Origin of the sequence: uncultured Victivallis sp. (assembly GCF_944391105.1) — a bacterium.
Classification (GTDB): Bacteria; Verrucomicrobiota; Lentisphaeria; order Victivallales; family Victivallaceae; genus Victivallis.
The window spans coordinates 1-57,671 of sequence record NZ_CALXSK010000015.1 but is presented as its reverse complement, the minus strand read 5'-3'; the positions used below and the strand labels follow the sequence as shown (position 1 = coordinate 57,671).

Below are 57,671 nucleotides of genomic sequence, written 5' to 3'. Positions count from 1 at the left end.
GTAGGCGTAGGCCGGCAGCGCGATGCGGAACGGTTTTCCGAGCTGCCGGGCCCGGCGGATCGCCGTCCGGGAGATTGTTTCATCGATCAGCGCATACGGTTCGTCGATCCGCCCGGGCACATTGAGTCCGTGCAGTTGAAGAACGTAGTAGTCGGTCTCCGCTGCGACTGCGGCGAATCCGGCGCGCCCGAGGTGGCAGGGCAGAGCGGTTACGGAAAATTCCTCGACATGCGGAGAGAGTTTGCTCCTCAACGTCCGGAGGAGCGCCGCATATTCGGCGAGCCTCCGCTCAGGGACATCGGCGTCGATCTGAATCCGGCTGCAGCCGTTCCGGGAGATTTCGGCGGCGAGACGCGTAAATCCCGGAAGGTTCAAGGCGTCGACGCGGAGCCGGAAAACGGCTGTGACATTCTGCCGCTTCCAGAGTTCCGCCGGAGCCTCGGAGCGTTCGATTCCGGCCGCGGAGAGCTCCGCCGCAAAAATCTGCAGCGCGGAATCGTTCCGTTCCAACGCGCGCGCGACGTCCGGTGTCCAGCGTCTCTGCCAGAGGTAGAACTCCGTGGCGGGTGTCGCCGCGGCCGCGGCCAGGAGCCGGAACAGAAGAAGTGTCAGGATAAACTGTTTCAAAAAACACCCCAGCTGATGATACGGCGTAATTTACCGGAGCAGAAGGATTTTGCAAGTCGTTTTCAGAAAAAATCCTCCCTTTTTTTCACGCCGGGACAATAATCCCGGAAGAAACCACGTTATTTTCCATAATATGACTTGAAAAATCGAAAATGACGGTTATATTCTTCGGATAACCTAAGATTGTGATGGGAAAAGATTTCCCGATACCGTTTAGACAGAGATTGGGGGGGAATGAGAAGTATGGAGTTGAAACACGTGTTCAGATTCGGTGCGTTCGGTCTCCTGCTGGCTGCGGTCGGCGGATGTTACGAGTACACGCCGCCGCCGTCCGCGACGATGAGCGAGTCCTACACACAGCGCAAACAGGACGGGGCGGATCGGCTTCTGGATGACATCACCGATCTGACGCTTGCCGATGCGCAGCGGATCGCGATCAAGAACAACCCGACCTACATCGCCGCCTATCACTCGGTTAACGCCGCGCGGATGCGTTATCTGCAGGCGTGGGGAGCGTATTCCCCGACGGTTGGGGCGAGTTTCTCCATCGGAGACAATCAGAGCTGGACGCGGCGTCCGCACAACACTTCCGGCACGCCGTCCCGGACGGAGAGCATCACGACCAATACGGGTCTGAATGTGAACTGGCTGCTGTTCGACGGTCTGGCCCGTGAATTTTCCGTGCTGATCTACAAGCACAACTTCAATTACCAGAAACTGCTCGAGGATGATGAAGCCCGCACGATGATGCAGGCGGTCGCCTACGCCTACAACACCGTTCTGCTCGCGATCGAAAACAAGCGGATCGCCGAGGAGGACCGCAAATTCCAGGAGTCGAGCCTGCGCGACACGCGGCTGAAATATCAGGCCGGCGCGGTTCCGCTTTCGGATGTGCTGAACTTTGAAATCGCCGTGAACTCCGCTGAGACCGACCTCATCAGTGCCGACTATCAGTATGAAACCGCGATTTACGCGCTGGCGGTTCTGATGGGATATCCGGAAGGGACGTTCCCGAAAGAGCTGAAGTTCCCCTCCGACTTCAAGACCAATTTTACCGATCTCCCGTCGGTCGACGTCTATCTCGACACGGCTCTTGCGAACCGCCCGGACCTGAAGGGCTATCGTGAACAGCTTGAAGTCGCGAAATATCAGATGTATCAGACCTGGAGCGCCTACTCCCCGACGGTCAACGCCTATTTCAACATGGGTTACGGCACGAATTTCAGCCGCAGCAAAGGTTGGGAGGGCGCCAGCCACAATGGGGACAGCACTTACAGCGAGTCGCCGTCGATCGGTTACGGTTTGACCGCCGACTGGACGATCTTCGACGGTTTGATCCGTGAGAACAAGATTCGCGAGTACAAGGCGAATCTGGCTGTGGCGGAATTTTCGGTTTCGGCCAAGTGGCTGGAGGTTGTCGGAGAAGTCCGTACGGCTTATGCGAATTATGTGCAGAGTGTGAAGCAGACCCGCATCTTCGAAAAGACCCGTGACCTTTCCGCCCAGCAGCGCGATCTGGTCGACGAAGGTTACAAGGCCGGCAATACCGAGCTGACCCGTTTGAACGAGGCGCAGCGCGACCTGGTCGAGGCCGAGACGAATCTTGCGAGCAGCTACATCAATATTCAGAATGCGAAGGCGCAGCTCGACGCTGCGGTCGCGGCGAATTCGGCCGCCTATTACGGCGATCCGGAACATGTTGCTCCGGGGGAGATCAAAAATACTCCGTCCGCCGAGGAATCCGTTGCAGCGGAGAAGCCCGAGCCGATGGTCGAATCCGGTCTGAAGGCCCCCGCGGATCAGAGCAAGATCCCTCCGGCCGGCAGCGAAACCGCTGTGGTCGAAGAGCCTTCGGTGAAGGCTCCGGAGATTCCGGCGGATCCGACCAGAGTGCCGGAAAAGAAGTGATTGATTCGGCATTTTCTGCAACCGTCGGGCAACACCGACGGTTTTTGCGTATCTTGATTCCGGGCTGTCCGACGCGGTTCGGATGCGGTTGCGGAGAAGCCATTTGAGAAAGAGAGAACAGGAGAGAGGATGCTTTTCAGAAATAAGAAACGTTACGTCGTGCATACGATGGGGGATCCGGTGCTGCGTGCCGTTGCACAGCCTGTTGGCGCCGTAACACCGGAGCTCCGGCAGTTGGCGGAGAAGATGATCGAAGTTGTGCAGGCGTTTGAAGGTGTCGGGTTGGCTGCGCCGCAGGTGGGAGAGTCGATCCGGATGGTCGCCTTCAATCTGCCGCAGGAGTCGATGAGCGATGTTCCGAGCGTCGGGGAGGAGAAACTCCTGCCGAAGATGCCGTTCGTGGTCATCAATCCGGAAATCATCTCGGTTTCGCCTGATACGGAGATGCGGGACGAGGGATGTCTCTCTCTGCCGGATGTGTGGGCTCCGGTGGAGCGTCCGGCGCGGGTTTTTTTCCGTGCGGCGACGATTGACGGAGAACTGATTGAATGCGAGTGCGGCGGTCTGCTCGGCCGGTGTATTCAGCATGAACTGGATCATCTTGACGGCAAACTGTTTGTCGATCGTGTCGAGCCGGCGGAGCTCGCAAAGGTGGAACGCGAAATGCGGCAGATGCAGCGGTACGGAGAGAAGCACCATTTTCACCGGATCAAAGTAAAGTAAGGTTATGAGTCGACAAGTCGGATTTTTCAGAGCGTTGCAGGGAAGCTGCTGCGGCACGGCGATATTCAGCGAACTGCGCTGCAACAGTGTGTGGCGGACGGTTCTGCATTTGATTCTGCTCTCACTTCTCTGCGCCGCGGCGATCACCTTTGCGCAGGGGATGCGGATTGTTCCGGAGATTCGGACGGTTGTTGACGGTTTTTTCAACACCTTCGGCGGAGTTCGCGGAAACGAGGGGAGCCTGATTCCCGTGTCGGATCCCGGGCGGGCGCGGACGTTTGATTTTTCTCCGGACGGGGGGCGGATCTTTTATTTTCCTTCCACGCCGGACGGCATCGTGATTTCGGACCAGGAGCTGCAGCTGTTGAAGCTCGGCGTAATCTGGCTGCCGCGGCAGGTGGTCTATCTGTTTCACGATGCAGGCAGTGACTTCTGGCGGACGATGGCGCAGAAACGGTCGGGAGTTCTGGAATTCGGGCGTTATACGACGGCGGAACTCAAGATGTTTCTGGCAGATCTGAAAGAGCCTGCCGTCTCCGCGGATTCCGATGGAGAGGCCATGGTTGAACTTACGCGCAATGGAGGGCTTCGGACGATGGAAGTCATGTTTGCGCTGGTGGTGTTTGTGTGGAATTTTCTTGCGGTGTTCTGGGTTGCGGTGCTTTACACGACCCTGTTCGCTCTGGTGTTCCGGTTTACGGGCGGGGGGCGGCTTCAGTCGCTGACGTTCGGGGAATTCTGGAAGATCGGGATTTACGCCGGATTTCCGGTGATGTTGTTCGCCGGTTGTTTCCCGGCGTTTGATCTGCCGTTTTTCAGGTACAGTACGGTATTTATGGTCGGGTTGATGATCTACTGGCTGTTGATTGTCGGCCGGATCGAACGGGCCGGAGCCGGGCCCGGGAGAGGAGAATCCAATGAGTGATAAAAATGATTTCCTGAGAATGCAGAACTGGTATCCGGTGCTGGCCGGGCATACGTTTCTGACCTCGTTCGTCAAAATGCGTTCGGATGTGATCGCCGCGCTCGCCGCGGGCGAGACGGGAGAGAAGGGAAAGGGGGCGGCCGTGCGCTCGATCATTGAGGATCTGCGTCAGCCGCTGGCGGCGATTCCGGGCAATGCGTTTGTCTGCGTCGACTGCTGTGCTCCGACGGATACGGAACGGTTCGCCTTGAAGCGCGGTGCCGTCTACTCTCCCGAGAGTGCCTGGAAGTATCTGGCGTTGAGCGAAAAGGTTCGGAACGCAGCCGCTGCCGGCAAAGCGGAGTACATCTGTCTCAAGCCGTTCCGGCGCATGAACCGCACCCGGGAATTCCGGCTGTTCATTTATGACGGCAAACTCAATGCGATGAGCCAGTATCATCTGATTCGCCATTTCCGCCGGCTGGAAGGTGTGAGGAATCAGTACTGGACGCAGGCGGCCGACTTCGTGGACAAGATCGTCTGGCTGCTGCCGGTGAAAACGCTTGTGATGGACATCTACTTCACCAGCAGCGGGAAGATTCTGATCATCGACCTGAACCGCTGGGGAGAGCCGACCGATCCGCTGCTTGTTCGTGACTGGAACCGGGATTGGAGTTCTCCTGCCGGCATGTTGCTGATGGAACCCCCGACGCAGATCCACGGGGATGTCAACGTCTCGTTTTAAGCGTTGAGCGGGAGGAATTTCATGGGGATGTTGTTGTCCGACCCGGTCGACTCTTATGTCGCACCGGTCGGTTGCTTCGCCTCTTCCAATGCGGGGATTGTGACGATCGGGAATCGGAGATTCTCCCGCAGCTGGCGGATCACCGAGCGGGGATTGCTTCCGGTTTCGATTCTGCTGGACGGGCAGGAGTTGCTGGCGGTTCGCAATGAGACGGTGCAGGAGGAGATCGGTTCCCGTTTTCAGGTGTTCGGCGCGCCTCTGACGCTGACCGGGGCTCCGGCGTTGCATGCACTGCTTGAACTGGAGCTGCCGACCGGGCTCATGCGTTACCACTTTGCGGTGACGGCCGCGGTTCCGGCGGTGGTGGTTGAACGCACCGCTCCGGAATCGAGGGAGCCGGCTTGCCGGAAGGAGGGTGCGGAGGGGGCGACCGGATTGGAGGTCGATCCTGCCGACTCGGAATCCGTTGAAGGGAAGCCGCTCACCTGCTGTGAAAGTTTCCGGGCGGCGTCGTTTCACTTGAAACTGCGGGAATTTCTGTTTGCAGATCAGACAGACCGGCACGACAATCTTTTAAGGATCAACGAATACCGCCTTTGCTCCGTGGAAAGGATCGCATTGCGAGGCTCTCTGTTCGCGGTGGAGGATCCGCTCACCGGGCGGGGCATTGTTCTGCTGAAGTTCGCGCCGCTGCCCGAGCGCCGTCCGATATCGGACCCGATCGATTTTGAATGGGACGCCGAGACTTTTGCGTTGCATGGGGATCGTTATCCCTGGGCGGTGATCGGATATGACGGCGGCCGGATGGGACTGAATCGTGCGCTCCATTTGTTCCAGCAGGAACTGCGTTGTGTGGTGTCCGGACGGGACGGGCTGGCGCTTTCGAACACCTGGGGGGACCGCAATCGCGATCAGGCGTTGAACGAAAATTTCATGCTCAACGAAATCGACATCGCTTCTTCGCTCGGCATCGACGTCTGTCAGATCGATGACGGCTGGCAGAGCGGAGTGACGGTCAATTCCGTGAAGGCGCAGGAGCGGGGCGGCGTCTGGGAAGGCTATTATGCGGCGGATTCGAAGTTCTGGGATGTTCATCCGGAGCGGTTTCCGAACGGGTTTTTCCCGCTCGTCGCGCGGGCGGCGGAGAAACAGGTTGGACTCGGGCTCTGGTTTTCTCCCGACTCCTCGAACGATTTCGCGCACTGGCGGCGCGATGTCGAAACGGTCTGCCGGCTGCAGAAGAAGTTCGGAGTCAACTGGATCAAGATCGACGGCGTCAAATCGCGCACCCGGCTGGGGGAGGCGAATCTGCGCTGTTTTTTCCGCGAGGCGCTTGAGCGCTCCGCGGGCAGACTCACGTTCGATTTGGATGTGACTGCCGAGATCCGGCCCGGTTATTTCGGGATGCCGGAATTCGGGACGCTTTTCGTGGAGAACCGTTACAGTGACTGGCGGCGGTGGTGGCCTTATGCGACGTTCCGGAATCTGTGGGTGCTTGCGCAGGCGATTCCGCCGGTGAGGCTGCGTTTCGAGTGTCTGAATCCTGAGCGCAACCGGGAGAAGTACGCGAACGATCCGCTCGCGCCTCACCATTACCGGATGGATTGGATTTTCGCGTCGGTCATGGTCTCTTCGCCGCTTTTGTGGTGCGAGCTGAGCGGATTGTCGGAAAAATCCCGTACGGAGTTGAAGGGAATCCTTTCGTTGTGGAAGGAGTTCCGGGAAGAGCTTCATGCGGGAGTCGTCTATCCGGTCGGGCCATGTCCGGACGGAACGACAACTTCCGGATTCTTTACCACGACTGCGGATGAGTCGATCTGCCACCTGATTCTGCTGCGCGATCTCGATCGCGAGGAGACGCGTGAAATCGACGTGCCGGTCAGACTGACCGAGTATTCCATCGCGACGATTGCGGGCGCGGGAAGTTTCGACGTGACCGGGAAGCGTCGCATCTGCTGCACGCTGCCTGGGCAGCGGAGCTACCTGTGGCTGCGTTTTTCACGCTGAACTCATGATGCAAAAACACCCCGGAAACGGCAGCGGCCGTATTCCGGGGCGTTTGTATGCGTTCGTTCAGGGACGGACGCCGGAATCGAGAAGAATCTGCTGAATTTCATGCGCATCGACCTCCCTGGCCGGGATGTGCTTGCGGGCGGCGAGGGCGGCTGCGACGCCGACTCCCTGGCCGATGTTCAGGCAGATCGGCATGACGCGGAAGTTCGAATGCGCCTTGTGGCTGCCGTCGATGTTGCGTCCCGAGAGCAGCAGGCCGTCAAGTTTTTCCGGGATGCAGCAACGGTACGGAATCGAGTATTTCCCCTTCGACTTGAAGTGTTTCTGGGCGCCGTGCTCGTCAAGTCCGGGGCCTTTCAGGCTGTGGATGTCGAAGTTGAACGAATTGCGGGTGGCGATCCAGTCGTCGAAGAGTTTCGCCTCGACGATGTCGAACTCCGTGAGCTGATAGAGCGCTTTGAAGTGGCGGGTTTCGCGCACGCCGACGTTCGAGGCGCTCGTGACGGCGTAGCAGTTCTCGTATCCGGGAACGTATTCGCGCAGGAAGAGGATGATCTTCTCCATCTGGTCGCGGCAGATGAGTTCCGCTTTCGTGAGGTCACGGACATCGGTTCCGTCGATGTGGATGACGTTCGTCATATTCACGCAGACTTCGCCCGGAAGCGGCGCTTCGTAGAGCAGTACGTGGCCGGCGGGGAAGGGGAGGTGTTCGTGCCCCAGCGCCTGGATTTCGCCTTTCGGCAGGTCGATGAGGGTTTCGAAGCTGCCGGGATAAACGGCGTGTTCGCGATCGACGCCGCCGATGCGGAACATCAGCGTGACCGGCTGACAGACATTGTCCTCGGGGCGGCCGAGCACGAATTCCGCGCCCGCTGCCGCGGCGACGTCGCCGTCGCCGGTCGCGTCGATCACGGTGTGGGCGAGAATGACTTCGCGCCCCGATTTGCTCTCGGTGATGACCCCTTTGACACAATTGTTTTCGACGACGGCTCCGGCGACGCGGGTGTGATACTGCACCGTGACGCCCGCTTCGCGCAGAAGGTTCTGCAGGACGCTTTTCTGCACTTCATGCGCATTGGCCCAGTGGGAGTGCGGCAGATTGGAAACCACCGGCAGCAGCGGAGAACGTTCCGCTTGCCGGAAGATCTCGTCGAGCAGCGGGGATTCTGTGCCGCCGCTCCAGTGGGACATCATGCCGGATGTGGCCATGCCGCCGAGGCAGTTCGCACTTTCGATCAGCATGGTTTTCGCGCCGGCCCTGGCTGCGCCGAGGGCTGCTCCGATTCCGGCGGGGCCGCCGCCGGCCACGAGGACTTCGGTTTCCGCTGCGATCGGCAGCTGTTTCGCGGGTTCCTGATAAAATTTCATCGTTTTCTCCTTTTGCTGGAAAAAGTTCGGGTATCGAATCCTGCCGCGATTTGGCGGGAAATGCTCCCGCCATCGCATCTGTTTTCTTATAATTTAACGGATTTTTTCACTGAAACCTTGAAAAATCAGGGATCAAATCTTAAATTATTACAGAAATGGAGTTTTCGGCATGAATTTGCAGAATGCGATTCGACATCTGGAATTGAAACTGGGAACCGTGATCGATCTGGAGGTTTTGCATCCGGCGTTCGCGGAGATGCCGGAGCTTCAGCTTGCGCCCGACCAGTATCACCATCACGGTGACTTCTGCCGCTGGGCCAAAAAACAGCCCGGCGGGCTTGCCGTCTGCACCGCGAACAAGGCGCGCAGCCGGAAAATCGCCGTGCGCGGTCGTCCGTTCTGGGGATTCTGCCCGAAAGGGGTGTGGGATTATGCGTACCCGGTGATTTTTGAGGAGAAACTTGCGGCGATCATCTATCTCGGCTATCTGCTTCCTCCCGGGCAGGAGTTCGTTGCGGGCTGGAACGGCCGCCGTCCCGGGGAGCTTTCGCGCGAGCGCCGGAGCGAAATCGCCCGCTATGCGGCATTTCTCGGCGAGTATGTGATTCTCGAACTGGAGTCCTACCGCGAATCCCGGGGGGGATGCGGTAAAAAACACGGCGATGATTTCTACATGGAGCAGTGTCGCCACTTCATCGAACGCTCGTATCACCAGAATCCGGCGCTGAGCGATCTGGCGGAGATTCTGCACGTGAACGTAAACTACCTCGGAGGTGTGATCCGCCGGGCGGGCGGGAAGGGGTTCCGCGAGCTGCTTTCCGAACGGCGGATGCAGGAGGCGGAACATCTGCTGCGCCATTATCACCGGAAATATTCGGTCGGAGAGATCGGGCGGCGCTGCGGTTTTTCCGACAGCAACTACTTCTGCACGGTCTTCAAGAGCCGGACCGGCATGTCACCGCGGGAGTTTATCCGGCGCAGCGAGGCGGAGGACGCGGAGAATGCTCCGGAAATTCCCGGCGGTGCTGAAATGCGGAAGACGCCGTGATTCGCGGCGTCTTTGCGGTGGAACGATTTTATTTCACGAGTTCTCCGACGAGGAAAAGCTGCCCCGCATAACCGTTCAGCGGCGCATATTTATCCGGATTTTTGTCGAAGTCGGCGCGGTTGCGTTCGAACAGGATTTCGCGCCGGTCGATTTTTTTCGGCAGAACCGTGATTTTTACCGTATGAACCGCGTCGGGCAGTTTGTCCGCGAGACCGCAGAGCGCGAGGCGATGATAGGTGCAGTAGCCGTCGAACCGACGCATTTCGCGCGCTTTCCCGTCGATTTCGACCTCATAATAAGGGGTGTCCGGTCCGTAGAGATCGTACAGCATCGCCTTGGTTCCTCTGAACTTGAATTCGATGGTGGAACCGGGTTCGAGTTTCCAGATCTTCGGCATGCGTCCGGCGAAGCTGCGGGCGATCGAATTGGTGCCCGGGAGCTGTTTTGCGGGGCCGGAGAGTTTGATCCCGGGGGCGTCGAGTGAGACGGAAGTGGTGTTTTCCCAGTTGGTTGCGAGCATCGGGGCAGGGAGTTTCGCCGCACCGGCCGTCCCGGTTTTCAGCAGTACCGGCAGGGCTCTGGCGAGCATCGCGGTGTAGATTCTGTGGCCGGTGTCGGGATAGGGATGAACGCCGTCGCCGGAGAACACGATTTTCCCCTCGGCGTTTTTCGGGAGATCGGAGTTCGTATTGAGTTCGTCGCCGGAGACGCGGGTCATGCCGCCGGGAGTCCCGGCCATGATGAGTTTGCCCTCCTTTTCGAGTTGGGCGACTTCGTAGGAGATGTTGACGGTCGGAATCCGGTAATATTCCGCGATCTCCTCCATGACGGCGGCCGAAGGTGGAAGTTTCCCCGCCTGATACGATTTGAGATTGGCGGTTGTGATCGTGTAGACGAAACAGATGTCGCACTCCGGATACGCCTTGCGGATCTGGCGGACGATTCCTTCGATCGCATTGCGGATGCGTTCGGCCCGCGCGCCGTGGTCGTTCACCGCGAATTCGACGAACACGAGATCGGGCTTGTGCCGCAGCACATCGTAATTGAGCCGGAATGCACCGAGATCAGAGCCCGTTCCGCCGATCGCGGCATTGACCGTCTTGATCTGCGCTTTCGGCAGAAGACGTTTGAGCAGATCCGCAGACTGGAGTCGCCAGCCGTTCTGTTCCGTGATGCTGCCGCCGAAATAGACGACCGTAACCGGTTCCCCGGCGTTCGCTTTCGCCGCGAAATTCGGCAGCCCCCCGCGCGCTGTGAACGGCACGGAGTCGCGAACGGGATAACTGTCGGGGTCGACGGCCGTGGCACAGAGTGCCGCGCACGCCGCGAGAAGGAAGAGAATCATTTTTTTCATCAGTCGAACTCCAGTTTGAATGGGATCGTCAAATCGAAACACATCGACCGGCAATCTCCTGTTTTCATTTGGATCTCCGGATTTAACATACAGCTGTTTCAGGGGGATGCAAGTTCCGGCATGGTGGATTTTTGAATCGGCTGCCGTTTTTTTTCCTGATCCTTGCAATTTCAGAAAAACCATATAGAATAAGGAGGGAGCAGCAACGGTTGCGGCGCATTAGTTCGCGATCCGGCGACCATCCGGGCCTGCCGCCGTGAGATCCGGGGCGCCGGACTGCACTTGAATCCGGACAAGATCAGAATTCAGCGCCGCGGCGGCCGCCAGTCGGTGCCGGGGCGAAAAGTTGAACGTCCCGCGGGAGCTCCGGCGGACGCTCCGGCTGCGAATGCACTATCTTGCCCGGTTCGGTCCGGATGAAGACCGGCATGGACGCAGGAACGAACTCAGGCGGCTGCTCGGCGAGCTCGACTTTGCCGCCGGTATCGCGCCCGATCCGCAGTTTGAGCAGTGGCGGAGGATCCTCCGTTCCGGTGATGACGCCGGTCTTTCACCGTTTTTCGACTGAAGGAGCCTGCATGCCGGAGGGGAGGGCCGGCAGCGTGCCGAGCAGCGCCGCATAACGCTTCGGTTCGGCAAGGCGGCGGATCCACCGCTTTGCGGCGCGCAGCCGGAAGAACGGGGATCTTCCGAAGGAAAAATCCGCAAGCCGCACCGCCCGGAGCATCTTGTCGCGTTCGATTTTCTCATCTCCGGCGGCGAGCGCGTAGGCCGCGGCAAGCTGCATCACCACCGGAACGGACAGGAGCAGGTGGCGCATCCCCTGTTCATACGTGTAATTGTGACAACGCGTTCCGCAGAAGTGCATCGAGTCGAGCTTTCCGTAGAACCAGCCGAAGAAGAGCTCCTGCGCGTCGTTTGAACACGCGAGGGAGCGTGCCGCTCCCGGAATTGCCCGCATTGTGTATTGCGGTGCGGCTGGATTCAGTTCGCTGATCGGGCTTTGCCCCGAGTAGACGCGGAAGTGGATGAACAAACTGCGGAGTCTGCGTCCGGCCGAGCGGTCGAGCAGATTGTCGTCGCGCAGATAGCCGCAGATGAGGCTGCGCAGCTCGGCCCGGATCAGGGCATCCATTCGGCCGCTTTCGAGTTCGGACGTGAGCTCCGGGACGGCTTTGCGGACAAATGCCGTGAGGTCCTCGGCGAAACTCCCGTCGGCGGAACGGATCGACTCCGGTTCGTGCGTATGGAATTCGAGAATGCGCGCCGCGGCGTAGCAGCGCAGCGGAAACGGTCGCCCCGCGTCGTGCAGCAATGCGCGGAATCCGCGGTGGATTTTCCGGACGGTCTCAAGCGGAGCCGGATTCGTTTCCGAGTAAACACAATCGTTTGCACCGCGCCGGAAACCGAGCTGACGCGCGAGGATTCCGAGTTCTCCAAGCAGATCTCCGGCCCGTTTTCCGTCGGCGCATCCGACTCCCGGGCAGATGAACCGCAGTTCCGCCGAAACCCGCCCGTCCCGCCAGTGCTCGATGTGGAACGGGAAGATCCGGCAGACGAGCGGCTTGGCCGCGTATCCCCGGAGCTTGTGGATTTTGCAGAGCTTCCCGTCGGCAAAGATGCAGTGGTGATCCGTCCCCTTGTTGAGAATGAACTCCTTCCGTTCCGGAACCGGAGTGAAACACTCCTCCGCAGGCGGCGTGCCGGGGATGTGCAGCGCTTCGAGTGCCTGCACCTCCTCGGGCGTCACGTCGATTTCAAAACGGTCGCAGCAGCCGCTGTCGCAGCAGAGACAGCGGACGCGCAGTTCCGGATAGAGGTCACATTCAAACCGGCTCATCGGCGGGGCGAAAAATCTTATTTTTCCTGCCAGTTCCCCGCGGCGTCCTGGACGAACGTGCCTTCCGGGGCGCGTTCGGCCATGCGGCTCGCCCAGCGCTGACCGACCGATTCTGCCGTGATGTTCTGCTTTGCGGCGATCGCCTGGAACACCTGCTGCCGGTCGGCGTTTTCGGCGTCGACCACTTTCTGGACGGTTGAGCTGAGCTTGCCGTCGGAGGTGCAGGCCGCAAGCAGCCCCCGGTTGTTTTCCCCGATGAGCTGGGCGGACTTCCACGCCTTGATCTGGTCGCGGCGGGCGCGGCGGCGTTCGCGCATGTCGTTGCTGTTCGGATCGGCCTTGATGCCTTTCGCATCGCTCGAGAGCGCCTGGTTGAGCTCCTGGTCAACTTTCAAATTCACATCGATCGTGACCTGGATCGGCTTGATCGTCACTTCGTTTTCGGTCTTGATGGTCGGCGTACAGCCGGCCAGAATCGCCGCTGCGAGGGCGGCCGTGCCTGCAGGAATGAGGGTCTTTTTCATTTGGAATTCTCCTTCTTTTGAGCGTTATTTTCGTGGAATTGTTTGAATTTTTCCGAGATGCGCAACAGCCGGTTCAGCGGCAGGCGCGTGTTGATATTGAGCTGGATTCCCTCGAAGAGCGCTCTTCCGGCCGGGTCGCGTTTCAACTGGCCGGACTCCTCGTCATAGGCGAACGGCAGCGCCTGGTTCGGCTTGCCGTCGAACTGGAGCGAGAGCACGAGGTTTTCCTGTTCGGTTGTGAAATTCAGCTTCGCCCAGCTGTAGGTGAAGTCTTTCAGCGCCTCAAGCGCGAAGTCGAGCTGGGATTGTTGCAGGGCCGCCCCTGCCATGCCGCCGGCGATCTGTTCGGGGTCGGTCAGCTTGATCGTGTTGCTTCCGCCCGGGCGGGTGTAGAGATAGCTCGAATCGATCGAGAGTCCGCGCCGGGAACTGAATCGAACCGGAATCTTGCCGAAGAGCACGCCTTCGCCGCTGGCCCTGCTCAGTTCCAGCTGGCTCACAAGTTCAGCCAGCGAAAGGTTTTCGCAATAGACGTCGGTGTTGATCGCGAGGTTGGCGAAATTGGCCGGATTGAGCCGGATCGTGTGCACCATGACCGTTCCGCCGCACCAGTTGATCGAAGCGCGTTCGAGGGTCGCCTGCTCCTTCGAGGAGAGGTCGAAGAGCACGAGCAAATCGGAAAATTCGAGGTTTCCGCTCCGGATTTTCGCGACCCGGAGCGTCTGTCCGGCCGGGGTGTTGAAACTCAGCAGGTCATTGAACCGCAGATCGACCCGGATCCCCTCGGCCTTGAACGGGAGTTCCGGCCAGTCGAAGAGACCGTTTTCAAGCAGCAGCTGGACTCCGGTGGTGAGTTTTCCCCCTTCGAACCGGGCGGCTCCGCCGAGCGACACGACGCCGGTGAAGGTCGCATCCCCGAATTCGGGACGGATCTTCGACAGCGCAATCGGCTGTTTCGGCGACCAGGGCGGGACGTTGACTTCGAACAGCATATCAGGCATTTCGCCCGGACGCGGCGTGACGCTGCCGCGGAAGTCGATCCTTGCGCCCGGAATGAGCTTGTTTTCGAAATCGCCGGAGAGATGGAGCCCTCGCCCCCTGCCGTAGAAACTGCTGCGGAAGATCCCGAGTTCGTGCGTGTCGAGCCGGATTTTATCCACGTTCAGCGTCGCGGGGAGTTTCTCCGTTGCGGGCAGCGGAATGACGAGGTTGATCGCTTCCGCACTCAGCTTCAGCGTCGGATTGCTCATGCTCATTCCGCTTCCGGTGAGCAAATAGCGGCCGTCGTGTTTCTCCAGCCGGAGCTGCGGCGCCTGAAGCGTGTACCCGTGCGCGTCGAATCGGACCGGGCCGGTTGTCGCTCCGGCTTCCGCAATTCGGAATCCCGCGTCGGGAGTGTTCATACAGGAGAATTTCCACTGCAGTTTTTCGGTTGTTTTCGCCTGAACCGCGCCGCTGTCGAAGGTGATCGCGTTCGGGTCCATCGTTCCGTCGAGAATCGCGACGAGTTCCTGTTCGGCGGTCCGGTAGCGCACGCTCCAGTTCTGGTGCAGTTTGACCGGGGAGGCGAATTCGACCGGCAGCCCGCTCTCCGAACCGAACTTGAGTTCGGCGTCGACCGCCCCGACCGCGTTCAGATTGCCGTTCGCAAGGCTGATTGCGGCGTTGAAGTCGAGTTTCGTCTCTCCACCGAGGCCGCCGCCGGTGAGGTCGGAAAACGCTTCGAGCCGGAACCGGGCGTCGCCGCTGATTTTCGCGGCTGCGGCAATGGTGTCGTATTCCGCGCTGAAATGGATCTTCTGACCGCGCGGAAGGAGCGTGAGTTCGGCATGGATGAGTTTCCACTCATGATTTTCCGACGTGACGACCGCCTCCATCGGGAGGACCATCGTGCGCCCCTCGTAATTTACATGGAGTCTCAGATCGCGCAACGTGATTTTTTCGAGCACGACCGCCGCCGTCTCCGGAGATTGCACCGGTTCCGCGGGCTCGGATTCGGGGGCGCTCTTCGCCGTAAGTTCCGAGAGTCGCGCAAGCACACGTTCGAGGTTGAAGCCGGAAACGGTGAATTTCCCCTCCTTCACCGCGAACCGGACGTCGCCGCCCGAGAGCGTGAGGTTCGTGATTTCAAGTGCGCGCGGCGTGCGGAACGGCAGATGCGGCGTGTAATCCGCCCGAATGGAATCGAACGTGAGCGTCCTTCCGTCCTCGCCGGTCAGGGCGAACGTTTCGAGGTCGAGCCCGGTGAGGCCGATCCGCCGGATCTTGAGCTCCATTTCATCGAGCCCGAGCCGTTCGCGGAACGGTGGAAGCAGCCGGCTTTCGATGAGCTCCGGCAGATACCAGTTCCAGTAGATCACTCCGCCGACGAAGAGCGCGACCGAGAGTACGACGAGCGAGAGGAGAGTCCAGAACAGAAATTTCAGGAGCCGCAACAGAATTCTGCGCGGCTTTTTCCCGGATTTCTTCTGTTCCGGCTCCGGAGGAGTGGCCGCGCCGGGTACGGGCGCGGTTTCCGGTTGCAGATGTTTGTTCGTATCGTTCATCATTTTCCTATGCAGAAGCGACTGAAAATATGGTCGAGAATGTCGGGTTCCACGGTTTTCCCCGTGATTTCCCCGACGCGGTTCATGGCCGTGCGGATCGCGGCGGCGGCGAGTTCGAACTCTCCGTCGCTGAAGTGTCCGGCGGCTTCCGGCAGGAGCGCGAGCGCCTCTTCCAGCAGCCGGGCCGCCCGGGCATTGACCGCCACGTCGGGCGGCGCGGGTCGCGGAGAACCGGCCGCGGCGGCGGCAAATGCGTCGAGCAGCTGGTCGACTCCCTCTTCTCGCAGAACCGAAATCCGCACCACCGGGCCGGAGAGTTCCGGAAGTTCGCGTTCCGGAACGAGGTCGATCTTGTTCCAGACCGCGATCCGGTTCGCCGGCTGGACGCGTTCCATTTCGGCAACCTCGTCTTCTGGATCCGGAGCGGAGGCGTCGAGCAGCCAGAACGTAACGCCTGCCGTCGCGATCGATTTGCGGCTGCGTTCGACGCCCATGCGTTCGATCGGGTCGCTGCTCTCGCGCAATCCGGCCGTGTCGGTGATCCGCACGGGCAGATTCCGCAGAACGGTTTGCGCCTCGACCGTGTCACGCGTGGTGCCGGGAATCGGAGTCACGATCGCGCGGTCGTAGCCGAGCAGCAGATTCATGAGGCTCGATTTGCCAGCGTTCGGCCGTCCTGCGAGCACGAGTTCCACGCCGTCGCGAAGAGCGCCTCCAATGCCGCGCGTCTCGTAGAGTTCGCCGAGCCGGCGGACGATGCCGGAAAGTTTGTCCGCGACTTCGGGATCCCACGCGAGTTCCTCTTCCGGGAAATCGAGCCGCGATTCGCATTCCGCGCGCAGTTCGTTGAGTTCGTTGTATATGCTCTCAAGTTTGCGCGAGAGAGCTCCTTCGAGCTGGCGGGCGGCGACCTTGAGCGCAAGTTCGCTCCCGGCGGAGATCACGTCGTTGACCGCTTCGGCCTGGGCGAGATCGAGCTTGCCGTTCACGAACGCGCGGAAGGTGAACTCCCCCGGTTCCGCGAGGCGGCAGCCCGCATCGAACGCGAGGCGCAGCGCCTGGTCTGCGGCGGACTGCCCGCCATGGCAGTGGAGTTCGACGACATCGTCTCCGGTGTAGCTCGCAGGGCCGGGCATGTAAACCGCGAGGGCGGAGTCGACGCCGACGCGGCCGAGCAGCATTTCGCGCCGGTGTTCGGGCGAAAGCGGCGTTCTGCCGTGCCAGACTCTCCGCCCGATCGCGAGCGCGTCCGGGCCGGATATGCGGATGATCGAAACCGCCCCGCCGACTCCGGTCGCCGGCGCAGCGATGTTGTCAAAGGTATTCATAGGGAAACAATATAGCATGAGATCCGCATAAAATCAACATGCCGGCGGGCACGCGCGTGCGCTTACAGCCCGGTGTTGCGGAAAAAATGACAAAAATCTGACAAAAACAGGTGATTTGACTGGAATTTTCCGGAAAGTATGCTAATTTAACTGAACCTGCAATCCCGGACCGGGCGAAAACCCGATCATCTGAAACCCGGAACGCGGTTAAGCAGGAACAGTGGCCGATGCCCGGCGGAAAAGTGCGAAGTTTCCGGCGGAGCCGCGGCAGGGTACGAAAACCGAATCAATTTGGACGAATCGAAGTTATGAAAACCTATCTGGCGAAAACCGGTGAGATCAAGCGGGAGTACATCCTGTTTGACGCGTCGGAGGCTCCGGTCGGCCGTCTCGCCGTCCGCATCGCGAACGCGTTGCGCGGCAAGGACAAGCCGACGTATACCCCTCACATCGATACGGGTGCGTTTGTGATCGTGATCAATGCCGCGAAGTCGGTCTTTACCGGCCGCAAGGGCGAAGAGAAGGTGTATGTGGATTACACCGGCTATCGCAGCGGTTACAAGGAGCGCACCGCCAAGGAATTGCGTGAGCGCAACCCCGAACGCTTCATCAAGGACGCGGTCTGGGGGATGATGCCGCACGGTCGTCTCGGGCGCGCCCAGTTCAGCAAGCTGAAGGTCTACGCCGGTGCGGAGCATCCGCACACCGCACAGCAGCCGAAGAAAATCACCGTGAAGTAATGGAGCAGCGCTATGGCTATTAAGAGTGAAGAGATTCTTGCTACCGGTCGTCGCAAATGCGCGGTCGCGCGCGTCCGGCTCCAGCCGGGTACCGGTAAGATCGAAATCAACGGCAAGGCGATGACGGAGTATTTTCCGAGCGAAGCGCTTTGCGGATATGTCAATCAGGTTTTGAAGCTCACCGAGACCGAAGGCAAGGTCGACATCCGGGCGAACATCGACGGCGGCGGCATGAGCGGTCAGGCCGGTGCTCTGCGCCACGGCGTGGCCCGTGCGCTCCTCAAGATGAACGAGGAGATCAAGCCGGTGCTGAAGGCCGCCGGCATGCTGACCCGTGACGCCCGCGTCAAGGAACGCAAAAAGTCCGGTCAGCCGGGTGCCCGTCGCCGGTTCCAGTTCTCGAAGCGCTGACGCTTCCGGAACGAATCTCGCGATTCGAAAGCCGCACTTTTCCCCATGGGAGGTGCGGTTTTTTGTTGCCGGGAGAGTAAAAATGCCTCGATTCCGCCGTGCGCGGAACGAGGCATTCGTTCGTTATGAATCCATGAGTTATTTCAGGAGTCCGGCGGCGTCCGGCAGCCACTCCGAGAGCGCCGGGATGAAGGTGATGAGCAGCACCGCCGCGATCATTGCGAGGAAGAACGGAATCATCGGTTTCGTCACGTTCGCGATCGAGGTTCTGCCGATGCCGCAGCCGAGGAAGAGGCACGAGCCCACCGGCGGCGTGCACAATCCGATGCAGAGGTTTGCGATCATCATGATGCCGAACTGGATGTCGCTCATGCCGAGTTCGCGCGCGACCGGCAGGAAGATCGGCGTGAAGATCAGCACTGCGGGGGTCATATCCATGAAAGTTCCGACCGCGAGCAGCAGAAGATTGATGATCAGCAGCAATACGATCCGGTTGTCGGAGATCGAGATGAGCGCGGAACTGATCGTCTGCGGAATGTTCGCGATCGTCATGATCCAGCTCATCGCCGAGCTGACCGCGATGAGCAGCATGACCACGGCGGTCGTGATTCCGGTCTGGCGCAGGATCTCGGGCAGATCGCGCAGCTTCACCTCGCGGTAGACAGCCACGGCGAGGATCAGCGAATAGGCGACCGCCACGGCCGCCGCCTCGGTCGCTGTGAAGACTCCTCCGAGAATTCCGCCGATGATGATGATCATGAGAAACAGACTCAGGAATGCGCGGCGGAAACTCGTCCAGATCTGACGGAGATTCGTTTTTGCCCCGCCCTTGTCCCCCTTGCGGACTGCGTGGATCAAACAGACCGCCATGATGCAGAGCCCCATGACGATGCCGGGTATCACGCCCGCGATGAAGATCGCCGCGATCGAGACCGAGCCGCAGGCGACCGCATAGACGATCATGATGTTTGAGGGCGGGATGATGAGCCCGGTCGTCGCGGCGGTGGTGGTGACCGCCACGCTGAAGTCGCGGTCGTAACCGTTGCGGGTCATCTCCGGCAGCATGAAGCCGCCGACGCTCGAAACCGCCGCCGTGGCCGATCCGGAGATCGAACCGAACAACATGCAGGTCAGCGTGTTGACGTACGAGAGTCCGCCGGGAAACCTCCCGACGAGCGCGTTCGCGAAGTCGATGAGTCTCCGCGCCATGCCGCCGCGCCCCATGAGGATTCCGGAGAGGACGAAGAACGGGATCGCGAGCAGTGAGAACGAGTTCACGCCGTTCATCATGCGGTCGGCGACGATCATTTCGCTCGAAGCCATGCCGCCGTTCGCGTAGACCGCGACGAGCGAGGCGGTCCCGATCGCCACACCGACCGGGACGTTCGAGAGCAGCAGCGCGAGGAAGACGAGCACGAGGACAACGGCGACTTCAGTCATGGCGCACCTCCTTTGCGTTTGTTTCCGGCTGCGGCACAAGGTCGTTGCGAAGAGAGCACACTTCGAAGAGCAGAATGAACAGCCCGCTCACCGGCAGCGGCAGGTACTGGATCACGTCCGACACCTGCAATGCCGGCAGCACGTTCCAGTGGTGAATCGCCTGGACGACGAGCTTGACTCCGCCGATTTCGAAGACGATGAAGACGAAGAGCAGCGTCACGATGTGGATGAAGAGCGCGGTTTTGCGCTGCATTCCCGGCGTGAAGCGGTCGGTGACGAGATCGATCCCGAGATGGTCTCGCGCCTCGAACGCGGCGGCGATGCCGAGGAAGCTGACCCAGATCAGCGTCACGGTCGCAAGTTCCTCGGTCCACTTGATCTGCGCGCCCCAGAGATAGCGGGAAGCGACGCCGAGCAGCACATCGACAACGAGAAGTGCGACGGCGGCGATGAGACAGAAGTTCAGAATGCACAGGGCATATCGTTTGAGAGTTTCGAGCATCTTATTTCACCTCCCGGATTCGGCGGATCAGATCGGCGGTTTCGCCGGTGTAGGATTCGTAGAGTTTCTCCATTTTCTTTGCGAACGGGGCTTTGTCGACCTTGATGAATTCGACGCCGAGCTCTTTTGCGCGGGCGAGGGCGCGTTCATCGGCTTCGGCCCAGAGTTTGCGTTCGAGCACACCTGATTCATCGGCGGCGGTCTGGAGCCAGCGGCGCTCCTCTTCCGAGAGAGAGTCCCAGGTCGCGCGGCTGACCACGAGCAGGTCTGGAACCATGACGTGTTCGCTGAAGGTGAAGTACTTGCACACTTCCATGTGGCGTCCGGTCTCGAAGCTCGGGAGGTTGTTTTCGGCGCCGTCGACGGTCCCCTGCGAGAGAGCGGTGTAGAGTTCGCCGAACGGGATCGGCGTCGGCGCGCCGCCGAAAGCGCTGACCATGTCCATGGCGCTGCGGCTCTGCTGGGTGCGGATCTTGAGCCCTTTGAGGTCGTCCACGCTGCGGATCGGTTTTTTTGTGGTGTAGAAATTTCGGGTTCCGGCGTCGTAGTAGACGAGTCCGCGCATGGCGGGGAGCCGTTCGGCGAGTTCTTTGCCGATGGGGCCGTTCAGCACTTTCCAGAAGTGTTCCTCGTCGCGAAACACGTAGGGCAGTCCGATCGCGGTGATTTCCGGGACGCTCGACTCGAGTACGGCGGTCGAGGTTTTGGCAAGATCGATCTGGCCGTTCTGCGCCTGCTTGAGACACTCGGCTTCGGAGCCGATCATGCCGGAGGGGTAGACCTGGATCTGCAGTTTGCCGCCGGAGAGTTCCGCGAGCCGTTCGGCCATGTGCATCATCGCTTCATGGACGGGGTGGTCGGTCGGGAGTCCGTGACCGAGTTTCAGGATGCGGGAGCCGCCGTCGTCCCCCTGCTGGCGCGCGCGCACGTGATACGCGAACCCCAGCGAAACGAGCAGCAGCGCAAGCAGGACTCCGCCGATGATCCGGGAAGTCCGTTCGGAAAACATTTTTGACATTCCTCCTCCATTTCTTCCTCTGAATTTGAGCTGCAAAAAGAGTTTACTTACACTGTACAATGGTGAGGTTGATTTTTCAAGCGCTTTTCCTCGGGGAGATTGAAATGCGGGGAAAATCGTTGTATGTTACCGGAAAATATGGGAGGAGGCATGAAGAAGATTCTTACGGGAATTGCGCGGCTTTTCCGGAATTGTCCGGTAGCGGGGGGCTGCGTGGTTTTCTGCCTGATTCCGGTGCTGGCGTGGGTAGCGTTCGACGCGTATTCACGGAGCAGGTTCGCTTCGACGATCCGGAGCATCGAGCACGAGGGGATCATCTGCCGTTACTCCGGTCTCAAGGGGCGAAACACGCCGTCGCCGGAGGAGGTCCTCGCAGAATTTACCCACCTCGGCGAAGCAATGCGGAAAGCGGAAGATCAGTACACTTCAGAAAAAACATGGAAAGTGGATATTGCGGCACTGGTGGCGGAGGAGGCAGCCCTTCTTGAGGAAGCGGATTTGTTTCTCGACCGGAATCCGCAGCTTTTTTTCGCCCATGACTTTGATGGCCTCCCTTGCTCAGAGGAGTTTGCGGAAGTTAATTTCAGTCGATGCTGGGCGCGAATCAACACCGGACGCATCCGGTTGCTGATGCGGGAGGGACGGATGGACGATATTCCACGTCTCCTTGAGCGTACTGCCCGATTGAGAGATTATCTGCTGCACGATCTGGAAACGATGCCGTGGCTTGTTGCCCAAGTTATGGAAAACATGCGGTTCGACGTGTTTTGCGAGTTGGCCGCGACAGGAGGTATCGCGCAATTCCAGTCGGAGCAGCTGCAGCAGTGGGAACGCAAAAGCCTGGAAACGGAAGAGGCGTTCCGGAATCAGATCCCGATTATCACTGAAGCGGATATGGCCTTTTTGACTGCACAGGGAATCAATCCTGATTACGTACTGGAGACCTGCTCTGTGTCACATTGTTTCCGGTGGTTTTTCCGGCCATTGATTCTGCTCGATGTTGCCGGTTTTCTGGAACTCTACCGAATAGCTTATCCGAAACTGGTGGTTTCGGACAGCCTTGCGGAAGTTCAAGCTGAATTGCTTTATGTTCGGAAAGAGTTTTCTGAAAACAGGACGCTGTTGAAAATGATTGGGGAAAGCCCCGGGTACACCTGGCCGCGGCCCGTCAGAGGAAAAGATCCATCATTGGACGATTGGTTTTTCTGGCCATGTGTGGAGATTATTTCCGAGGCTGGAACGATTTATGCCCGGCAGCGGACGCTGCGCGCGGGATTGGCGGCGGAACGGTTTTTGCGGGATCACGGGCGGCCGCCCGCGACGCTGGAGGAGCTGGTTCCGGAGTATCTGCCGGAAGTTCCGCGCAATCCGTTCACGGGCGACCCGCTGAAACTCGAATCGGGCCGTTTCTCGCGGCTGCTGCCGAATGGAGAACTCGAATCATTCGAGGGATTCCGGATCTCCGGTGGCGGTAGCATGTCGGCAGCTCCGGTCGAGTTCACCCGTATGATCCGAACGTATAGCCTTCCGGTCGGAAACCACAGCCGGAAAGTAGAGTAGTCACCGTTCGGAGCCGGGAATCCGGGCGAGGACGGCGCTCTGCGGCACCGGCCCGAAATCGCGGCTGTCGAGAGAAAGCTGCGGCGCGTCGCCGAGCAGAAAGAGTTCCCCCTCCGGCACGTCGAAGCGGTCGATCCGCGCCGAACCGATCTCTTCGACCAGCCGGTAGTAGCGCATATACTCCCCCGCCTGAACCAGCAGATTGAACCCCTCGTCGAGCCGGAAGATCACAACCTCGTCGCCGGGGAGCGCGTAGATCCGTTTGAGACAGGTTTCGCCATGGTGCCGGAAGAGCACGACTTCGCCGCGTCGGAACGGTTCGTCGCGGCAGAATATCTGCTTTTTTCCGAAGAGAAGCTGCCCGCTGTGGTAAGTCGGCGTCATCGAGTCACCGCTCACGATGATCAGGCGATACGGGCAGAGTGCGGCGCTTCCGATCAGAAGAACCCCCAGTGCGGCAAGAATCAGCAGTCGTTTGTTTCGTTTATTCATGATGGTTAACGATAACCCGTTTGCCGGAAAAGTGCAACTGTTTTCTCTCTGTTTTCCTGTATTTTGTGGAAAATAAATCATTTTTTAACTGGATTCCAATCAAAACTGGTTTAGAGTAAGATAATGAAAAAAGCTGTGTTATCGTGATGAGAGACGCAATGAAGAATTTTCCTGCTGCACTGAAACAGTTTTGCCGGCGAAACCCGGCATTGACGGGCAGTGTGATTTTCTGTCTGATCCCGGTGCTGGCATGGGTCGCGTTCGACGCGTATTCCCGGATCAGACTCGCTTCGGCGATACAGCGCATCGAACGCGAGGGAATTTCCTGCCGTCTCCCGGACTTCCGGGAACGGTACGCTCCGTCGCCGGAGGCGGTTCTCGCCGAATTCACCCGGCTCGGCGAAGCGATGCAGACGGCGGAATCGAAATACTCTCCGCCCGGGACTCCGGAGCAGGATTCCGCCGCATTGGTCGCAGGGGAGGCGGCTCTTCTCAAGGAAGCCGACGCGTTTCTCGATCGGAATCCCCGGATCGGTTTCGCCCGGATGTTCGAGGGAGAAGCGGCTTTCCTGCAGCAGCTTCCGGAGTTGTTCTTTTGTCTCGCGTGGACGCGGGTCAATGCCGGTCGGATCCGGCTGCTGAGGAAAGAGGGGCAAACGGAGGAGGCGGCGCGGCTCTTTGACCTCACTGCCCGGCTGCGGGATGATCTGCTGGAGGATTTTTCTTTCAGCAGCTGGCTTTTTGCGATGAGAATCGAGAATATTCGGCTCGACATTTTGTACAACTCCGCCGCGGAGGGTACGGTCGCCGATTTCAGCCCGGAACGGTTGAAACGATGGGAAGTCGCGTCGGCCGAGACCGAAGAGAGGTTCCGCAGGCGCCTTCTCCCCGCCTTTGAATACGAATTGACCTTTTTCACCGAAATCGGAATGAACCCGGATCTGATCCGGGAGAGCGTTCCGGATACCTCGTTGCGACAGAAGGTGATCCGTTGGTGCTGGCCGCTCTTCCGGCCCGTGGTTCGGCTCGATGCCGCATACGGGCTCGAGGTTTATCGCCGGATTTATCCGAGAGTGACGGCGGAGAAGGAGATTGCGAAGAACCGGGCGGAATTGCAGGACATTGCGACGAAACTCATCGATGACCGGAAGAACAGGTGGCATCCGGTCATATCGCAGCTGAAGTGTTCGTGGGGGGAGATTTTTCTCGGGGTTCAGCTGATGTACGCGCGGCAGAGGACGTTGCGCGCGGGGCTGGCGGCGGAACGGTTTCTGCGGGATCACGGGCACCCGCCCGCGACGCTCGAAGAGCTGGTTCCGGAGTATCTGCCGGAAGTTCCGCGCAATCCGTTCACGGGCGACCCGCTGAAGCTGGAATCGGGTCGGCTCGTGCGGCTTCTCCCGGACGGGACGACGGAAACATTCAACGGATTTCGCGTCTACGATGGCGGCGACCCTGCTGCGGCGACCTTCGGTTCCACCCGCACGAACCGCCGCGGCGACCTTCCGGTCTGGAGCCGCCGGGGAGAAAAAGCGAAATAACCCGATTCCCGGAATTCCGGGAATCGGGGGGGGAAAAGATCATTTGGAAAGCCGGACCCCTTCCAGATAAGTGATGCCGGGCCCTGCGGTCAGGCGGATGCCGTCCGGAACGATTTCGGGCGAACTGGATTTGCCGAGATGATCGCAGGCCGACAGGAGTTTTCCTGTGGTTTTCAGTGTGACCAGTTTCGGATGCGCGACCGTCCAGACTGCGGTGACCGGAGTTCCGTCCGGCTTCTGCCACGATGCGGTATAGATCCCGTTTGCAGTCGTGAATCCTGTCTGGCGGGAGCCGGCTGGGCGCATCCGGATCAACGTCGCATAGGCCGTATAAGCCGGTTTGGGCGTCAGGTCGGTCCTGAGTAGTCCAAAATGTCCTTCGCGTCCAGTTGGGAAATACTGCTCCATTGAACGGAAACTGTAGGTGAAAACCTTATCAACTCCCGCGCTGAAGGCGAGCAGATAGATGCGTGGAAGAAGTCTCCCCTGCCACTCAAGGGAAGTGCGGTGTGAACAATCCATCCAGGTAAATGCGATTAGATTTCCTTTGAGGTCGCTGTTGAATCGATAGATCGCGGCGGCAGGCGCCGACCAGGAACGATCCTTCGAGAACGCGGTCACGATCGGGATGAGTTCGTCGCCGGGTTTCAGATTTTTGTCACTGAGGTAGCGGCTTACGCCCTTTTCGGGCAGGGGGATTCCTTTCACATCAGCTGCCGGTTCGACCACGGTGGTCGATCTCGGCGCCTGAGGATTCATCCACCACGCGTCCCATCCAATGTGGAGGTCCCTGTGGATTTTGTCAGAAGCCCCCTGGTTTTCGATGGAACCGTCCGCAAGACGCACCCGGTTGAAGTAGAACGGAATGCCCCCTCCCGGGAAGATGACCGTTCCTCCCTTTTTCAGATAGTTGACCAGCGGTTCGTGGAAGGCGGACGGATATCCCTCGTTCATCGGCAGCAGCAGCAGCGGGTACTTTTTCGGATTGAGCTTCGCAAGTTCCTTGAGTGCGATGCGGTGAAACGTGCGCTTTTCCCGGAAAAGACTGCCGAGATCGAGATTCACGCATTCCGTCGAGTAGAGATAATCGGGATCGTCGATCAGCACGACCGGCAGCGACGGGTCGTCGAGTTTAATTTTTTTGAGCGCATAGCCCAGGATTTCCGTCAGGTCTGGAGCCGGAGCGGTTGAATAACCGATTTCTGTGAGCCAGAGAGGTTTATCCGCGTGGCCATTTTCCTTCATCGCTGTTTTGATATTGCGCAGCAGCAGTTGCAGCTCCCCCTCGGGGTAATCCTGCCAGTAATAACGGTGGACGTTCAGCACATCGAACGAATCTTTCGGCGCGAGTTTCAGGAATTCCGGAACCTTGTTCATATCCGCGAGTCCACCGTTCGTAACGATCGCGTCGGGATCGGCGGCTTTGATGCAGTCGTAACTCTCCTTCAGGAATTTCGTATAGCGGGCGTGCCCGTCCGAGAATTCCGCGAGATCCGGCTCATTGACGACTTCCCAGTAGCCGATCCGCCCCTTGTACCGGTTGACGACGGTGGTGATGTAGTTCTTCCACTCGTCCATGTGGGCGGTCAGCGGCGATCCCCATTTCGGCTGGATTCCGGCGAGAATCGGCAGAATCGTGATTCCGTTCTGTTCAGCTGCGTCCAATACCGCATCCCAGCGGGAAAAGTTCCATTTCCCCTTGTCCGGTTCGACCTGCGCCCAGTCGAGGTCAGTGCGGTCGAGGCCGATCCCGGCCTCCTTCATCATTCTGAGTTCCTGTTTCATTTCGGGGAACTCCCAGCGGTTCAGATGGGCGCAGGCCCCGTATGGCGAATCGGTCGTGCCCGGAGATGCGGCGAATCCGACCAGACCATTGAATCCGATGAAAAACAGTAGTGATGCAGTCAAGTTTTTCAAGATTTCCTCCATGTTGTTATTCGATGGTTTTGGGAGTGTAGTTTTGAGAGTAGGTAACTTTGATTTTTAGCCCGGTATTACGCAGTTCGCCTGCCGACAGCGAGGCAACATGACCATCGGCAAATGAACAGTTTGCCTTTTCGTTGTGCAGCGTGTGAATTCCCTTGTTGCCATCAAGGTATTCCTGTGATGACCAGTATGCAATCTGTCTGCCGGAAGGGAGGGGTTCGGCGGAATCTGAAATGAGAATGAGGTTGCTCGGCTGTTTCATCCCGGTTACACGATAACCGATGAATTCCGGATTGTTCTGAATTACAACGAAGTTGCCGAGTTCTGCCTTGTTGTCGATCCAGATTTTGTCTCCGTAACCCATCCCGTTGACGCCACCCGGCCGCCACATTCCATAATTGTTCCAGTCGTTATACGTTTGTGAATTGGGATTGGAGGGGCATAAATAGAGCGAGTCCTCCGGCGCGTACTTGGAGTGTTCCTTCAGGAGCCACATCCAGTATGAAGTCCATCCGTTCTGATGTGAAGTGAAAACCATGAAATCGCGACTGTCCATCGAATAAAACTGCTGAGCACGGAGAAGCTGGGCGAGATTGTTCTGACACGCTGAGCTTTGGGCTCGTGCCCTGGCCTGATTCAGGGCAGGGAGAAGCATCGAGGCGAGGATGGCGATGATCGCTATCACAACCAGCAATTCGATCAATGTGAATGTCCGTTTCATATGTTTTCCTTTCATGCCTTGGGGGTTATGGTTTTGACGGATTCCCGTTCGATATAGCGATATGGATAAAATTTGGTTCCGGGGGAGGGGATTATCCCGAGAATAATGTCCAGTGCATCGCGGCATGGCTGCAAATATTCACCGACCACGATGCTGCCCGCAGGGTAGAGCTGCTCCATGATGCTGCCGTCGTCCTCGCTGACCACGCTGATGTCTTCCGGAATCCGGAAGCCCGCAAGCTGAAGCACCCGTCTCCCCGCCACTGCTCCCATCCCGCTGAAATAAATAAGCGCGGTCAGCCCGAGCGAACGGATCTCATCGAGACGCGCTTGCGTAATCTTTTCCGCAGCCTGTGCCGAATTCTCCCATGATTTGATTGTTGCAGGAAAATGAGTTACACTGACTCCGAACTCTTCCGCCGCAGCGCAGATCCCCTCAAAGCGTAGACGTGTCAAATCGCTTTCCGGTTCGTTCCGGATGTAGCCGACTTTCCTGTGACCCGCCCGCGCCAGTGCCTCGATGCAGAGTCGGCCCGCCTGTTCCGAGTTGGGCAACAATATGGTCACGTTTTCTGCCGCGTTCTCAAAGAGATTGCTGCTGTTGATCATCACAACCGGAAACGGCAGATGATTCAAATAACGGATCAGTTTGTCGGATTTCATCCCCGGATTTGAGTTCATCACGATTCCTGAGGGCGAACGCGATTTCTTCACCTGCTCGATGATCGCCGGAATGTCCGCCTCTTCCCCCATCCGGTAGTTGATGATTGAGATCTTGTTCTGCCGCGCGTACGTGAGAATCGTGTGCTCCATGTTCCAGAGCGATTCCGCAAAGTAGTCCGTCCGCAGAAACAGCACCGTGGTATCCGACTCCTCCATTTCCTCAGGAAAATTCTCCTCCCGGGCCGCCGCGCTGCAGCTGACCATCCCCGATCCCCGCCGGCAGCGGACGACCCCCTCGTGTTCCAGATCCCGGATCGCCCGCGTCACCGGCGACTGCGATGCCCCGAATTTCCGCATCAATTCCTGTACGGTCGGCATCTTCAACCGCGACTCCGGCTTCAGCGCCTCCTCCATCAGAAACGCTTTGATCCGGTCATATTTGCTGATTGCCTGTTGCTCCATTGGTCGATATAATTTTTCTTGAAAAGTAATATATTGATATAATTTCTGCCGTATATTATGACCGATTTCATGAAAAAAGTCAAGAGGGAAAGCAAAAAAAAATGAAAAAAAGAGGGGTTTTGACGGAGAAAGAGCGAAATCCGGGCAATTCAGGGGGTGGGCTCCGCCAAACGCACCGTCGGTTCCGGAACAATCGGAGCAACGCCTTTCAGCGTGAGAATCGCGATTTCAGGCGGGCAGTTCAGCCGCAGCGAAACGTTGCTCGTGCCGGTTCCGGTCGTGACAAAGATGGTGTTCTTTCCCTCGGTGATGAGACCCGAGGCGTAGCGTCGGCCGTGGCGCGACGGAACATACACCGGACCAACGAACGGCAGTACGATCTGCCCGCCGTGGGTGTGACCCGCGACCGCGAGCGCGGTCGATTCCGGGAGAGTTTCAAAGATGTCGGGCCCGTGGGTCATGACGATGCGCGGAATCGATTCTTCCGGCAGCAGCTCCGCCCACGGCGGCTCCTCCTGAGTCCAGCCGTCGATTACACCGACAAGACGGAACGGTTTTCCCGCGAATTCGAGCACGACGGAACGGTTCTCGAGCAGCGGAAGTTTCACCTTTTCAAACGCTTTTGTGAATCGCTCCGCCTTCTGCCAGTGATCGTGGTTGCCGAGAACCGCATAGACGCCGAGCGGCGCTTTCAGCCGGGAAAGCTCCTCCGCGATCCGCCGCGGATCTCCCGCCTGACTCGGAAACAATCCCGCGGCGAAATCCCCGGGCAGCAGAATCAGATCCGGCTTTTCGGCGTTGATGGCATCCACAATCTTTGCGAGACGTTCGAGTGCTTCCGGTTTGTTTCTAACGTGGAAATCCGCGGCTACTGCGATGCGCAGCGGCGGGAGCGTCCATGTTTCCGATATTGCCTCGTACCGGTTTACCGTCAGCGAGTCAGCCTCGTACCGCATGTAGGCGATTCCACCGTAGAAGAGCAGAAGCAACAGGGCGATTCCGCAGAGGAATCCGCGCAGAAACCACCGTTTGCTCCGCTTCTTCGGCATTGGTTTCAAGACTTTTGTTTACCGGGTTTGCGCCGCTCCCAGCAGCGTTTGTTCGCCGCCGGGTCTTTCGACGGGCCGGAGCGCCGTTTCTTGAGTACGCCGATCTGCTGCCGCCGTTCGGCCAGCCCCCGGTTTACCGGGATCGGCGTCCCATCCGGCGCCTTGCCGGTGTAGTACATCGCCCCGCCCATCGTCATCGGCAGCGGAATGTAATCCTGCACCTGCTGGAGACTCCACTTGTGGCGGTTGAGGAAGTCGTCGACCGTTTTCATCTCTTTTTCCGTACAGCCGGGGAAGTTTGAGATGAAAAGCGGAATCAGATACTGCTCCTTGCCGCACTCTTTGCTGATGCGGTCGAACACCTCCATGAATTTGTAAAACTCCTCGGCCGGGCTCTTGCGCATGAGCTTGAGAACCGTCGGATGCAGATGCTCGGGCGCGACTTTCATGTGCCCCGAAACGTGGTGTGCAATGATCTCCCGCAGCAGTTCCGGCTGGCGCAGCGCCAGGTCGAGACGGATCCCGGAATTGATGTAGAGATGCTTTACTTTCGGGTGTTTGCGCATCCGGCGCAGCAGATGCAGCGTCTCGAGACCCGTGCAGACGTAGTTCGGGCACGGCGCTGGGAAGAGGCAGCTCGAACGGCGGCACTTGCGACACCGTTCAAGATCATACCGGCTCCCGTAGATGTTGCCCGCCGCTCCGCCGACGTCGCTGATGGTTCCCTTGAAGTTCGGACATTTTGCGATCGTGTCGAGTTCGCGCAGAACCGAATCCTCGCTGCGGCTCATGACATGCCGCCCCTGATGGACCACCAGCCCGCAGAACGCGCAGCCGCCGGGGCAGCCGCGCACGGCCTGAATCGAGTCCTTGATCGTCTCAAAGGCGGGGATTCTGCCCTTGTATTTCGGATGCGGCCGCCGCGCGTAGGGAAGTTCATGGACGCGGTCGAGCTCTTCGGGCTTGAGCGGCTCGGGCGGCGGTTCGACCACGAGCAGCCGGTCTCCGTATTTCTGGAGAAGTCCTCGGCCGGACTGAAAATTCATCTCCTGCTCGACCATGATCGTCGCGCGCATAAGCGCGTCCTTGTCGGCGAGCGTCTCTTCATAGCTCGGCAGGAACAAGTACCGGTCGCCGGGGTCGAACGCCTCGGCGGCCTTTTTGCCGAGCAGCCGGGCGGTACCGCGGATTCCCGCGAGCGACTCCCCCGCGGCGAAGCGGCGGTAGACCTCCGGCGTCGGGCGTTCGCCCATGCCGTAGACGAGGATCTCCGCTTTCGAGTCGAGCAGAACCGACGGCCGGATCTTGTCCTGCCAGTAGTCGTAATGCGCGATACGGCGGAAACTCGCCTCGAGCCCGCCGAGCTGAACCGGAATCCCCGGGAACACCTGCTTGACCATCTGCGCATAGACGATGAGCGCATGCGGCGGCCGTTTGCCGGTTTCCCCGTTTTCGCTGAAACAGTCCTCTTTGCGGAAGCGGCGGCCGACGGTATAGATGTTCACCATCGAATCCATGTTGCCGGAAGTGACGCCGACGCCGATGCGCGGGCGTCCCATGACGGTCAGCGACTCCGGATTTTTCCAGTCCGGCTGGGCGATGAGCCCGACACGGTAACCGCAGTCGGTCAGCAGTCTCCCAATGATCGAAACCCCGAAAGAGGGATGATCGACGTAACAGTCTCCCGTGATGAGCAGGATGTCAAGTTCTTCATACCCAGCCCGTTCCATCTCCTCCCCGGTGGTGGGCAGGAACTCCGGTTGACGACTCATTTCCCGAGCTCTTTCATGCTGCCGCCGCCCGGAATCGAGCCGGGAGTGGAGAAGCCGCGGTTGCCGAGGTTCGTGAACGGAACCCGCAGATCTGCACTCTCTTCGGGGGGAAATTCCGCATGCAGGGTGATCGTTTCATCTTTTTCGCGACCGATTCTGGTTGCGTCCAGGACGAAGAGCAGCGTGTAGCGGGTACCAGGTTCGGCCCGCTTGACCAGCCAGTTTTCGGCGTCGAAGTTGTTGTTTCCGGCGCGCAGGGCGATGCACGGATAGGTTCTGCCGAATGCGGAAAGCGAATAGTCATGGATCGAGATGCCGCGCCCGGCATCGACTTTCACAACGATTGCAGCGTAGATCTTCCGGCTGAAATCAACCGGGAACGCGAGCGGATCCTCATTGGTGATGCGCGGTTTAACCGTAGAGAGTTCCGCCGCGAGGATCTCGCCGCTCCGGAACGAAAGAGTCGCCGCTCCGGTCGACAGGACGGCACAGAGTACGGGCAATATGAACAGCAGTTTTTTCATCTTCAAATCGTCAACTCCGATCTCAATGGAATTTTCTCAATCCAATCATAACATTATGGAAATATAAGCCTGTTTTCAGGAAAATCAAGCGGAATTCGAGTTGATTTTCCTCCGGTTCGGAGTTATTTTATCAATTCGGATGAATAACCTGCCGGTGTTGCGAAACGCGCCGGCCAACGAATTTGGACAGATAATTATGGAAATACCCGATTTGACAGTGAAACATCTCGGTACGCCGACGATTCCGTCGCCGCTGACCGGGGTGAAATTCATTCCCGAAGACGCGACCGTCATCTACGGCAAGGACGTCCATGAAGTTGAGACGGAGCTCAAGGAGTTCGGGCGGATCAGTGCGTTTGAAGCGGCCGGGCCGCGGGAGAAGATCTACCACGACCCCTCCTGGACGCATGCCGCGATCCTGACTGCCGGTGGACTCTGCCCCGGACTCAACGACGTGATCAAGGGGTTGACCCGCACGCTGATGCTGCGGTACAACGTGCCGATCGTCTTCGGCATCCGGTACGGCTATCAGGGGCTGAATCCCGCCTACGGGCATGAGCCGATGCTGCTTACGCCCGATTCGGTCGACTCGATTCACGAGGATGGCGGCACGGTGCTCGGCAGTTCGCGCGGCCGCCAGGACGAGGCGGTCATGGTCGAGACCCTGAAGCGCATGAACATCAAACTGCTCTTCTGCATCGGCGGGGACGGCACGCTGCGCTGTGCGCACGACATCGCGCTTGAAGTTGAGCGGCGCGGACTCAATATCAGCGTCGTCGGCATTCCGAAAACGATTGACAACGACATCAACTTCATCGATAAGACGTTCGGATTTGAGACGGCGGTCTATGCCACCGGACCGGTGATTTCCGCTGCGCACAACGAGGCGAAAGGCGCGCCGAACGGGATCGGACTCATTCACGTGATGGGGCGCGATTCAGGATTCATCGCCGCCTACGCGACGCTGGCGAACACGCATGTGAATTACTGCCTGATTCCGGAAGATCCGTTCTCGCTCTACGAGGGGGAACACGCGCTGCTGCCGAGTCTGGAGCGGCGGCTTAAGCTGCGCAAACACGCGGTGATCATCGTCTCCGAGGGGGCGGGCCAGCATCTGTTCAAGGAGGATTCGGAGAAACGCGACAAATCCGGCAACAAGCTGCACCACAACATCGGTGAGTTTCTGCGGGACACGATCACGCAGTGGGGCAGGGAGAAGAACATCGATCTCACGGTCAAGTATTTCGATCCTTCGTATCTGATCCGCAGTCTGCCGTCGAACGGGACCGATTCGGTCTTCTGCGAGATGCTTGCGCAGCATGCGGTGCACTGTGCGATGGCGGGGTGCACCGACGTGGTGATCGGCCACTGGAACGACCGTTTCACCTATGTGCCGATCCCGGTCGCGACCAGTTCGCGCAAGAAAGTCGACATCGAGTCCGGCTTGTGGGACAGCGTGAAGTCCGCAACCTGGAAGTATTGATTCTCCAACGGTTTCCGCATCAGCGGGACGCGCGGAACGCACGGATTTTCTCGAGGAAGATCGGGAGAACCGTGCGGGCTTTGACCGGGCCGATTCCCGGAATTCTCATCGCTTCTTCGATCGTAAGAGGCTGCCGCCTGGCTAGTTCAGTGAGGGCGGCGTTGGTGAGGACGGCAAACGGCGGGACGCCGCGTGATTCGGCGATTTCGTGGCGCAGGGCGCGCAGCTCTTCGTAGAGCGGCGCGCTCTCGTCGTATTCAGGCAGCGGACCGGAGGAGCGGGCCGGAGCGGTGTGCCGTTCCGCTTTCCGCCGGAGTTCCGGCATATCGATCCGGGCATGGGCGTGTTCATTGAGCACCTCGAGCCCGCGGGCGGTCAATTCGATGCAGGGGAATTCGCCGCGTTCGATTCTGCCGATGTAACCGGCTTTTTCGAGCGATTTCAGATAGGCGGCGATGCGGGTCTGCTTCAGGGCTTCGAGGCGGCCGAAGTGGCGGCTGCGGTGAAACCCGCGTCCGGTCAGTTCGGCGCTGCGGCTGCCGGCGAGAATCTGGCTGAGTTTCCCGCTGCCGATGCGGCCGTCGAACTCCTCGACGGCTTCGAGGATGCGGCGGATGATTCCCTCTTCGGCGGCGTCGGTGACTTCCCGCAGCGGGCCGGTATGGCCGTCGGCGGAACCGGAACAGTTGTCGCAGCTTCCGCAGTGCCAGGAACGGGCGTTTTCCCCGAAGTAATTGATGAGCGCGGCCTGGCGGCAGCCGGCGGTGCGCGCGTAGGAGCACACCTCATCGAGGCGGGCGAGTTCAAATTCGCGTTTGGCGGACATCGCCTGATAGTCCATGTCAACTTGAACTTTCTCCGGGTGAAGCAGTTCCGTGCCGCGCCCGGCGAACGGGACATTCCATTCAAGGCATTCCCCGTTCAGCGCCCGGAGCACACGCCGGACCTGCTCGACCGAGAGTCCTGAAACAACGGCGAGTTCATCGAACGTAAACGCCTTTTTCTGAAGCAGTTCAAATCCGAACCGCTCGATGCAGCGCGCGATGAACCGCGAACGCTGCGTCGCCTGTGCGGCGTGTTCACTTGCGAGGTATTCGAGATCTTCGGTGAAACGCAGAAAACCGCGGTTGTTGCGCCGGTAGCCGCGGTCGATGAGATTCGCTTTTTCCAGAATCGCCATCGCTGCGGAGAGCTGGCTGTCGGATTTCGCGCCGGGAACTTCCGGAACGAGTTCCGAGAGCGTGACTTCGAGCATGGTTGTTTTCCGCTCGATCGCAAGTTCGCGCAACCGGGTGTAGAGCTCCTGCACGAGTTCCGGCGGCGGATTGGAGAGGTCGATCAGAAACTCCTGCACGAAACGGTCGCGGTAGGCGTAAAGCAGGATGCAGTCGGCATTTTCGCCGTCCCGTCCCGCGCGCCCCGCTTCCTGATAGTACGCTTCGAGCGACCCGGGGAGGTTGAAGTGGATCACCTGCCGCACATCGGGGCGGTCGATTCCCATGCCGAAAGCGTTGGTGGCGGCGAGCACGGGGCAGGGGTCGTTCATAAATCTCTCCTGCGCGGTCTTGCGCTCCTCGTCGCTCATGCCGGCGTGATAGCCGATGCAGCCCAGTTCAGATGAGAGGAGTTCGACGGCCTTGCGGGTGGAGGTGTAGATGATAGTCGGCTTCTTCCGTTTGAGCCGCTGACGGATCTCGGCGAACTTGCTCGAGTCCGAAGAACATTCGACTACGGAAAACGCGAGGTTCGGCCGTTTGAATCCCGCGACGTGAAGTTCCATCTCCGGGCGGTGAAGCTGTTCGCGGATGTCGTCCCGCACTTTCGGCGTCGCAGTCGCAGTGAATGCACACACCTGCGGGATCCGGAACGCGTCGATCACTTCGCCGAGCCGCCGGTACGAGGGGCGGAAGTCATGACCCCACTGGCTGATGCAGTGCGCCTCGTCGACGATCATGACCCCGGGGGGCGTTTCCACGAGAAAGCGGCGGAAGAAATCCGTATGAAACCGTTCCGGCGCAACGTAGAGCAGTTTGACTTCCCCGTTCGCCGCCTGGTTCGCGATCCGGATCTGTTCCCCGAACGGCACGGTGCTGTTGATGAATGCGGCCGGGAGATTCTTTTCAATGAGCGAGTCGACCTGATCTTTCATGAGGGAGATCAGCGGGGAGACCACGATCCCGTAACCGGGGCGCATGAGAATCGGCAGCTGATAGCAGAGCGACTTGCCCGCTCCGGTCGGCATGATGACGCATAGATCGCGTCCACACAAAATGCGTTCGACGACCTCCTGCTGATTGTCGAGAAAGGCGTCGAACCCGAAATAGCGCTTCAGCGCTGAGATTGGATCATTCTGCGCGTGCATGATTGCATAAGATACACCCGGAGCGCTGTTTTTTCAACCGCTTATTCGGCCGGGAGGTTTGCGTTCATGAACCGGATGAACGCGGCCCAGTCGAAATTTTGAACGTCATGCTCCCCGGCGCGGATGTGGTATCCGACCCGTTCACTGCCGACGGGAGTATGCAGATTCGGCATGGTTGCATCGGCCGGAATTCCCTGAAAACCGAAGAGCCGGTAGACCTTCGACGCTTCGCGGGCGGCGAGAAACTCCCCCTCCGGATCGGCCCAGGCGTCCTCCTGCGCGCTCGCGACGTAGACCGGGCGCGGGGCGATGAGCGCGATGAGTTCATGCTGATCGACCGGAAGCGTCTCCTCGCGATCGACGTAGTTGTTCAGATTCAACGCGAACCAGTGCGGAAATGTTTTGATGATCCGCTGGAGCGTTTCGCTCTTTTCGTCGTTCAGAATGTGCCGGGTCAGCGAGGCGCCGCCGCAGCCGGAGTCGTTCGAGATTGATGCCGCGAACCGCGGATCAAGTGCAGCAGCCCAGAGCGATGTCTTGCCGAGCCGCGAGTGGCCCCAGACGATGATGCGCCGGGAATCGACTTCCGGAAGCGTGAGCAGCGCGTCGAGTCCGCGCGAGAGACCCCATGCCCAGGTGGCGATCGTGGCGGGATCGTCGGTGCGCTGGACGCCGTCGGTCAGGAACGAGTTGCGCACGCCGGTGCGCCAGGCGTCGGGGCGGTCCGGCTCGATGTCGGCATTGTGAATGGTCGCGATGCCGTAACCGGAGTCGAGGATGGTATCGAGATTGTACCGGTGAGCGCGTTTCCCCCGCGGACGCGGATTCTCCACCCACTCCGGAATCAGGATTTCCGGATCGTCGCTGATCGACTGATTGCCCAGAAAATTCAGTCCGAGAAAGACCGGAACGGGTTTCTCCGCCTTCTTCGGCAGATAGACGAGAATGCGGAACGGATTGGGCTGCTTCACCCCTTTGCAGGTGATGTCTCCCTGAATACGGATCGCCTTGCCGCCGAGTGCGTTGTCGCTTCTCTCGATCACCTTGAATTCGATCCCTTCGGGCGGAGCGGGGAGGGGATTGCCGTAGACATTGGTGCAGAACAGCTTGAGAAGTTCAGGGCGACGTTTGTTCATCCACGCTTCGGGGGTGTCGATTTTCGTCCCGTCGGAAGCGGTGAGCGCATCGGGGAGTTCCCCTTTCCAGAAGCCGGGCTGAAGAATCGCGGGAGTATATCCGGATTTCAGCTGTTCATACAGAGGGGAGCCTGTTTTCAGGGGATCGGCAGAGGCCCCTGAGAGCATCATCGCGGGTATGACGGCAGCGGCGATTTTCATAATTGTTCCGTTCATGTTGAAACTCTTTCGTATGTGAGATTTTGTATATTATACCCCTGTTTGCGGAAAATGCAAATTCCGCGGGTTTCTCACCACGCCATCAGAAGGATTCCGCCGCAGAGTGCCGGAAGAGCCCACAGGATTCGGCCGCCGCTTTCCTGACGCAGAACGCAGCAGTTGTAAAGCAGAAAAAACGCGATGCAGCTTCCCTGGGCAACCGGATACCCGATGGACCCGCAGCCGTGATCGGCCACGATGTTCAGGCCCCGGTAAAACAGAAAAAACAGCGAAAGAATCTGGATTGCGCTCAGCAACAGTATGGGTTTAAGACAGTTCCGCCTTCCGGTCTTACACCTGCGGAACGGGGTGGAAACCAGGAAAAGCGCAATGGTTCCGGCCTGAACCAGTCCGGCGCGAAGTTCACTGCTCATTTCCAGGTGCATCCAGTAGGATGGCAGATTGGCGAGGCACTGCGCCGTACCGGATGCGGCGAATGCGCCGAATGCAAACAGCAGCCAGCCGCGCCGGGATTCCGCCCGGGTTGGCGTTGCCCGGCTCAGGAACAGAATTCCCGCCAGAACCAGCCCCAGTCCGGCGAGGCGGTTCCAGGTCGGGGCAACGCCGAAAAACACCATGCCCATGACGAACGGGCAGATCATGGCGCTCTGGACGATCCCCCAGACCGCGCCACTGTTCCCGACGGCCATGGCATAACGCATCCAGCTCAGCATCAAAAAGTTTCCTGCTCCGGCGGCCAGCAGAGCCCCGTAGCACAGCCACATCCCGCCGATTGGAGGACGGAAGCTGTTGCGCAGGAACATCATTCCGATTGCGGCGAAGAGGATGATCGCCGCTGCGGCCGACTGAATGAGATCCATGTCCAGCTGCTGCCGGGCGGCATGATTGACGACGACCCCGATTCCAACCCAGCACAGCCCGGTCAGAAGCAGGAGGATGATGCCGTAACTCATTCCAGATCAATCACGCATTCTGATCCGGACGGGAAGTTTTCCACCACCAGATAGCGGCTGCGGGAGACCGTTTCAATTTTGGTGGGAATCTCCTTCGTTTCGATGCGGCAAACGGGTGAAGAGCTCTCCTCCGGCAGCAGCATCCGCACCGTGCAGAAGTTGTGGCGGGAGAGCAGGTGGAATCCGATCCGCTTTTTTTCCGGATCGAACGACCAGTCATATTCCACTGCGGCCCCGGAGGCGGCGTATTCCAGGCGGACGTGCGCTCTGGTTTCCCCGGCAGCGAGGAAACGGGGAGAGAGCGTGACATTTTCAAACAGCTTGCCGTTGTCCACCACTCCGGCAAGTCCGGCGCATTCGGCGTGCATCAATTCCGCGCCGCACCAGCAGCGGGGACCGCCGCCGATGTCGTTTCCGTTGCGGTCATAGAGAAAGGCGACTTTTCCGTCGCGGCTGATTTTGCGTCCCATCCGTTTCAGGATGTCGACCCCGTACGCCTCTTCGCCGGACTCAAAGGCGCCCAGAGCGAGTTCGCCCGCGACGAACGGGGCGAGTGCGCCATTCACATAGAATCCGGCTTTCATACCGTGAAACATCGGATACGGAGGTTCGAGGTTGCAGAAGTCGTCGAGATCTCCGCCGCCGGGTTTGCGCATGGCGCGATAGGCCGCGATCACGCGCCGTTTCTGGTTCAGATCAAGGATGTTGCGATTCAGTGCATAGGCGTTGGACAGGCTCATCTGACGCTCTTCGTCAACCCCGTAATCGACCGGGTCGAGCGGCAGAAAGTGCCGGAAGAAATCGCCGTTCCACAAAAATTTCATGATCCGCTCCCGCAGCGCCGCAGCCTCCTCCTCGTGGCGTATGGCGGAGCTCTCATCGCCGAAAAAGCGGTACATTTTCGCCATCAGGAGTTTGGCATTGTACAGCCCCGTATTGTCGCCATGGAAGATTCCCATCGGATCGTCGGGGTGGATCGCCCGGTCGGTCTGGGAGCGTTTGCTGTCGAGAAAATCCCAGGTGTCGAGTGTACGCGGCCGTTTGGCCAGGCCGTGACTCCTGTCCCAGCGCAGCGGATCACTCATGATATAATGCACTCCCTTTTCCAGACGCGGAAGATTGCGTCGCAGCCAGTCGTCGTCTCCGGTGGCCTGCCAGATCATGAAAGCGCCTTCCACCATCAGGTATTCGATGTCGGCTTCGAGTTCGAGCCGGCAGAGACCGAACTTCAATCCCGGTTCATAATAACAGCATTCCGGGGAGGATATTTGGTGCAGTACGCCGTTTTCCCGCCATGGTCTGCCGGAATGCATATCCGTCACCGGTGCGATGATTTCATAAAAAAATCCTTTTTTGTGCTGTTTTTCAAGCAGCAGATCCGGAAAGCTTGTCAGATCTTTTTCCGTGTATCGGAATCCCTTCATGGTCAGGATGTAATCCCGTATCCAGTTCAGATTCACCCGAATCAGACGGTCGCCGTACAGAAACACCCGGTTGTTGAACTGCATTGCTCCGTTGCACATTCCGAAGAGAAGCGATAACGGTTCGTCATGATAAGCCGTTGTGGCGTCCGGGATGTTGCCGACAGCGATAAAACTTCCTGGCAGTGTGTTCATCATGATTCCTTTCCATGTTGGATTCTGCTTCTAATGTAAAGCCGATGCGCTTGAAAAGCAATTGCGCGAGTGTTACATTACTTACTGGAAAATGACTTTTTTGGCAGGGGGGCCGAAATGGGTGTTGTTGCCGACGAACTCGGGCTGGTGCATTTTGACGGAAGCGGTTTTGCCGGACTGATAGATTCCTGGCTGGATCGCTTTCCGGAGCCGTCCATCCTGGCCGCGAGAAACGCTCTTCCACCTGTGGGTCGGGAGTTCGAGCTGTATCCTTATCCGGTATTCGATCTGCCGTTGTCGGGTGAGAAGGTGATCACGTTTTGCGACATCAGAAGCCGGATATGCACGATGACTCTGCATCCCGGCGATGTGTTTCTTCTGCCGCCGGGGGTCTGGAAACTGCCGCGTTGGACGATCCCCCATGAGATGAGCAGTCTGGTCTTTCAGGAAAAGTTTGTGCGAATCACCTACGTGGAGCTGGAACACTCCGCCCCGGAAGGAGGTCGTCCCGTCTGCAGCTGCTTCTTTCATACCGCGGATTCTCCGACCGGAGAAATGCGGGCGCTGCTCCGGGTGTTGTGCACTCCCGGTTTGAATGAGAAGGCCGGTGGAGCGGTTTTCCGGGGGCTGCTTCATCTTGTCCGCGAATTGATTGCCCGGGAGCCGCCGCTTCGGCTGCCCAAGTCGGAAGCAACTTTTATCAAAATACGCAACTATCTGATTGATAACTGTATGTCTGCAATCGGACGGGAGGATGTTGCGCGGCGGTTCGAATTGAATTGCGCTTATCTTTCGCGCCTTTTCCACCGTTTCGAAGGGTGCACCCTTTCCGAATTCATGACGCGTCTGCGACTCGACCGGGCCGCGATGCTGCTGCGGGATACGGTTCTGTCGGTCGATGAAATCGCTGACCGGTGCTGTTACCGCAGCACCCCTTTTTTCACGAATCAGTTCAAGCGGTATTACGGACTTCCTCCGGCCCGTTACCGTTCTTCCCTGCGCGCAGAAGAATACGCGCAGCAGTTCAGCAGTACCGGAGGCGATCGGCCAGACCGGAGTGCCGTACCGTTTTCTGAGCGAGCGCCCGGGCGATGATTTCCTGCGTGCCCCAGAGTTCAAGCCGATCTTCGGCGCGGGTGATGCCGGTGTAGAGCAGTTCGCGCGTGAGGAGCGGAGTCGCTTCGTCCGGGAGCACCAGCAGCACATTGCGAAATCCCGACCCCTGGGACTTGTGAACAGTCATGGCATAGACGGTCTCATGCTCCGGAAGTTCCGCCGGAGTAAACGTGCGTTCCCGGTTCGGGAAATGGACCCTGAGTCCGCGGGAGGAGTCCGCTGCAACCAGCCCGATATCCCCGTTGAAGAGTCCCGTGCGAGGATCGTTGCGGGTTATGAGCAGGGGCACTCCTGGCAGATAGCAAGACGGTTGTTTCAGGAGTTTGCGGACAAGGGCGTTCCAGACTTCGACGCCACGCTTCCCCGTGCGCGTCGCACAGAGAATCTGGAACGAGCCCAGAAGTGCGAAGGCTGTTTGAAGCGACTCCGGATCTCCCGCTTCGCAGAGTGGTTTTAAATCCTCCATGGAAAGGGAGTTGTATACTGGAGTCCGGAGCAGGTGTCCGAGCTCTTTTTCCTGTTCCCGGACGGGGAGCGCCCGGGTCCTGAAATCCGGTGCATCGCAGAGGGCGATGCGCTCCGCCAGGGAGGATTCGCACCCGGGGGCGAGATCGCGGATGGCCGCACTGATCGAACCGATATGAATCGCACGGTCGAAGCGATGATTTTCTTTCAGCTCCGCAATCGTGCCGGAGAGGGGGCGCGTGTCGACCGGGGAGGCGTTCCAGCCGGTCTGAAGGAAAAACGCCTCCGCCGCTTCCGGGCGGAGCGCATTGAGCGTCGCGGAGTCACAGAGGTCCGACAGAACCGCTCCCGCTTCGACCGAGGCGAGTTGATCTTTGTCGCCGAGCATCACGATGCGGCAGCGCGGAGAAAGCGCCTCGAAGAGTTTCCCCATGAGCAGCAATGGAACCATCGAACACTCATCCAGAATGATGAGATCGTACGGCAGCGGATTCCCTCTGTGGTGGCGGCAATTCCCGCGCGGATTCATGCCGAGAAGCCGGTGGATGGTCGATGCCGGCAGTTCGAGCAGTCGCCTTTTGATCGATTCGTCGACGTTGAGAAGCTGAACTCCGCTCTGCAGGGATTCCGCGAGCCTGGAGTGTGCCTTGCCGGTCGGGGCCGCGAGCGCGATGGACAATGCGGGATTCCGGCGCAGTTCAAGTGCGAGCAGTGCCGCAACCACGGTGGTTTTCCCGGTTCCCGGTCCTCCAGTGATGACTGAGAAGGAGTTGCACATGGCGGTGAAGACGGCCTGCTGCTGAAAATCCGTCCGTTCCCTTCCTGCGTTCGCCGCGAAGTAGGGGAGGAGCCCGGCCAGCTCTCCCGGGGCGAGTTCCGGAGGAGGCAGCGACCGCGCGGCCCGGTCGCGGATTTCGGATGCGATGCGTTGTTCGTATTCGTAGTAACGGCGCAGGTAAAGCCGGCCGATCTCATCGAGTTTCAGCGGAGCGGTGGGCGCGGAAAACAGCGGTGCGAATTCCGGGCGGCGCAGCAGGGCGCACCACTGCGGAAACTCCGGAGTGCAAATCGTTCCGGAAGGTGTTTCAAATCGTTCTCCTGCAAAAAGTGCAAGCCTGCAGCAGCTGTGTCCCTCGCGGACTGCGCGGGAGGCGAGTGCTGCGGCAATTGCAACTTCCACGGGAACAGCAGATTGCAAAATCCGTTCCAGAAATTCCGCAAAGACCGTGTCGATCGGCTCGAAGCAGCCGGTTTCCGCAAGGGAGAAGCGGTTCATCCGATCACCTCCTCAAGTTGCCGCACAAGTTCATACGGCGGTTTGTCGTAAAAGACGCCCCGTCCGGGATGTTCCGGAGAGAGCCCGCGCAGAAAGAGGTAGAATACACCACCGAACAGCATTTCGTACTCCGATTCCCCGAACGTGCCGAGCCTCATGCGCAGAAACTTCACGGTCGCAACGATATAGATCATGTATTGCAGAAAATAGAAGTGCTTCGCCATCTCTTCCGGCAGCCGTTCCGGCAGAAAGTTCGCGCTTCGACCGCCGATGCGGTTCGATTTCCAGTCGAGGATGAAATATTTTCCGTGGTGGCGGAACAGCAGATCGATGTAACCGTTCAGGCAGCCGCCGGAAACGGTGCGGTTCCAGCCCGGCCACTCCACCATGCCGAACCGTTCCGCCACATAGTCGGAAAGCAGCTTTTGCAGTTCCCCGGTAGTGAATCCGGAACGGAAGCAATAGGCGAATTCCAGTTCCGCAAGTCGTTCGGATTTCGGCACATCCCGCAACCGGAACGGGGTGTGATCCGAACCTTCGAGCGGCGAGGCGAGCACGTTTTTCATCATCTCGACCGTGAGAGCGAGTTTTTCGGTCGGATCTTCTCCGGCGGCGATGACGCCGAAATCCGTCAACTGCGGAAGCGCAAGTTCGGCAAGTTCGTCGCCGCCCGCCTGAAAATCCGCGAGTTCGAGAATGCGATGCCAGGCGTTCCCGGCAGCTGCGCCGCCGCGGACCAAGAAGATTCCGCCTTCGGGAGGTTCTTCCTCCGGAAGCACTTCCGCCTCCTGCTCGTCGTAGTCGTACGGCGTATCGCGACCGCTTTCCTGCGGGCTGAGGCTGGAGTAGCTTACGAACTGCCAGTTCGCATCGATTTCGAGCCTGGTCGGCAGGAGTTCCAGTTCGATGGAGGAATCCGGCGCCGGGCGATACACTGCGCCGGGAGAGTCGGGGATGCCCTCAGTATCCATCAGTTCCGGTGGAATTTCCAACTCCGTGGAGGCGGTCGTCAACTGGGCGACCGGATCGGCGGCGTCTGTCGCCCGGCGCATCCGGAAGAGCCAGTTGAGGGCGGAGGCCTTCGCCCCCTTGCCCCAGAATACGTAACAGGCATGTTTTGCGCGGGTCAGCGCAACGTAAGCAAGACGGAGAAGTTCCTGGAGCCGTTCGTTTTGGGCTTTCCTTACCGACGATTCGGCTCCGGTGAGATCCCACTCCAGATCTCCCTCCGAATTGTGGAACAGACCGGCTTTCTTCTCCGCATTCCCGAGTTGCAGGCCCGGCAGCAGGACGATCGGAAACTCCAGCCCCTTGCTGCTGTGAATGGTCATGAGAGTCACCGATTCACGGTCGGTTTCCAGCAGCTGCTGAAACTCCTCCCCATCGGATTGATCCGGTGAGGCGATCCGGTCGGCAAGAAACTCCGTTACTCCCGCGGGGGTGAGACCGCGCCGGGCGGATTCCTGTTCAAGCAGATCGCCGAGTTGCAGCAAATTGGTGAGTTTGCGCTCGCCGCGCGGCAGGGCCGGATAGCGGGCGCGCACCTGGTAGGCGCTCAGCAGCGCGTTGAAAAACTCGATGAAACTGCCTTGATTCCAGATGAGTTGAAGTTCGTGCAGCCGGTTCTCTTCCCGGGACAGCCGGGTCTCGGCGTGTTCACTCAAAAGTTTGACGATGTCATCGAGCTTCCAGCCGCCGATCGGCGTGACGAGCAAATTCGGAAGTTCCCGCATGTCGTCGGACGAGGCGGCGCGGAGCACGCAGAGCAGTTCGCTCGCATCCTCCGAGGCGAAGACGTTTCCCGTGCGGGCGGCGACTGCCGGTATCCGTAGTTTATGCAGTTGATCTGCAATGAGTTCTGCTTCATAGTTGTTCAGTACGAGAATCGCGATGTCACCAGGACGCACGCCCGGTCCGGTCCGGCCCGGAAGCTGAAGGGTTTTGTCGTTCAACAGCTCCGCGACTTTCCGGGCGGCCATGGCGCGGCATTCATCCTCCTTCGCCTCAGGGAGATGGATGATGTGGAGCGGATGTTCCTCCGGTGTGCCGTTCCGCAGCAGGGCGGGAGCTGTGCCGGGAGCGCTCACGAGTGGAAAATCGATCTCCGGATCCGCGAACGGCATGGCATGGTTGTGGAAGATCCGGTTGACATCCTCGATCATGGCGGCGGACGAACGATAATTCGTCGAGAGATTGTACCGCTTCCCTCCTTCCGATTTCAACTCATTTGCCGCGCGGCGGTAGGTCGCGATGTCCCCGCCCCGGAACGCATAGATCGCCTGACGCGGATCCCCGACCGTGTAAAGGGTTCCGCCCGGCCGATGGAAGATCGATGTGAAAATTTCATACTGAATCGGATCCGTATCCTGAAATTCATCGACGATCCCTGCCGGATACCGTTCGCGCAGCGCTGTGCGCAACCGGCTGCCCGGTTCGTGAAGCGCATGGTGAACCTGTTCGAGCAGATCGTTGAACGTCTGGATATTGTCCCGATGTCTGCGGGCGCGGAACTCCCGGTCGACATATTCGGCCGCCGCAAGTTTCAGGGAGATTCCGTATGCGCGGATCATCTCTCCGAGCTGATCCGCCAGTTGAAACGGTTCGGCTTCGAGCATGCCGAGAACCGTTTCCGTCGACACCCCTTTGATCCGCTTCCGCACGCGCGAGGCCAGCGATTGCCGGCCGAACCCGGCAAGTTTCTGAAGTGCTTCGGCGGACGGCTCTTCCGTCAGGAGTTTCCGGGCTGCGGCGGGGGCTTCCGTCGCCGGGCCGGTCTCAAGTTTGTTCAGATAGGGGGCGACCTTTTCCAGCGTTTCCGGCAGAGCGCAGTTCCGCAATTTCATGAACCATGATTCCGCCTCGGCCAGTATCCGGGCCGGATCTGCGGCGGCCGCGTCGGGATAGTGCACGACAAGTCGCGGATGGGCAAGTTTGAGCTTCGCAATTTCGAGCAGATTGTCGGGCGTGATTTTGGCGGCTTTCGCCAGCGCGATGGAGAATTCCGCGCCGGAACCGTAGAAGTGTCCGCGGTAGAAATCCATGCCGATTTCCGCAACGATTTTCGACACGTCCTTCACAAGTTCGCTCCGGAACAGAACGCCGCTCTCGAAGGCGTTTTCGCTCAGCACTCTCGCGCAAAAACCGTGAATCGTCGAGATCGGAGCGTCGTCGAATCCCAGCAGCGCCGAGCGCAGCAGATCGATACAGGTTTTCCGGGGGGTCCCTCTTTCGATCGCGTTCCGGAGCAGGAGCGCTTCGCGGCTGTCGGACTCTTCATCTTCCGCTTCTGCAGAGTGGAGAACCTCTCCGAGAACCGAGCGAATCCGCTCCCTCAGCTCCGCCGTCGCAGCCTCGGTGAAGGTCACGACCGGCAGCGAACCAATCGGCAGCTGCCGCTCCAGCAGAAAGCGGACCACCAGATTCTGAATCGTGTAGGTTTTGCCGGTTCCGGCGGCGGCTTCGATGAGGTTCATCCCCTCCAGCCGGTAATCGAGATAGGCGGGACGTGTGCTCATATTTCCTCCTCCCGGAACGGGAATGCCCCGAGAATCGTGTCCGCGCAGCGGATGAATTCCGCTTCAAAGTCCGGATCGTCAAATGCTTCCGGCGCATAGCACTGTTTGACTGCCGGGTCGTCGAAATCCCCCGTTGCGCCACTCCCCTTGTAGCTGACGTCGAAGGCGTTGCGCGCCGCATCATAATCCTGCTCCCGATATTTCCAGGAGGCCTTTTCGAAGAACGGCAGCGGGTGAGTGAGCCCGATCCGGAAGAGTTCGAGATCCGCCTCCAGCGCCTGACGCGCTTCCGCACACCCCGCCGGATCGAGAATCCGGACCGCGGGGCCGTCGCGTCCGACGGTCAGCACGGAAGTCGTGACCGGACCGCCGTTCGCCAACGTGAGCAGCAGGTGCCGCAGCAGCGCCCGGACGGCATGTTTGAGTTTGAGTTCCGAAAAGAACAGAAGTTGCTGGCGGTCTCCCCCCGGAGAGGCTTCCAGCGTGCCGGCGATGCGGAAGCCGCCGACTTCCAGGTGAACCGCGAACGGTTCCTGCTCCCGCACTCTCTGTTTCCACTCGCCCGGAATGCCTGAGACGACCTCGTACAACTCCTCGAACAGCTGCTCGCCTCCGCTCCCGACCGGCAGACGGCAGCGGCGGCGCAGCAGCCGGTATTGTGTATCGCGATCGAGTTCGTCGAGCGTATAGGCTCCTATCTCGCTTTTGAGCAGATATTTTTGCAGATTGTCGACGGTTTCCGGAGTCGGTTCGGTATCTTCCGGGCCGGCCTGAATGCCATGCAGAAAGATGCCGGCACGGTTGTTCAGAAACCAGCGGCATGGATGGCAGAAGAATCGTTCGAGCTCATCCACGGGGAGGAGTTCCGGGGGGGGAGGCGCCGGCGGAAACTGCAAAATCTCCGGTCCGGTTCCGGGAGCCGTTTGCTGTGTCCGCAACGATTCCAGCAGGGAACGGGCCGCTTCAAAGTTCTCCGGTGAGCGGGAACGGGCGTCCGGATTCGGATTGTTCCGGTTGAAGTAACTCAGCTCAAACGGCTGAAGCCGGTGGCGCGTCACTTCGAACGGTCCGCTTGCCTTCAGATAGTCGATGAGTTCTCCGAGCGGAATGGCCGGAGGATACTCCTCCTTCCCGCGCGCGCTCTGCCCCTGATAGAAAAGCATGAGGCACTTTCCGGCGGACTGAATCGCTTCCAGAAAAAGATAGCGATCCTCCGCCTGATGCGAACGGTCGCACGGTGCGACCTTCCGGTTCATGAGATTGAAGCCGGGTTTCAGGTCGCGGCGTGGAAACTCCCCGTCGTTTAATCCGAGGATCGCCACGACCTTCATCGGGATGCTCCGCATCGGTACGAGCGAACAGAAGGTGATCTTCCCGCGCAGGAACGGGTCGTTGCGTCCGGTTTCCGAAAGCGAAGTGGTTACGATCTCCTCAATCACCTCGATCGGCAGCGTCGAGGTGAAACCCGCGGCGGCGGCTTCGCGTCCCGGACGCTGCACGGCACGGCGCAGCGCGGCGAGTTCCTCAAACTCCTCCTCCGACGCCAGAAAGAACTCATCGACGGCCTGAAGCAGACGCTGATTCCACTCCTCCGGCGTCCGGTCGAGGGAGATGTCGCGACGCAGGGTGAACATCGCTTCGACGGCTGTGATGAACTTCCCGAGCAGTTCCGCGTCTCCTCCAATCGCATCAAGAGGCAGAATCCCGTCGGAATGAAGATCTTCCGGTACCTCGTCCCGCGCGAAACCCAGCAGCAGCCGGTCGAGCCCCTGCCGCCAGGAATATTCGTCGAACGCGACCGAACAGCTTTTCCGGTGGTCGGAGGCATCCACCCCCCAGCGAATTCCCGCTTCTTCGATCCAGGCGGCGATGGTATCGAGTTCTTCCGGGGCGATCCCGAAACGGTTCCTGAGAGACGGAACATGCAGAAAATCAAGGATCTTTGATGCTTCCACCCTCCCGGAACGGAGCTTCAGAAGTTCGAAGAAGCACTCCGCGATGCGGCTTGTGCTGCGCAGACTCCGATCGGAAATCGCGTAGAGGTTCTTCAACTCTCCCCGGTCGAAAATCGAGTGGATATATGACGCATAGGAGTTGATGTCAGGCGCCATGACGATGATGTCGCGCGGCTGAATTTCGGGATCCTCGAGCAGTTCGAGCAGCTGATCGTGCAGAATTTCGATTTCGCGCCGCGCACTGTGGCAGTTGTGCACCCGGACCGAGCGGTCATCGTCGGGGAATGCGAACGGTCTGCCCGTGATTTCGCCGTCACCCTCCGCCCCGCGGCGGAACATCGCATAAATATCCTGCTGAAGAGCGGTCAGCCGGGTCGGATTCACATAGTCGTCCGGCCCGTCTCCGCGCGTTTCGAGGAACGATTCAAAGAGTTCCCCTCCGTCGGCGCGGATCACCTCCGGCGCTTCGCAGATGCAACGGAAAAACTCCCGTCCCTGCGCGCCGAAACCCGCCAGCAGCGGGTTGCCGTCATGAAATGCCGCAAGCTCCCCGCCGTCCCGGGCGATGAGCCGGGCGGCCTCCGCGGTCGAGTATTGCTCCGCCCAGTACTCCCGGCTCGGATTCAAATAGAAAAAAATGATCTGCGTGAATTCTGAGAGCTTCAGGAAAAAATGGAGGAACAGCGGCGGCATCGTGCCGACCCCGAAGATCGTGATCCGCTCCGGCAGAACGCCCGGCGATACCCCGGCGAGCTTGAAAAACTCCGTAAAATAATATTCGCGTGAAAACGACTCCCCGCGCAGTTCGCAGTAAAGCCGTTTCTGCCATTCGGCGTCCTCCCACCCTGCCGCGCCGCCCTTGCGCCAGCGTGTGAGCATCTCCGGCCGGTAGATCTGGTACTGGTCGAACAGTTCCGCAATCCGGCAGGAGAGCTGCCACTCCTTGAGCTCCTTCTGCGGCGGAGTCAGATAAGGGGCGAGTTCCGGATACGCCCCGGATTTCTCCCGGAGGATCCGCCAGATCCGCCATGGCAGCACTTCGGAGGAAAAACGTTCGAAGTCCGCGCGAAATGACGGGAACAGCGATTCGAGCGTCCGGTTCACGAAATTCACGAGAAACGGCGTGTCGATGTTTGCGGCAATGCGCCCCCCGTCTCCGATTTTCAGCTTCAGCCACGAGGCCATTCCCCGGGTCTGCACGACGACCGTTTCCGGGGTGAAAACATCCCCGGGCGGCGAATCGGCGATGATTTCAATGAATTTCTCCGCCAGACGTTCAAGTTTGTTGCCGGTGTAGAGACGGAAACTCACAGCGACTTTCCCCTGGTTGAACAAAAGTGCGGAAATATAACCGCGCTGCTTTCTTTTTTCAACCTCCCGGAGCGGTTTTTTGCAGGAATTCCGCGACCGCCTTCCAGGCGTCGCGTTTCTCCTCGTAACGCATGGCCGCCGCAGCCGGACTTGTGGAGGGGAGGCGGAGAATGACAAGATTCTGATTCGCAAAGAGTTCCGGTGCGCTCCGCTTGAGCTGTTCGAATGATTTCCCGCCGTTGCAGCCGATGAATCCGATCGTCGGATGATTCGCGATGAGCTGCGCAACCGGATTCGGTTCGATATCGCGGATCTTCGTGTCGAGACTTCCCGTGCGGCGGCCCGCTCCGATCGTGTCCCACAGCGCGACCCCCGCTCCGCGCAGAGCTGCGAGGCGTTCTTCGTAGGGCAGCGCCGGATCGAAGTCGAGCAGCTCCCCCATGATCCGCCAGAACGCATTGTGTTTGAATGCGTAATACTGCTGCTGCCGAAGCGACTCCTCTCCCGGCAGCGAACCGAGTATCAGCACGCGCGGATCGCGTCCGATCATCGGGGGAAACGAGCGTTTGAGGGGGAGCGCGTTCATCGGATCCGGTTCTTCAGAAAGTGCACAAGTTCGTCGAAATCGACCGATGCCAGCCCGACTTTCTTGTCCGCGGCTCCGTACCCCATCAGCAGCCGTCCGTCCGGCATGCGCACCCCTGAACAGCTGAAGAGACAGGGCGTTGTGAACTCCCCTTCGAGCTCCCACGGCTGGTCGGCGTAAAGCAGCCGCTCCGCGGGACGCACAAGGATTTCCGGATGCAGCGTGCCGTTTTCGCGCAGCAGCATGAAGCTTTGCGTATAGCCGATCTTCTCATCCTGTTTGCCGTGGTACGGCAGCAGCCAGAGCCCCGGTTCGAGTTCGACCGGCGGCCAGCTTGCTCCGATCCGGTCGGCCTCCCACGGGAACTCGGGCGTGGCGAAGAGTGTGCGGTCCGTCTTTGTGTCGTCGGCGAAATCCGTGAGAAGATCCGCCGCGGCAAAGAAGATCGACGGCTTGTCGAGCGAGGTGTCGTACCGTTCGGGATTTTTCGGGCGGTGGATGCAGACGATCCGCTTTTTTCCGCCGATTTCAAGCCGGCGCGGAAAGAGGAATACGTCGCGGTCATCCGAGCGGTCCGGGTTGTGCAGCGGCCCGATCATGCGGAACGCCGATTCGTAATTCCGCCCGGCCAGCTCATCGAGGTCGACCCGGAAGAGCACGCTCACGGTTGTGTTGTCCGTCACCGCCGTTCCGAGGCCGTGTGCGGGATCGAGCGCCCACTCCGGCATGCACTGCGCCGGTTCGTCGTGCTCCCAGTAGGGGCCCGGCGGAAATGCGCGGCAGGCGACCGTGAGAAAAAGTTCCCCCTCAAAATGGAAGAGCCGCGGATCTTCGATGCAGCCGTTCGTGTAGTTGACTTTTCCGTCGGGAGTGAGGAGTTTTTCCCTGGCATACTCCAGCGCGGGTGCGAGTGCGGGGCGCGAAAAGTCGAACTGCCAGTCCCTTCCGCCGTTTTCGCTCACGGCGTATCCGAGAAAGATCGGGAAGGGCAGCGGTTTGCCGGGTATCTGTTTCGCCGGCCAGGGGCCGGTCGCCCGGAAGAGCATGTGGAGTTTTTCCGGATTGTCGGGATCGGCGATGAGGGCGGGATTCAGGATCATCTGACTCGCCCAGTCGCAGCCGGGCTGCGGGGCGCGGACGAACTGTTTTTCAAATGAAAGCATTCTGTTTCTCCCGGTAAAGGTGTCGTTTGGCATAAAATACAGCAATTCGCGATTTTCTGCAAATAAGTTTCTTGCATTGCCGGAAATCCGGGCATATATTGCCCGAAGAACGGAATCGGGAGGCGGATATGGCGGATTACAGATTCATCGACCGGGACGGGCGCGAAAAAAAACTCGATGCGGGGGCTCTGCTCCGGCGTCTCTCCCGCGGGCGGATCAGCCTGGAGACTCCGGTGCGGAGAGTGGATCAGGCGAAGTTTCAGCCGCTGAAGAAGGACCCCGACCTCGGTCCGGCTTCCGGCGTCATCGAGTGCGAAAACTGGATGGCCGCGCGCCGTGTTTCACTCATGTCGGAAACCTGTTTTTTTCTGCTGGGCGTGATATTGGCCGTTTTTATGCTGCTGTTCGGATCAGATTGGAAATGTCTCGCTTTTTCGGCGGTCTGGATTTTTCCGGCAATCCTGATCGGCGCACAGTTCCGGAAGCGTTGGCCGCGTCTTCCGTCCCGGAGAGAGCTCAGACAGGCCTGGCTGCTTCTGCTGCCGTATCTCAATTTGCTGACCGGTCCGGCGGTTGGATTTGCAATGTTTCGGCGGAGGCGGTTCGCCTTCACCGTTGCGTGGGCCGCATATTCACTGCTGGTGGTGATGTTATGGCTGCTGCCCGGTACTTTGGAGGCGCGGTTTTATCCGGCGATTCTGCTTTTGTTTGCATATGGAGCGGCGTTCTGGATGCAGATCAGCGTAGCACGGATGTCGCGTCTCCGGCTTGCGGCCATCCGGAAGAGCGCCGGATTCGGAGAAGTTCCCCCTTGGTATCGGCCGCTGCCGCGCCGGAGTTCCCCGCTGCTGCCGTTCTGGCGGAGGCGCGGAAAGGCGGAAATGCGGTTGTTCGTCTGGAGTTCTCTGGTTTGTTTCCTCTCACTTGCCATCTATGCGGGCGTGCTTTGGGGAGTCGGTATGATTCAGCTCGGCGAGGTCGAGCGCGAGGTGCGCGGGCGGGGATTGCCGGTGACGGATGCGGAATGTGTCTCGGAGCTCGATCACGAGGCGGCCGCTCTCTTTGATTTGATCGAGCTGCCGGAATTCCCCGCGGAGTTCTGCCTCCGGTTCATGGAGTATCCGGACCTGTACGGCGAGCGCGACGCCGTCTACCGCTGTGAGGTGCAGCGATATTTTGAGACGAACCGGGAGAAGTTTCAACCCCTTCGCGGAGTCTGGGCGCTCGGCGTAATCACGCTGCCGGACGCGGAGTCCGAACTCGTTCAGGAACGGCGGCGCAAGATCAAGATTCTCTTGAAACTCTTCGAACCCGGTCTGCGACAGGAATATTCGTCCGCCGATCTGGCGCGGGTTCTGCGCTTTCTGTATCGGCTGGAGGCGCTGGATGAAGGGTATCTGTGCGCGGGAATGTCTGAGAATCTGCTCGCGAAATGCGCAACCGACCTGTCGCTGGAGACGCTCTATGCGGAAGCCGATTTCTGGAAGCTGCGGGAGGAGTTGCTTCAACGGCGGGTTCTCGACCTCTACTGGCGCATTCATCTTGCGATTCTGGATCCCTGTGAACAGTCACTCGAAGGCTGCATGTTCTTCTATCGGCCGATTTTCCGGGCGGAACGGCTGCGGCGGATGCTTGCGGAGATTCCGCGCGCCGTCTGGGAGTTTGGGGACGGGAGCGCGTCCCGTCATGCGTTTGCCAAGTCGAATCTGTTCGATCCGGCAACCTTTCCGATCAATTCCGTGCGGATAAACCGGTCCTTCCGCGAAGCGCTCGCCCGATGTCGCGTCGCCCGGGTCGGAATCGCCGCGGAGATTTTCCGTCGGGAACACGGGGCTTTTCCGGAAAAACTCGAAGAACTGGTTCCGGACTGTTTCCCCGCCGTGCCGAAGGATCCCTTCACCGGAGAGGAGTTGCGTTATCTCAGGGGCAGGCTGGAACATGCCGCTGCGGACATCCGGTTCCGGAACGGGAAATTCGAGGAACAGCTCCGGGAAGGTTTCGCGGAAGGGATCCGGGTCTACAGTGTCGGAGCCGACGGCGTGGACGACGGCGGCCGGAACTGGAGTTTCGGCCGCACGATCGACATCTCGTTTACGATCATCGGCAAATGAGCGGTGCCGCAGTTCAGCACATCTCCCGGAACGTGATCGAACCGAGGGTCTCATCCGCATCGGAATTTTCGATGAAGAGCAGCCGGTTGCCCGCCGCATTCAGCTGCGGATGCGGATGACGGTATTGACCGGTCGGGTCGGAGTGGATGGTCTTGACGATCTCCTTCGTCCCGGCGGTGCGGTCGATCCGGATGATGTCGAACTCTTTTTCGGTCTTGCGTTTCGTATTTCCCCACCACATGGTGTCCATGGCGAAGACGGTTCCGTCGGCGTTGCAGGAGCTGTGCCAGTAGTCATCGCAGTCGAGAACCGTGTAATTGCTGCCGTCGAGCTGCATCGTGACGAGAGCGCCGGGCAGGACGCTCACTGGATAGCGGACCGCACAGATGGTGTCGCCTGCGGTCATCTCGTGCCCGATGCATTCGAGGAGTTTGCCGTCGGCGGAAATTTCGTGGTGGTGGAGAACCTGTTTTTCTCCGGTTTTCCAGTTGATCCGGTTGATCCGGTCCGGGATCGTTTCGGTCGCGCCCTCGTGTGCGTAGATCAGCCAGTCGGTGTTTTTCTGGAACTGGAAGTGATTGGCGAAAAATCCGCCGAACGGCAGTGACGCCCGGCATTCGAGTGATGCCGTGTCGAAGATCAGCAGTTCCGAGTGTGCCGGCTTGCCCGGCTCCAGAGAGTAGACGCCGAACGCCGTGAGTTTGCCGTCCGCGCTGCGGTTGCCGGGGCCGCCGATGCGCGTGGCGGAGTCATGGTGGCGGTAGACCAGCTCCGGTTCGCCGCCGTGGAGCGGTACCCGGTAAAGTTCCGCCGCGCGCGGCAGGAGCAGCGCCTCCTGGTCCGGCAGAAACACCGAGGGAAGCAGTTCTTCGCTCACGATGTTCACCGGAATCCCGTTCCACTGCTCCAGGGAGACATCCGCGGTGATTTTCCGTTCCGACGGCGACCAGGCATGGAGTCGGATCCCGGTGAAATCGGGCCGGGCCGAAAAAAAGATGAAGTACGATTCCTCTTTTCCCCAGGGGGAGGAGGTGTAGTAAGGGAGAAAAGTCATGCGGCCCGGCAGCTCAATGCGCTGCTCCCGCCAGGAGGAATTGATGTTTTTCATAATAGAGGATTCCCTGAATTGTTTTTGTTCCAATCCGGATATATATACCATACACCGGCTTGGTTGTTTTGCAATGGAGAAACCCGTTTCTGCTTGAAAAAAATGTGTTTCCGGAGTAGTTTAAGAGAATCGGGAGGCGATGGAACATGGATATTTTCGAAGCGGTGATGATGGTTTGTTTCGGCGCGAGCTGGCCGGTGTCGATCTGGAAGACCATCCGGGTGAAGAATCCGATCGGCAAGAGCGTGATTTTTCTGTGGCTGGTGGAGATCGGGTATCTTTCGGGGATCGTCTACAAGCTCGCGCATCCGGACTGGGTGATCGCGCTCTACTGCCTGAATGCGCTGATGGTTGGAACCGATCTCTTTCTGGTGATGAAATACAACCGGATGCGCCGCCGGGGGGAACTCCGCTGAGAGAAGAGGCCGTCCGGGGAGGGGCACGTCCCCGGACGCGGCGGGATGCCGCGCCACCCCCGCGAACCCTGATCTGCCCGGGTTTGCGGCCGGACCGGTTGTGCCGGCCCCGTTCCGGACTTTCCCTCTGCGTCAGGCGCAAAACGACACTGCAAAATCGTTTTTTTTCTTGAATGTCACATGAGTTTCGTGTGCAGTATTTTGCTGTAATATTTGTACATACATTAGCGAAAAAGAAGTACATTTTTCTCCGGAAAAAGGGGGGCGGCAGGCTTGACATGGTTCTTTTTTTTGGGTATAATATTGGGGAAAGGCAGAGGGAAATCTTAAATGTCCATACAAATCAAATACAAGGAAATCTACCGCGAACTCTCCCGGGAAATCAATTCCGGAGTCTTTGCCGTCGGCGAGAGAATTCCCACGGAGTTTCAACTTGCCGGACGGTTCGGTGTGACCCGGCAGACGGTGCTGAAGGCTCTCGACGTCCTCAAGCATGACGGAATGCTCCGGTCCGTGCGGGGCAAGGGAACCTATGTGGCCGGAACCTGTCGGAAGACCAGCCGCAGGGAGCGAAGCAATAAACAGTTCGCCTACATCTGCTCCAATCTGCAGGATTCGCTGGGACATCGAATCCTCGTGGGGGCGGAACAGGCCGCCTCCCGGGCCGGCTACTCTCTGGTTGCCTGCAATACCGGGAACGATTCCGGAAGCGAGGCGGAATATCTCCGCCGCTCCCGGGACAATCGGATTTCCGGCATCATCCTGCTGCCCTATCTGCAGTCCAACCGGGATCTGGTGCGGGATCTGGCGGGGGAAATCCCGCTGATTTGTGTGGACAACGGTTATCCGGATCTCAACATTCCGGTGGTTCACACCAACAATTTTCTGGCGATGTACAACGCGGTCAGTTACTTGATCGAACTCGGCCACTCCCGGATCGGGTACATCATGAACAGCCGCGAATTGCTCGATTTCATCCCTTCGGCCCGCGACCGCTTTCAGGGGTATCGAAAGGCGTTGAGCGATCACGATCTGCCGTTTTCGCAGGATTGGATTGCGGAGCTGGGGAGTGAACTCTCCCACCGGCGTCCCGGTGATGTGGGGCTGGATCTCTACGGATATCCGGCCATGAACCGGCTCATCAGCGCCCCGGAACCGCCGACCGCCGTGATTCTGCAATGGGATGAACTTGCACCGGGCGCACTTTGTGCCGTGCGGGATGCCCACAAGCGGGTTCCCGAGGATTTTTCCCTCCTCGGATTCAACGACGATGAACTTTGCTCGCTGATGACGCCGCAGCTGACCAGTGTCCGCCAGCCCGCCGAGGCCATCGGGGAACAAGCCGTTCATTGTCTGCTCAGAATGATCGGAGGCGAAGAGACGGTTCCGGAGAAAATCCAGCTGCCCAGCAAACTGATCAAACGTTCCAGTACCGGAAGAGTTAAAACGGATAACAGCTAACAGAAAGGATGTTAAGATGAAACGCGCTCCATTCACATTAATTGAACTTCTTGTTGTGATTGCAATCATTGCGATTCTTGCCTCGATGCTGCTGCCGGCGCTGAATCAGTCGAGGCGGCGCGCCTGGACCACGCAGGATATCAACAGTCTCAAGCAGATGGGGCTGGGCATGACGCAGTACGCCGCGGATTATGCCGACATGATTCCCGATATCCTGGTGGACGGGACTACGAATCCCTGTACGACGGTCAACCGCTACAATTTCTGCAAACGTCTGATCAGGGGAAAATACATCACGCACCGTTCGGCGAACTCGCCGTTCTCCCGGCCGCTCTCCGCAGGCGGAGATCGGTTTTCCGCGACGCAGGACTACTGGGTCGACTGGTGCAAAAACATGCAGAACTGCCCGCAGCGCGATCCGCGCATCGTAAGTTTTGAGAGTTATTATGGAGACTGGTTTTTTACGCGCGATGACAAGCAGAAAATCAACCGTTTGCCCCAATATATGCTGAACAATCCGAACAAGCGGGTGCCGCTCTCCCGCGTGAGAGTCGCCTGGTACATGGAGTACGACGCCCTGCAGGAGGCCCAGAACTCCCCCGTGCTCTTTCTGGACAGCCACGTTGTCAATCCCGGCGCGCATGTCCTGACCGAGTGGAAAAACTGGATGAAGAACAAGAACAACTGATCCTGAAAGATGGAAGAGAGTTTCCCCATGAATATCAAACCGTTTCTCGGCATCGTTGCGGGCTGCGCCCTCCTCTCCGCCGCCGCAAGCACCAACTACTATCTCAATCCGGAGAAACTTGCCGGAGTCATCGGCGAAAGCGGGGCCGACGGCGAGCTGCACGCCCGGGCGCTGCATGCCGAATTTTCCGGAGGAATGCAGGAGGTGAACGGCCGAAAATTCCCGACTTTGTACGCAAAGGGGGGAAAATCGCTGCTGATCTGGAAATTCAACCGTGCACCCGGTGACCGGAAGGTCTACCGCGTCGATCTCAAGGCCCGGCTCTATGTGGAGCCCGACGCGAGAAGCGCCGGAGCGGCTCTTCCGGAGCTGGCAGTCGGATTTCTGGATTACCGCGGGGAACGTTATACCGATCGTTATTTCGTCTCCGACGATTCGGCCATGGGGGTCGTCGCCACGGCGGAGGCAGACTCCGCAGAGCGGCCGACCCTGCAGAACGACAAACTGCTGCTCATTCCGGCGAGCCAGCAGGAATTCTACGTCATCCTCTCGGCCGTGACTCCGAATCTCAAAGGGAAGCCCTGCGGTCGCGTGGAGTCGTTCCGGGTTGATTTCACCCCCTGGGAACTCCCCGCGGGCGATGAGGCGGAGTGCCCTTACTGGAGCGCGGATCCCGGGATGGTTCACAATGTGCTCGAGTTCGGAGCGGACCCGACGGGTCAGAAAGATTCCGCTCCGGCGATCCAGAAAGCGCTCGACATCGGCGGAGAAGTGGTGATCCCGGCCGGGATTTATCTGCTGGAGAGCACCCTGGTCATTCGAAAATCCAACACCACGCTCCGCGGAGAAAACGGCGCCGTGCTGACTCGCAAACGCCGGGAGGGAAACGATCCGACGAAAAATGATTAGGTTGTGTCGTCAATAGATTTGTGCTATATTATGCAAACGTCAAAAAAGGATATAGGGAAAATGGCGAATGCATA

45 protein-coding genes (1 of these 45 running past the window's edge) are annotated in these 57,671 nt (G+C 59.2%); 18 read left to right on the top strand and 27 right to left on the bottom strand.

Annotation, left to right across the window (positions count from 1 at the left end; translation table 11 throughout):
* Positions 1–627: the 5' portion of a DUF3142 domain-containing protein gene (locus tag Q0K10_RS06745; protein WP_294504897.1), read on the bottom strand. The gene continues 525 nt to the left of window position 1, outside the view; the window shows 627 of its 1,152 coding nt (coding positions 1–627); its start codon is at positions 625–627; its stop codon lies off the left edge, out of view.
* A 243-nt stretch (positions 628–870) separates the two neighbouring features.
* Here Q0K10_RS06745 and Q0K10_RS06740 point away from each other — a divergent pair, with 243 nt between their 5' ends.
* From Q0K10_RS06740 to Q0K10_RS06720, 5 genes are all read left to right on the top strand, one after another.
* Positions 871–2,535 (top strand): TolC family protein, encoded by a 1,665-nt coding sequence (locus Q0K10_RS06740; RefSeq protein ID WP_294504895.1) that lies wholly within the window; start codon positions 871–873, stop codon positions 2,533–2,535.
* Between the two features lie 129 nt (positions 2,536–2,664).
* Entirely contained in the window at positions 2,665–3,258 is a 594-nt protein-coding gene (gene def, locus Q0K10_RS06735) for a peptide deformylase (RefSeq protein WP_294504893.1), read from the top strand.
* A gap of 4 nt (positions 3,259–3,262) precedes the next feature.
* A complete protein-coding gene (locus tag Q0K10_RS06730) occupies positions 3,263–4,183 on the top strand; it encodes a hypothetical protein (protein WP_294504891.1) in 921 nt (306 codons plus the stop codon).
* Entirely contained in the window at positions 4,176–4,907 is a 732-nt protein-coding gene (locus tag Q0K10_RS06725) for a hypothetical protein (RefSeq protein WP_294504888.1), read from the top strand. The genes Q0K10_RS06730 and Q0K10_RS06725 overlap by 8 nt, the downstream gene beginning before the upstream one ends.
* Positions 4,908–4,928: 21 nt before the next feature.
* Entirely contained in the window at positions 4,929–6,914 is a 1,986-nt protein-coding gene (locus Q0K10_RS06720; protein ID WP_294504885.1) for an alpha-galactosidase, read from the top strand.
* Between the two features lie 66 nt (positions 6,915–6,980).
* On the opposite strand, the gene Q0K10_RS06715 is transcribed toward Q0K10_RS06720, so the two are convergent.
* Complete coding sequence (locus Q0K10_RS06715; RefSeq protein WP_294504882.1) at positions 6,981–8,288, bottom strand: FAD-dependent oxidoreductase; 1,308 nt, start codon at positions 8,286–8,288, stop codon at positions 6,981–6,983.
* Between the two features lie 169 nt (positions 8,289–8,457).
* Here Q0K10_RS06715 and Q0K10_RS06710 point away from each other — a divergent pair, with 169 nt between their 5' ends.
* Entirely contained in the window at positions 8,458–9,336 is an 879-nt protein-coding gene (locus Q0K10_RS06710; RefSeq protein ID WP_294504880.1) for a helix-turn-helix domain-containing protein, read from the top strand.
* A gap of 28 nt (positions 9,337–9,364) precedes the next feature.
* Here the strand turns inward: Q0K10_RS06710 and Q0K10_RS06705 are convergent, their stop codons facing one another.
* Positions 9,365–10,690, bottom strand: coding sequence for an SGNH/GDSL hydrolase family protein (locus tag Q0K10_RS06705; RefSeq protein WP_294504878.1), 1,326 nt, complete (start codon positions 10,688–10,690; stop codon positions 9,365–9,367).
* A 346-nt stretch (positions 10,691–11,036) separates the two neighbouring features.
* Here Q0K10_RS06705 and Q0K10_RS06700 point away from each other — a divergent pair, with 346 nt between their 5' ends.
* On the top strand, positions 11,037–11,258 hold the full coding sequence (locus Q0K10_RS06700; RefSeq protein ID WP_294504876.1) for a hypothetical protein: 222 nt from the start codon (positions 11,037–11,039) through the stop codon (positions 11,256–11,258).
* On the opposite strand, the gene Q0K10_RS06695 is transcribed toward Q0K10_RS06700, so the two are convergent.
* The 4 genes from Q0K10_RS06695 to mnmE are packed head-to-tail and all read right to left on the bottom strand — an operon-like array spanning position 11,241 to position 16,928.
* Positions 11,241–12,530 carry a YkgJ family cysteine cluster protein gene (locus tag Q0K10_RS06695; protein ID WP_294504873.1) on the bottom strand — a complete coding sequence of 430 codons (1,290 nt, stop codon included), beginning with the start codon at positions 12,528–12,530 and terminating at the stop codon, positions 11,241–11,243. The genes Q0K10_RS06700 and Q0K10_RS06695 overlap by 18 nt on opposite strands.
* A gap of 17 nt (positions 12,531–12,547) precedes the next feature.
* The gene (locus Q0K10_RS06690; protein WP_294504870.1) at positions 12,548–13,054 is read right to left on the bottom strand and encodes a YdbL family protein; all 507 of its coding nucleotides are present in this window, start codon (positions 13,052–13,054) and stop codon (positions 12,548–12,550) included.
* Positions 13,051–15,603 carry a YdbH domain-containing protein gene (locus Q0K10_RS06685; protein WP_294504868.1) on the bottom strand — a complete coding sequence of 851 codons (2,553 nt, stop codon included), beginning with the start codon at positions 15,601–15,603 and terminating at the stop codon, positions 13,051–13,053. The genes Q0K10_RS06690 and Q0K10_RS06685 overlap by 4 nt, the downstream gene beginning before the upstream one ends.
* Positions 15,600–16,928: a tRNA uridine-5-carboxymethylaminomethyl(34) synthesis GTPase MnmE gene (gene mnmE / locus Q0K10_RS06680; RefSeq protein WP_294504866.1), complete on the bottom strand. Its 1,329-nt coding sequence runs from the start codon at positions 16,926–16,928 to the stop codon at positions 15,600–15,602. The genes Q0K10_RS06685 and mnmE overlap by 4 nt, the downstream gene beginning before the upstream one ends.
* Positions 16,929–17,236: 308 nt before the next feature.
* On the opposite strand from mnmE, the gene rplM reads away from it, so the two are divergent.
* Both rplM and rpsI read left to right on the top strand, forming a co-directional pair.
* Positions 17,237–17,668, top strand: coding sequence for a 50S ribosomal protein L13 (gene rplM / locus Q0K10_RS06675; protein WP_294504864.1), 432 nt, complete (start codon positions 17,237–17,239; stop codon positions 17,666–17,668).
* Between the two features lie 12 nt (positions 17,669–17,680).
* A complete protein-coding gene (gene rpsI, locus Q0K10_RS06670) occupies positions 17,681–18,079 on the top strand; it encodes a 30S ribosomal protein S9 (RefSeq protein ID WP_294504860.1) in 399 nt (132 codons plus the stop codon).
* A 138-nt stretch (positions 18,080–18,217) separates the two neighbouring features.
* Here the strand turns inward: rpsI and Q0K10_RS06665 are convergent, their stop codons facing one another.
* Genes Q0K10_RS06665 through Q0K10_RS06655 form a run of 3 tightly spaced genes read right to left on the bottom strand, consistent with a single transcriptional unit; the run spans position 18,218 to position 21,030 of the window.
* Positions 18,218–19,519, bottom strand: a complete 1,302-nt coding sequence (locus Q0K10_RS06665; protein ID WP_294504858.1) for a TRAP transporter large permease — start codon at positions 19,517–19,519, stop codon at positions 18,218–18,220.
* On the bottom strand, positions 19,512–20,021 hold the full coding sequence (locus tag Q0K10_RS06660; protein ID WP_294504855.1) for a TRAP transporter small permease subunit: 510 nt from the start codon (positions 20,019–20,021) through the stop codon (positions 19,512–19,514). The genes Q0K10_RS06665 and Q0K10_RS06660 overlap by 8 nt, the downstream gene beginning before the upstream one ends.
* Position 20,022: 1 nt before the next feature.
* Positions 20,023–21,030: a TRAP transporter substrate-binding protein gene (locus Q0K10_RS06655; protein ID WP_294504852.1), complete on the bottom strand. Its 1,008-nt coding sequence runs from the start codon at positions 21,028–21,030 to the stop codon at positions 20,023–20,025.
* A gap of 159 nt (positions 21,031–21,189) precedes the next feature.
* Here Q0K10_RS06655 and Q0K10_RS06650 point away from each other — a divergent pair, with 159 nt between their 5' ends.
* Positions 21,190–22,599 (top strand): hypothetical protein, encoded by a 1,410-nt coding sequence (locus Q0K10_RS06650; protein WP_294504850.1) that lies wholly within the window; start codon positions 21,190–21,192, stop codon positions 22,597–22,599.
* Here Q0K10_RS06650 and lepB read toward each other — a convergent pair whose 3' ends face one another.
* Positions 22,600–23,091, bottom strand: coding sequence for a signal peptidase I (lepB, locus tag Q0K10_RS06645; RefSeq protein WP_294504848.1), 492 nt, complete (start codon positions 23,089–23,091; stop codon positions 22,600–22,602). It abuts the gene before it with no gap.
* Positions 23,092–23,249: 158 nt separating this feature from the next.
* Between lepB and Q0K10_RS06640 the strand changes: the two genes are divergently transcribed.
* Positions 23,250–24,632: a hypothetical protein gene (locus Q0K10_RS06640; RefSeq protein ID WP_294504846.1), complete on the top strand. Its 1,383-nt coding sequence runs from the start codon at positions 23,250–23,252 to the stop codon at positions 24,630–24,632.
* A 39-nt stretch (positions 24,633–24,671) separates the two neighbouring features.
* Here the strand turns inward: Q0K10_RS06640 and Q0K10_RS06635 are convergent, their stop codons facing one another.
* The 6 genes from Q0K10_RS06635 to Q0K10_RS06610 form a co-directional block, all read right to left on the bottom strand.
* Complete coding sequence (locus Q0K10_RS06635) at positions 24,672–26,549, bottom strand: beta-galactosidase (RefSeq protein ID WP_294504844.1); 1,878 nt, start codon at positions 26,547–26,549, stop codon at positions 24,672–24,674.
* A 16-nt stretch (positions 26,550–26,565) separates the two neighbouring features.
* Positions 26,566–27,279, bottom strand: a complete 714-nt coding sequence (locus Q0K10_RS06630; RefSeq protein ID WP_294504842.1) for a prepilin-type N-terminal cleavage/methylation domain-containing protein — start codon at positions 27,277–27,279, stop codon at positions 26,566–26,568.
* 11 nt (positions 27,280–27,290) lie between these two features.
* On the bottom strand, positions 27,291–28,403 hold the full coding sequence (locus tag Q0K10_RS06625) for a GntR family transcriptional regulator (RefSeq protein WP_294504839.1): 1,113 nt from the start codon (positions 28,401–28,403) through the stop codon (positions 27,291–27,293).
* Positions 28,404–28,552: 149 nt separating this feature from the next.
* Positions 28,553–29,452, bottom strand: a complete 900-nt coding sequence (locus Q0K10_RS06620; protein ID WP_294504836.1) for a metallophosphoesterase — start codon at positions 29,450–29,452, stop codon at positions 28,553–28,555.
* Positions 29,453–29,457: 5 nt separating this feature from the next.
* A complete protein-coding gene (locus Q0K10_RS06615; RefSeq protein WP_294504833.1) occupies positions 29,458–31,224 on the bottom strand; it encodes a YgiQ family radical SAM protein in 1,767 nt (588 codons plus the stop codon).
* A complete protein-coding gene (locus tag Q0K10_RS06610) occupies positions 31,221–31,748 on the bottom strand; it encodes a hypothetical protein (protein WP_294477622.1) in 528 nt (175 codons plus the stop codon). Before Q0K10_RS06610 ends, Q0K10_RS06615 begins: the two co-directional genes overlap by 4 nt.
* A 217-nt stretch (positions 31,749–31,965) precedes the next feature.
* Here Q0K10_RS06610 and Q0K10_RS06605 point away from each other — a divergent pair, with 217 nt between their 5' ends.
* Entirely contained in the window at positions 31,966–33,231 is a 1,266-nt protein-coding gene (locus Q0K10_RS06605) for an ATP-dependent 6-phosphofructokinase (RefSeq protein WP_294477790.1), read from the top strand.
* A gap of 19 nt (positions 33,232–33,250) precedes the next feature.
* On the opposite strand, the gene Q0K10_RS06600 is transcribed toward Q0K10_RS06605, so the two are convergent.
* From Q0K10_RS06600 to Q0K10_RS06585, 4 genes are all read right to left on the bottom strand, one after another.
* Complete coding sequence (locus Q0K10_RS06600; RefSeq protein WP_294504830.1) at positions 33,251–35,593, bottom strand: ATP-dependent DNA helicase RecQ; 2,343 nt, start codon at positions 35,591–35,593, stop codon at positions 33,251–33,253.
* A 41-nt stretch (positions 35,594–35,634) separates the two neighbouring features.
* On the bottom strand, positions 35,635–36,945 hold the full coding sequence (locus Q0K10_RS06595; RefSeq protein WP_294504827.1) for a hypothetical protein: 1,311 nt from the start codon (positions 36,943–36,945) through the stop codon (positions 35,635–35,637).
* 74 nt (positions 36,946–37,019) lie between these two features.
* Positions 37,020–37,901, bottom strand: a complete 882-nt coding sequence (locus Q0K10_RS06590) for an EamA family transporter (protein WP_294504825.1) — start codon at positions 37,899–37,901, stop codon at positions 37,020–37,022.
* Complete coding sequence (locus tag Q0K10_RS06585; RefSeq protein WP_294504822.1) at positions 37,898–39,520, bottom strand: hypothetical protein; 1,623 nt, start codon at positions 39,518–39,520, stop codon at positions 37,898–37,900. The genes Q0K10_RS06590 and Q0K10_RS06585 overlap by 4 nt, the downstream gene beginning before the upstream one ends.
* A gap of 114 nt (positions 39,521–39,634) precedes the next feature.
* Between Q0K10_RS06585 and Q0K10_RS06580 the strand changes: the two genes are divergently transcribed.
* Positions 39,635–40,612 carry an AraC family transcriptional regulator gene (locus tag Q0K10_RS06580; protein WP_294504820.1) on the top strand — a complete coding sequence of 326 codons (978 nt, stop codon included), beginning with the start codon at positions 39,635–39,637 and terminating at the stop codon, positions 40,610–40,612.
* Here Q0K10_RS06580 and recD read toward each other — a convergent pair.
* Genes recD through Q0K10_RS06555 form a run of 5 tightly spaced genes read right to left on the bottom strand, consistent with a single transcriptional unit; the run spans position 40,542 to position 50,904 of the window.
* A complete protein-coding gene (recD, locus tag Q0K10_RS06575) occupies positions 40,542–42,374 on the bottom strand; it encodes an exodeoxyribonuclease V subunit alpha (RefSeq protein WP_294504817.1) in 1,833 nt (610 codons plus the stop codon). The two genes, Q0K10_RS06580 and recD, sit on opposite strands and share 71 nt — an antisense overlap.
* Entirely contained in the window at positions 42,371–45,889 is a 3,519-nt protein-coding gene (locus tag Q0K10_RS06570; RefSeq protein ID WP_294504814.1) for a UvrD-helicase domain-containing protein, read from the bottom strand. Before Q0K10_RS06570 ends, recD begins: the two co-directional genes overlap by 4 nt.
* Positions 45,886–49,155 (bottom strand): exodeoxyribonuclease V subunit gamma, encoded by a 3,270-nt coding sequence (gene recC, locus Q0K10_RS06565; RefSeq protein WP_294504812.1) that lies wholly within the window; start codon positions 49,153–49,155, stop codon positions 45,886–45,888. The genes Q0K10_RS06570 and recC overlap by 4 nt, the downstream gene beginning before the upstream one ends.
* A 58-nt stretch (positions 49,156–49,213) precedes the next feature.
* Positions 49,214–49,741 (bottom strand): DNA-deoxyinosine glycosylase, encoded by a 528-nt coding sequence (locus Q0K10_RS06560; RefSeq protein ID WP_294504810.1) that lies wholly within the window; start codon positions 49,739–49,741, stop codon positions 49,214–49,216.
* The gene (locus Q0K10_RS06555; protein WP_294504807.1) at positions 49,738–50,904 is read right to left on the bottom strand and encodes a hypothetical protein; all 1,167 of its coding nucleotides are present in this window, start codon (positions 50,902–50,904) and stop codon (positions 49,738–49,740) included. Before Q0K10_RS06555 ends, Q0K10_RS06560 begins: the two co-directional genes overlap by 4 nt.
* Before the next feature lie 128 nt (positions 50,905–51,032).
* On the opposite strand from Q0K10_RS06555, the gene Q0K10_RS06550 reads away from it, so the two are divergent.
* Complete coding sequence (locus Q0K10_RS06550) at positions 51,033–53,015, top strand: hypothetical protein (RefSeq protein ID WP_294504805.1); 1,983 nt, start codon at positions 51,033–51,035, stop codon at positions 53,013–53,015.
* Positions 53,016–53,028: 13 nt separating this feature from the next.
* Here Q0K10_RS06550 and Q0K10_RS06545 read toward each other — a convergent pair whose 3' ends face one another.
* Positions 53,029–54,123 (bottom strand): hypothetical protein, encoded by a 1,095-nt coding sequence (locus Q0K10_RS06545; RefSeq protein ID WP_294504803.1) that lies wholly within the window; start codon positions 54,121–54,123, stop codon positions 53,029–53,031.
* Positions 54,124–54,269: 146 nt separating this feature from the next.
* Here Q0K10_RS06545 and Q0K10_RS06540 point away from each other — a divergent pair, with 146 nt between their 5' ends.
* The 4 genes from Q0K10_RS06540 to Q0K10_RS06525 all read left to right on the top strand — a co-directional run bounded on the left by Q0K10_RS06540 (position 54,270) and on the right by Q0K10_RS06525 (position 57,597).
* Positions 54,270–54,539, top strand: coding sequence for a hypothetical protein (locus tag Q0K10_RS06540; protein ID WP_294504801.1), 270 nt, complete (start codon positions 54,270–54,272; stop codon positions 54,537–54,539).
* Between the two features lie 330 nt (positions 54,540–54,869).
* Positions 54,870–56,000 carry a GntR family transcriptional regulator gene (locus Q0K10_RS06535; protein ID WP_294504798.1) on the top strand — a complete coding sequence of 377 codons (1,131 nt, stop codon included), beginning with the start codon at positions 54,870–54,872 and terminating at the stop codon, positions 55,998–56,000.
* Between the two features lie 16 nt (positions 56,001–56,016).
* Positions 56,017–56,688: a type II secretion system protein gene (locus Q0K10_RS06530; protein ID WP_294504796.1), complete on the top strand. Its 672-nt coding sequence runs from the start codon at positions 56,017–56,019 to the stop codon at positions 56,686–56,688.
* A gap of 27 nt (positions 56,689–56,715) precedes the next feature.
* On the top strand, positions 56,716–57,597 hold the full coding sequence (locus Q0K10_RS06525; protein ID WP_294504794.1) for a glycosyl hydrolase family 28-related protein: 882 nt from the start codon (positions 56,716–56,718) through the stop codon (positions 57,595–57,597).
* Positions 57,598–57,671: the final 74 nt, after the last annotated feature.

Coding starts and splice junctions, on each gene's coding strand:
- Q0K10_RS06740 (WP_294504895.1), top strand. CDS start 871: ATGGAGTTGAAACACGTGTTCAGATTCGGTGCGTTCGGTCTCCTGCTG.
- def (WP_294504893.1), top strand. CDS start 2,665: ATGCTTTTCAGAAATAAGAAACGTTACGTCGTGCATACGATGGGGGAT.
- Q0K10_RS06730 (WP_294504891.1), top strand. CDS start 3,263: ATGAGTCGACAAGTCGGATTTTTCAGAGCGTTGCAGGGAAGCTGCTGC.
- Q0K10_RS06725 (WP_294504888.1), top strand. CDS start 4,176: ATGAGTGATAAAAATGATTTCCTGAGAATGCAGAACTGGTATCCGGTG.
- Q0K10_RS06720 (WP_294504885.1), top strand. CDS start 4,929: ATGGGGATGTTGTTGTCCGACCCGGTCGACTCTTATGTCGCACCGGTC.
- Q0K10_RS06715 (WP_294504882.1), bottom strand. CDS start 8,288: ATGAAATTTTATCAGGAACCCGCGAAACAGCTGCCGATCGCAGCGGAA.
- Q0K10_RS06710 (WP_294504880.1), top strand. CDS start 8,458: ATGAATTTGCAGAATGCGATTCGACATCTGGAATTGAAACTGGGAACC.
- Q0K10_RS06705 (WP_294504878.1), bottom strand. CDS start 10,690: ATGAAAAAAATGATTCTCTTCCTTCTCGCGGCGTGCGCGGCACTCTGT.
- Q0K10_RS06695 (WP_294504873.1), bottom strand. CDS start 12,530: ATGAGCCGGTTTGAATGTGACCTCTATCCGGAACTGCGCGTCCGCTGT.
- Q0K10_RS06690 (WP_294504870.1), bottom strand. CDS start 13,054: ATGAAAAAGACCCTCATTCCTGCAGGCACGGCCGCCCTCGCAGCGGCG.
- Q0K10_RS06685 (WP_294504868.1), bottom strand. CDS start 15,603: ATGATGAACGATACGAACAAACATCTGCAACCGGAAACCGCGCCCGTA.
- mnmE (WP_294504866.1), bottom strand. CDS start 16,928: ATGAATACCTTTGACAACATCGCTGCGCCGGCGACCGGAGTCGGCGGG.
- rplM (WP_294504864.1), top strand. CDS start 17,237: ATGAAAACCTATCTGGCGAAAACCGGTGAGATCAAGCGGGAGTACATC.
- rpsI (WP_294504860.1), top strand. CDS start 17,681: ATGGCTATTAAGAGTGAAGAGATTCTTGCTACCGGTCGTCGCAAATGC.
- Q0K10_RS06665 (WP_294504858.1), bottom strand. CDS start 19,519: ATGACTGAAGTCGCCGTTGTCCTCGTGCTCGTCTTCCTCGCGCTGCTG.
- Q0K10_RS06660 (WP_294504855.1), bottom strand. CDS start 20,021: ATGCTCGAAACTCTCAAACGATATGCCCTGTGCATTCTGAACTTCTGT.
- Q0K10_RS06655 (WP_294504852.1), bottom strand. CDS start 21,030: ATGTTTTCCGAACGGACTTCCCGGATCATCGGCGGAGTCCTGCTTGCG.
- Q0K10_RS06650 (WP_294504850.1), top strand. CDS start 21,190: ATGAAGAAGATTCTTACGGGAATTGCGCGGCTTTTCCGGAATTGTCCG.
- lepB (WP_294504848.1), bottom strand. CDS start 23,091: ATGAATAAACGAAACAAACGACTGCTGATTCTTGCCGCACTGGGGGTT.
- Q0K10_RS06640 (WP_294504846.1), top strand. CDS start 23,250: ATGAAGAATTTTCCTGCTGCACTGAAACAGTTTTGCCGGCGAAACCCG.
- Q0K10_RS06630 (WP_294504842.1), bottom strand. CDS start 27,279: ATGAAACGGACATTCACATTGATCGAATTGCTGGTTGTGATAGCGATC.
- Q0K10_RS06625 (WP_294504839.1), bottom strand. CDS start 28,403: ATGGAGCAACAGGCAATCAGCAAATATGACCGGATCAAAGCGTTTCTG.
- Q0K10_RS06620 (WP_294504836.1), bottom strand. CDS start 29,452: ATGCCGAAGAAGCGGAGCAAACGGTGGTTTCTGCGCGGATTCCTCTGC.
- Q0K10_RS06615 (WP_294504833.1), bottom strand. CDS start 31,224: ATGAGTCGTCAACCGGAGTTCCTGCCCACCACCGGGGAGGAGATGGAA.
- Q0K10_RS06610 (WP_294477622.1), bottom strand. CDS start 31,748: ATGAAAAAACTGCTGTTCATATTGCCCGTACTCTGTGCCGTCCTGTCG.
- Q0K10_RS06600 (WP_294504830.1), bottom strand. CDS start 35,593: ATGCACGCGCAGAATGATCCAATCTCAGCGCTGAAGCGCTATTTCGGG.
- Q0K10_RS06595 (WP_294504827.1), bottom strand. CDS start 36,945: ATGAACGGAACAATTATGAAAATCGCCGCTGCCGTCATACCCGCGATG.
- Q0K10_RS06590 (WP_294504825.1), bottom strand. CDS start 37,901: ATGAGTTACGGCATCATCCTCCTGCTTCTGACCGGGCTGTGCTGGGTT.
- Q0K10_RS06585 (WP_294504822.1), bottom strand. CDS start 39,520: ATGATGAACACACTGCCAGGAAGTTTTATCGCTGTCGGCAACATCCCG.
- Q0K10_RS06580 (WP_294504820.1), top strand. CDS start 39,635: ATGGGTGTTGTTGCCGACGAACTCGGGCTGGTGCATTTTGACGGAAGC.
- recD (WP_294504817.1), bottom strand. CDS start 42,374: ATGAACCGCTTCTCCCTTGCGGAAACCGGCTGCTTCGAGCCGATCGAC.
- Q0K10_RS06570 (WP_294504814.1), bottom strand. CDS start 45,889: ATGAGCACACGTCCCGCCTATCTCGATTACCGGCTGGAGGGGATGAAC.
- Q0K10_RS06560 (WP_294504810.1), bottom strand. CDS start 49,741: ATGAACGCGCTCCCCCTCAAACGCTCGTTTCCCCCGATGATCGGACGC.
- Q0K10_RS06555 (WP_294504807.1), bottom strand. CDS start 50,904: ATGCTTTCATTTGAAAAACAGTTCGTCCGCGCCCCGCAGCCCGGCTGC.
- Q0K10_RS06550 (WP_294504805.1), top strand. CDS start 51,033: ATGGCGGATTACAGATTCATCGACCGGGACGGGCGCGAAAAAAAACTC.
- Q0K10_RS06545 (WP_294504803.1), bottom strand. CDS start 54,123: ATGAAAAACATCAATTCCTCCTGGCGGGAGCAGCGCATTGAGCTGCCG.
- Q0K10_RS06540 (WP_294504801.1), top strand. CDS start 54,270: ATGGATATTTTCGAAGCGGTGATGATGGTTTGTTTCGGCGCGAGCTGG.
- Q0K10_RS06535 (WP_294504798.1), top strand. CDS start 54,870: ATGTCCATACAAATCAAATACAAGGAAATCTACCGCGAACTCTCCCGG.
- Q0K10_RS06530 (WP_294504796.1), top strand. CDS start 56,017: ATGAAACGCGCTCCATTCACATTAATTGAACTTCTTGTTGTGATTGCA.
- Q0K10_RS06525 (WP_294504794.1), top strand. CDS start 56,716: ATGAATATCAAACCGTTTCTCGGCATCGTTGCGGGCTGCGCCCTCCTC.